The organism is Pseudomonas sp. NPDC008258 (assembly GCF_042956345.1).
Classification (GTDB): domain Bacteria; phylum Pseudomonadota; class Gammaproteobacteria; order Pseudomonadales; family Pseudomonadaceae; genus Aquipseudomonas.
This window is the reverse complement of record NZ_JBIBGE010000022.1, coordinates 1-55,724: the sequence shown is the minus strand read 5'-3', so window position 1 is coordinate 55,724 and position 55,724 is coordinate 1. Positions and strand designations below refer to the sequence as shown.

The 55,724-nt window shown below is 62.9% G+C and carries 56 protein-coding genes (1 of these 56 running past the window's edge); 52 read left to right on the top strand and 4 right to left on the bottom strand.

Features of this window, described 5'->3' with window-relative positions; genetic code table 11:
• The 42 genes from rffA to ACFY9W_RS18150 all read left to right on the top strand — a co-directional run.
• A protein-coding gene (gene rffA / locus ACFY9W_RS18355) for a dTDP-4-amino-4,6-dideoxygalactose transaminase (protein WP_391132716.1) crosses the window boundary here: on the top strand, positions 1-890 show its 3' portion. 256 nt of this gene lie to the left of the window's left edge; only the last 890 of its 1,146 coding nucleotides appear in the window; the start codon falls outside the window, past its left edge; the stop codon is at positions 888-890.
• 215 nt (positions 891-1,105) lie between these two features.
• On the top strand, positions 1,106-2,041 hold the full coding sequence (locus ACFY9W_RS18350) for a ketoacyl-ACP synthase III (protein WP_286110824.1): 936 nt from the start codon (positions 1,106-1,108) through the stop codon (positions 2,039-2,041).
• A 252-nt stretch (positions 2,042-2,293) separates the two neighbouring features.
• On the top strand, positions 2,294-3,166 hold the full coding sequence (locus ACFY9W_RS18345; protein ID WP_060499580.1) for a flagellin domain-containing protein: 873 nt from the start codon (positions 2,294-2,296) through the stop codon (positions 3,164-3,166).
• A 72-nt stretch (positions 3,167-3,238) separates the two neighbouring features.
• Positions 3,239-3,595, top strand: coding sequence for a flagellar protein FlaG (locus ACFY9W_RS18340; RefSeq protein WP_391132712.1), 357 nt, complete (start codon positions 3,239-3,241; stop codon positions 3,593-3,595).
• Between the two features lie 76 nt (positions 3,596-3,671).
• Positions 3,672-5,084, top strand: coding sequence for a flagellar filament capping protein FliD (fliD, locus tag ACFY9W_RS18335; RefSeq protein WP_391132709.1), 1,413 nt, complete (start codon positions 3,672-3,674; stop codon positions 5,082-5,084).
• A gap of 133 nt (positions 5,085-5,217) precedes the next feature.
• Positions 5,218-5,613, top strand: a complete 396-nt coding sequence (gene fliS, locus ACFY9W_RS18330) for a flagellar export chaperone FliS (protein ID WP_391132706.1) — start codon at positions 5,218-5,220, stop codon at positions 5,611-5,613.
• A gap of 14 nt (positions 5,614-5,627) precedes the next feature.
• Positions 5,628-5,924, top strand: a complete 297-nt coding sequence (locus tag ACFY9W_RS18325; RefSeq protein WP_391132703.1) for a flagellar protein FliT — start codon at positions 5,628-5,630, stop codon at positions 5,922-5,924.
• 167 nt (positions 5,925-6,091) lie between these two features.
• On the top strand, positions 6,092-7,567 hold the full coding sequence (gene fleQ, locus ACFY9W_RS18320) for a transcriptional regulator FleQ (RefSeq protein WP_391132699.1): 1,476 nt from the start codon (positions 6,092-6,094) through the stop codon (positions 7,565-7,567).
• A 211-nt stretch (positions 7,568-7,778) separates the two neighbouring features.
• Positions 7,779-8,996 carry an ATP-binding protein gene (locus tag ACFY9W_RS18315; RefSeq protein WP_391132696.1) on the top strand — a complete coding sequence of 406 codons (1,218 nt, stop codon included), beginning with the start codon at positions 7,779-7,781 and terminating at the stop codon, positions 8,994-8,996.
• Positions 8,996-10,348 (top strand): sigma 54-interacting transcriptional regulator, encoded by a 1,353-nt coding sequence (locus tag ACFY9W_RS18310; RefSeq protein ID WP_391132695.1) that lies wholly within the window; start codon positions 8,996-8,998, stop codon positions 10,346-10,348. Before ACFY9W_RS18315 ends, ACFY9W_RS18310 begins: the two co-directional genes overlap by 1 nt.
• Before the next feature lie 231 nt (positions 10,349-10,579).
• The gene (gene fliE, locus ACFY9W_RS18305; protein WP_003254438.1) at positions 10,580-10,912 is read left to right on the top strand and encodes a flagellar hook-basal body complex protein FliE; all 333 of its coding nucleotides are present in this window, start codon (positions 10,580-10,582) and stop codon (positions 10,910-10,912) included.
• Between the two features lie 15 nt (positions 10,913-10,927).
• A complete protein-coding gene (gene fliF, locus ACFY9W_RS18300) occupies positions 10,928-12,706 on the top strand; it encodes a flagellar basal-body MS-ring/collar protein FliF (protein ID WP_391132692.1) in 1,779 nt (592 codons plus the stop codon).
• Positions 12,699-13,718, top strand: a complete 1,020-nt coding sequence (gene fliG / locus ACFY9W_RS18295) for a flagellar motor switch protein FliG (protein ID WP_391132690.1) — start codon at positions 12,699-12,701, stop codon at positions 13,716-13,718. The genes fliF and fliG overlap by 8 nt, the downstream gene beginning before the upstream one ends.
• 182 nt (positions 13,719-13,900) lie before the next feature.
• Positions 13,901-14,680, top strand: coding sequence for a flagellar assembly protein FliH (fliH, locus tag ACFY9W_RS18290; RefSeq protein WP_391132688.1), 780 nt, complete (start codon positions 13,901-13,903; stop codon positions 14,678-14,680).
• Entirely contained in the window at positions 14,670-16,025 is a 1,356-nt protein-coding gene (fliI, locus tag ACFY9W_RS18285) for a flagellar protein export ATPase FliI (RefSeq protein ID WP_391132686.1), read from the top strand. The genes fliH and fliI overlap by 11 nt, the downstream gene beginning before the upstream one ends.
• Positions 16,026-16,031: 6 nt before the next feature.
• Positions 16,032-16,484 (top strand): flagellar export protein FliJ, encoded by a 453-nt coding sequence (gene fliJ / locus ACFY9W_RS18280; RefSeq protein ID WP_391132684.1) that lies wholly within the window; start codon positions 16,032-16,034, stop codon positions 16,482-16,484.
• Between the two features lie 216 nt (positions 16,485-16,700).
• Positions 16,701-17,006, top strand: a complete 306-nt coding sequence (locus ACFY9W_RS18275) for an STAS domain-containing protein (protein ID WP_391132682.1) — start codon at positions 16,701-16,703, stop codon at positions 17,004-17,006.
• An 8-nt stretch (positions 17,007-17,014) separates the two neighbouring features.
• Positions 17,015-18,706, top strand: coding sequence for a SpoIIE family protein phosphatase (locus ACFY9W_RS18270; protein WP_391132680.1), 1,692 nt, complete (start codon positions 17,015-17,017; stop codon positions 18,704-18,706).
• A 48-nt stretch (positions 18,707-18,754) separates the two neighbouring features.
• Entirely contained in the window at positions 18,755-19,102 is a 348-nt protein-coding gene (locus tag ACFY9W_RS18265; RefSeq protein WP_391132678.1) for an Hpt domain-containing protein, read from the top strand.
• A 72-nt stretch (positions 19,103-19,174) separates the two neighbouring features.
• Entirely contained in the window at positions 19,175-20,437 is a 1,263-nt protein-coding gene (locus tag ACFY9W_RS18260) for a flagellar hook-length control protein FliK (RefSeq protein WP_391132676.1), read from the top strand.
• Between the two features lie 219 nt (positions 20,438-20,656).
• Positions 20,657-21,154 (top strand): flagellar basal body-associated protein FliL, encoded by a 498-nt coding sequence (gene fliL / locus ACFY9W_RS18255; RefSeq protein WP_391132674.1) that lies wholly within the window; start codon positions 20,657-20,659, stop codon positions 21,152-21,154.
• A gap of 9 nt (positions 21,155-21,163) precedes the next feature.
• Positions 21,164-22,132, top strand: a complete 969-nt coding sequence (fliM, locus tag ACFY9W_RS18250; RefSeq protein ID WP_012273501.1) for a flagellar motor switch protein FliM — start codon at positions 21,164-21,166, stop codon at positions 22,130-22,132.
• A 47-nt stretch (positions 22,133-22,179) separates the two neighbouring features.
• Positions 22,180-22,647 (top strand): flagellar motor switch protein FliN, encoded by a 468-nt coding sequence (gene fliN, locus ACFY9W_RS18245; RefSeq protein ID WP_391132671.1) that lies wholly within the window; start codon positions 22,180-22,182, stop codon positions 22,645-22,647.
• A gap of 12 nt (positions 22,648-22,659) precedes the next feature.
• Positions 22,660-23,094: a flagellar biosynthetic protein FliO gene (gene fliO, locus ACFY9W_RS18240; RefSeq protein WP_391132669.1), complete on the top strand. Its 435-nt coding sequence runs from the start codon at positions 22,660-22,662 to the stop codon at positions 23,092-23,094.
• Positions 23,094-23,849, top strand: a complete 756-nt coding sequence (gene fliP / locus ACFY9W_RS18235; protein ID WP_391132667.1) for a flagellar type III secretion system pore protein FliP — start codon at positions 23,094-23,096, stop codon at positions 23,847-23,849. Before fliO ends, fliP begins: the two co-directional genes overlap by 1 nt.
• Positions 23,850-23,870: 21 nt before the next feature.
• Positions 23,871-24,140 carry a flagellar biosynthesis protein FliQ gene (gene fliQ, locus ACFY9W_RS18230; protein WP_012273497.1) on the top strand — a complete coding sequence of 90 codons (270 nt, stop codon included), beginning with the start codon at positions 23,871-23,873 and terminating at the stop codon, positions 24,138-24,140.
• A 7-nt stretch (positions 24,141-24,147) separates the two neighbouring features.
• Positions 24,148-24,924, top strand: a complete 777-nt coding sequence (fliR, locus tag ACFY9W_RS18225) for a flagellar biosynthetic protein FliR (RefSeq protein ID WP_391132664.1) — start codon at positions 24,148-24,150, stop codon at positions 24,922-24,924.
• 2 nt (positions 24,925-24,926) lie between these two features.
• Positions 24,927-26,069 (top strand): flagellar biosynthesis protein FlhB, encoded by a 1,143-nt coding sequence (flhB, locus tag ACFY9W_RS18220; RefSeq protein WP_391132663.1) that lies wholly within the window; start codon positions 24,927-24,929, stop codon positions 26,067-26,069.
• Between the two features lie 218 nt (positions 26,070-26,287).
• Positions 26,288-28,417 carry a flagellar biosynthesis protein FlhA gene (gene flhA / locus ACFY9W_RS18215; protein WP_391132661.1) on the top strand — a complete coding sequence of 710 codons (2,130 nt, stop codon included), beginning with the start codon at positions 26,288-26,290 and terminating at the stop codon, positions 28,415-28,417.
• Between the two features lie 11 nt (positions 28,418-28,428).
• On the top strand, positions 28,429-29,736 hold the full coding sequence (gene flhF / locus ACFY9W_RS18210) for a flagellar biosynthesis protein FlhF (RefSeq protein ID WP_391132659.1): 1,308 nt from the start codon (positions 28,429-28,431) through the stop codon (positions 29,734-29,736).
• An 84-nt stretch (positions 29,737-29,820) separates the two neighbouring features.
• Positions 29,821-30,663 (top strand): flagellar synthesis regulator FleN, encoded by an 843-nt coding sequence (gene fleN / locus ACFY9W_RS18205; protein ID WP_391132826.1) that lies wholly within the window; start codon positions 29,821-29,823, stop codon positions 30,661-30,663.
• Entirely contained in the window at positions 30,660-31,400 is a 741-nt protein-coding gene (fliA, locus tag ACFY9W_RS18200; protein ID WP_019472908.1) for an RNA polymerase sigma factor FliA, read from the top strand. Before fleN ends, fliA begins: the two co-directional genes overlap by 4 nt.
• A 120-nt stretch (positions 31,401-31,520) precedes the next feature.
• Complete coding sequence (locus ACFY9W_RS18195; RefSeq protein WP_023663319.1) at positions 31,521-31,895, top strand: chemotaxis response regulator CheY; 375 nt, start codon at positions 31,521-31,523, stop codon at positions 31,893-31,895.
• Between the two features lie 20 nt (positions 31,896-31,915).
• Positions 31,916-32,704 carry a protein phosphatase CheZ gene (locus tag ACFY9W_RS18190; RefSeq protein WP_391132657.1) on the top strand — a complete coding sequence of 263 codons (789 nt, stop codon included), beginning with the start codon at positions 31,916-31,918 and terminating at the stop codon, positions 32,702-32,704.
• A 12-nt stretch (positions 32,705-32,716) separates the two neighbouring features.
• Complete coding sequence (locus tag ACFY9W_RS18185) at positions 32,717-34,924, top strand: chemotaxis protein CheW (RefSeq protein WP_391132655.1); 2,208 nt, start codon at positions 32,717-32,719, stop codon at positions 34,922-34,924.
• A gap of 46 nt (positions 34,925-34,970) precedes the next feature.
• Positions 34,971-36,101 carry a chemotaxis-specific protein-glutamate methyltransferase CheB gene (locus ACFY9W_RS18180; protein ID WP_391132653.1) on the top strand — a complete coding sequence of 377 codons (1,131 nt, stop codon included), beginning with the start codon at positions 34,971-34,973 and terminating at the stop codon, positions 36,099-36,101.
• Positions 36,101-36,841 carry a flagellar motor protein gene (locus ACFY9W_RS18175; protein WP_391132651.1) on the top strand — a complete coding sequence of 247 codons (741 nt, stop codon included), beginning with the start codon at positions 36,101-36,103 and terminating at the stop codon, positions 36,839-36,841. The genes ACFY9W_RS18180 and ACFY9W_RS18175 overlap by 1 nt, the downstream gene beginning before the upstream one ends.
• Positions 36,842-36,844: 3 nt before the next feature.
• Positions 36,845-37,702, top strand: coding sequence for a flagellar motor protein MotD (motD, locus tag ACFY9W_RS18170; protein WP_198750690.1), 858 nt, complete (start codon positions 36,845-36,847; stop codon positions 37,700-37,702).
• A 182-nt stretch (positions 37,703-37,884) separates the two neighbouring features.
• Positions 37,885-38,673, top strand: coding sequence for a ParA family protein (locus ACFY9W_RS18165; protein WP_266028925.1), 789 nt, complete (start codon positions 37,885-37,887; stop codon positions 38,671-38,673).
• Positions 38,673-39,566, top strand: coding sequence for a chemotaxis protein CheW (locus ACFY9W_RS18160; protein WP_391132649.1), 894 nt, complete (start codon positions 38,673-38,675; stop codon positions 39,564-39,566). The genes ACFY9W_RS18165 and ACFY9W_RS18160 overlap by 1 nt, the downstream gene beginning before the upstream one ends.
• A gap of 41 nt (positions 39,567-39,607) precedes the next feature.
• Positions 39,608-40,087, top strand: a complete 480-nt coding sequence (locus ACFY9W_RS18155) for a chemotaxis protein CheW (RefSeq protein WP_003254393.1) — start codon at positions 39,608-39,610, stop codon at positions 40,085-40,087.
• Between the two features lies 1 nt (position 40,088).
• Positions 40,089-40,484: a DUF2802 domain-containing protein gene (locus ACFY9W_RS18150; protein WP_234228944.1), complete on the top strand. Its 396-nt coding sequence runs from the start codon at positions 40,089-40,091 to the stop codon at positions 40,482-40,484.
• A 32-nt stretch (positions 40,485-40,516) separates the two neighbouring features.
• Here the strand turns inward: ACFY9W_RS18150 and ACFY9W_RS18145 are convergent, their stop codons facing one another.
• The 4 genes from ACFY9W_RS18145 to ACFY9W_RS18130 form a co-directional block, all read right to left on the bottom strand.
• A complete protein-coding gene (locus tag ACFY9W_RS18145) occupies positions 40,517-43,201 on the bottom strand; it encodes a dermonecrotic toxin domain-containing protein (RefSeq protein ID WP_391132646.1) in 2,685 nt (894 codons plus the stop codon).
• 145 nt (positions 43,202-43,346) lie between these two features.
• Entirely contained in the window at positions 43,347-46,061 is a 2,715-nt protein-coding gene (locus ACFY9W_RS18140; RefSeq protein ID WP_391132644.1) for a dermonecrotic toxin domain-containing protein, read from the bottom strand.
• Positions 46,062-46,122: 61 nt separating this feature from the next.
• Complete coding sequence (locus ACFY9W_RS18135) at positions 46,123-46,467, bottom strand: EscU/YscU/HrcU family type III secretion system export apparatus switch protein (protein WP_391132642.1); 345 nt, start codon at positions 46,465-46,467, stop codon at positions 46,123-46,125.
• Complete coding sequence (locus ACFY9W_RS18130) at positions 46,464-48,020, bottom strand: flagellar hook-length control protein FliK (protein WP_391132641.1); 1,557 nt, start codon at positions 48,018-48,020, stop codon at positions 46,464-46,466. Before ACFY9W_RS18130 ends, ACFY9W_RS18135 begins: the two co-directional genes overlap by 4 nt.
• A gap of 266 nt (positions 48,021-48,286) precedes the next feature.
• Between ACFY9W_RS18130 and ccmA the strand changes: the two genes are divergently transcribed.
• From ccmA to ACFY9W_RS18080, 10 genes are read left to right on the top strand one after another with little or no spacing between them, the layout of a single operon-like run.
• The gene (gene ccmA, locus ACFY9W_RS18125) at positions 48,287-48,919 is read left to right on the top strand and encodes a cytochrome c biogenesis heme-transporting ATPase CcmA (protein ID WP_201206466.1); all 633 of its coding nucleotides are present in this window, start codon (positions 48,287-48,289) and stop codon (positions 48,917-48,919) included.
• Positions 48,907-49,584, top strand: coding sequence for a heme exporter protein CcmB (gene ccmB, locus ACFY9W_RS18120; protein ID WP_391132638.1), 678 nt, complete (start codon positions 48,907-48,909; stop codon positions 49,582-49,584). The genes ccmA and ccmB overlap by 13 nt, the downstream gene beginning before the upstream one ends.
• Before the next feature lie 46 nt (positions 49,585-49,630).
• Complete coding sequence (locus tag ACFY9W_RS18115; protein ID WP_016711759.1) at positions 49,631-50,398, top strand: heme ABC transporter permease; 768 nt, start codon at positions 49,631-49,633, stop codon at positions 50,396-50,398.
• Positions 50,395-50,571 carry a heme exporter protein CcmD gene (gene ccmD / locus ACFY9W_RS18110; RefSeq protein ID WP_391132636.1) on the top strand — a complete coding sequence of 59 codons (177 nt, stop codon included), beginning with the start codon at positions 50,395-50,397 and terminating at the stop codon, positions 50,569-50,571. The genes ACFY9W_RS18115 and ccmD overlap by 4 nt, the downstream gene beginning before the upstream one ends.
• Positions 50,568-51,023 carry a cytochrome c maturation protein CcmE gene (gene ccmE / locus ACFY9W_RS18105; protein WP_274080887.1) on the top strand — a complete coding sequence of 152 codons (456 nt, stop codon included), beginning with the start codon at positions 50,568-50,570 and terminating at the stop codon, positions 51,021-51,023. Before ccmD ends, ccmE begins: the two co-directional genes overlap by 4 nt.
• Entirely contained in the window at positions 51,020-53,008 is a 1,989-nt protein-coding gene (locus ACFY9W_RS18100; RefSeq protein WP_391132633.1) for a heme lyase CcmF/NrfE family subunit, read from the top strand. The genes ccmE and ACFY9W_RS18100 overlap by 4 nt, the downstream gene beginning before the upstream one ends.
• Entirely contained in the window at positions 53,005-53,541 is a 537-nt protein-coding gene (locus ACFY9W_RS18095; protein WP_027615291.1) for a DsbE family thiol:disulfide interchange protein, read from the top strand. The genes ACFY9W_RS18100 and ACFY9W_RS18095 overlap by 4 nt, the downstream gene beginning before the upstream one ends.
• Positions 53,538-54,014 carry a cytochrome c-type biogenesis protein CcmH gene (locus ACFY9W_RS18090; RefSeq protein WP_391132631.1) on the top strand — a complete coding sequence of 159 codons (477 nt, stop codon included), beginning with the start codon at positions 53,538-53,540 and terminating at the stop codon, positions 54,012-54,014. The genes ACFY9W_RS18095 and ACFY9W_RS18090 overlap by 4 nt, the downstream gene beginning before the upstream one ends.
• Positions 54,007-55,200, top strand: a complete 1,194-nt coding sequence (gene ccmI, locus ACFY9W_RS18085) for a c-type cytochrome biogenesis protein CcmI (RefSeq protein WP_391132628.1) — start codon at positions 54,007-54,009, stop codon at positions 55,198-55,200. The genes ACFY9W_RS18090 and ccmI overlap by 8 nt, the downstream gene beginning before the upstream one ends.
• A gap of 12 nt (positions 55,201-55,212) precedes the next feature.
• The gene (locus ACFY9W_RS18080) at positions 55,213-55,629 is read left to right on the top strand and encodes a hypothetical protein (protein WP_391132626.1); all 417 of its coding nucleotides are present in this window, start codon (positions 55,213-55,215) and stop codon (positions 55,627-55,629) included.
• Positions 55,630-55,724 lie beyond the last annotated feature (95 nt).

Genomic DNA, 55,724 nt, shown 5'->3' with positions numbered 1-55,724 from the left:
TCTCTACGGCGAATGCGTTCGTGCTGCGTGGGGCGGTACCGGTGTTCGTCGACATCCGGGCCGACACGTTGAACCTTGACGAGCGGCTGATCGAAGCGGCGATCACGCCACGTACCAAGGCAATAGTACCTGTGCACTACGCCGGGGTGGCTTGTGAAATGGACAGCATCATGGCCATTGCCCGTAAACATGGCCTGCATGTGGTGGAGGACGCGGCCCAAGGGGTGATGTCAACTTACAAGGGGAGGGCGCTTGGCAGTATCGGCGACCTCGGTGCATACAGCTTTCACGAAACCAAGAATGTGATATCCGGCGAAGGCGGTGCCTTGCTGGTCAATACGCCGGAGCAGGTGCTGCGGGCTGAGGTGATCCGTGAAAAGGGCACGGACCGCAGCCGTTTCTTCCGTGGCGAGGTGGACAAGTACACCTGGCAGGAGGTGGGTTCTTCATTTCTGCCGGGCGAGCTGATCGCGGCGTTTCTCTGTGCCCAACTGGAAGAGGCGCAGGCGATTACCGACGACCGCCTGTCAACCTGGCGAGCTTACCATTCGGCCTTGGCCTGGCTGGAGCAACAAGGGTTGCTGCGCCGCCCCATCGTGCCTGAGCACTGTCAGCACAATGCCCACATGTATTACGTGCTGCTAGCCCCGGGCATCGACCGGCAGGCCGTGCTCAGCAAGCTCAAGCGATATGAAATCTACGCAGTGTTTCACTATGTTCCGCTGCATTCGTCGCCTGCCGGCAAGCGTTACGGCCGCACGCACGGTGCAATGGAAGTCACCGACTACAGTGCCGAGCGCCTGCTGCGGCTGCCGTTATGGTGCGGCATGCCCGACGCCACTCGTCATCGTGTGGTGCAAACATTGGGCGAGGTACTGCTCGAGCGGTAAGGGGTATGAGCTGACGCTCGAAGCAGCGGAGGTCTATTCGACAAAAAGAGCGTGACTCAGGAGTCAGAACGCGCATCTTCACTGTATATTGTCGAAACCGGGAGCCGCTGCGCCGCACCTGGAAAACGCTCAGGGATCGGTGGCCACCGTATCGCCTGGCGTCTTGCTGTTGCGCAGGCAGTGGGAACTTCGCTGTTATTGAATTGGGAAGCCATATGATTGGCATTAAAAGCATCGCCAGCTACGTGCCTACCGAAGGGGTGGACAACTACGCCCAAGGCGCGAAATTCGGCAAAGATCAGGACTTCATCTTTGGCAAGATCGGTTCGACCTTCTTGCCACGCAAGGAAGACAACCAGGAAACTTCCGACCTTTGTGTGGAGGCCGCAAGGAAGCTGTTCGCTGCCAATCCAGCCCTGGACCCCACAACCATCGACGCTGTCATCGTGGTTACCCAGAACGGGGATGCTGAAGGCCTGCCGCATACTGCCGCTATCGTGCAGCACAAGTTGGGCCTGTCGACCGCTGTTGCGGCTTTTGACATTTCTCTGGGTTGCTCCGGGTATGTCTATGGTCTGTATGCCATGAAGGGTTTCATGGAGGCCGCGGGGCTGAAAAATGGCCTGCTGATTACCGCTGACCCCTATTCGAAGATTGTCGATCCCGAAGATCGCAACACCACCATGCTGTTTGGTGATGCAGCAACCGCCACCTGGATGGGCGAGGGGGCCGCCTGGCAATTGGGTAAATCGCTGTTCGGCAGTGATGGTGCCGGTGCCGAGCACCTGCGTACCACTGATGGCAAATTCTTCATGAATGGGCGCCAAGTCTACAACTTTGCTTTGGTCAAGGTGCCGGCACATTTGCAGCAGTTGCTCGATGCCAGCGCGCTCAAGGCTGAGGACATCGACCTGTACTGCCTGCACCAGGGGAGCGCGGCGATCGTCGATGCTGTATCGGCGCGTTTCGATGAAGGTGAGCACAAGCAGAGGTTCGTCAAAGACATGGTCGAGACCGGCAACACCGTGTCGTCGAGCATTCCGCTGCTGTTGGAAAAACATGTGCTTGGTTCTCAGTGCAAGCGCGTCGCGCTCAGTGGCTTCGGCGTTGGCTTGTCCTGGGGTTCGGCCATCATCGAACGGCTCGACTGACCGTTTGTCGCCGTGCAAAACGCCGTCACTGCCTGACGGCGTTTTACTTTCTATGCTGCATTAATCTGACGCCTGTAAATTGGCGTCAAGTCCTTGTTTTCATTGGGCTGGCATGATGCCAGTAAAATTTTTTGAAAATCCGCTAAAGCAAGACGCCCTGACGACGATAACTATTACGAAGGTTCTCTGTGCCACCTCCGGCGAATTGCCAAGGCCGGAAGCCGTAGTACCCAATCCAACGAGGAATTCGTCATGGCTTTGACTGTAAACACCAACACCACCTCCCTGGGCGTTCAGAAAAACCTGAACCGGGCTTCCGATGCGCTGGCCACTTCGATGACTCGCCTGTCCTCCGGTCTGAAAATCAACAGCGCCAAAGATGACGCTGCCGGCCTGCAGATCGCTACCCGCATGACTTCGCAGATCCGTGGTCAGACCATGGCGATCAAGAATGCTAACGACGGTATCTCCATCGCCCAAACTGCTGAAGGTGCGATGCAAGAGCAAACCAACATGCTGCAGCGTATGCGAGAGCTGGCTATCCAGGCTCGAAATGACTCCAACAGCTTTAAGGATCGTGATGCGCTGAACGGCGAGTTCAAGTCGATGCTCGACGAAATTAACCGTGTAGCAGGAAGCACCGAGCTTAACGGTAAGAAGCTCTTGAATGGTGATGCTAAGACCATGACCTTCCAGGTCGGGTCGAACGGTGGCTCTGGTAACCAGATCGACATTACATTGAGCGCGGCTGTAGATACGTCGTCTTCCGGTGTTCTGTCTGCACTGGGTTCCAACTCCAGCATTGCCATGACTGGCTCTGCCATGGCTGCAAGTGACTACGATGCTTTGTTCCAGAACGTAATTACTGGCATTGACGATGCTTTGCAGAACATCAACACCACCCGTGCTGACCTGGGTGCTGCCCAAAACCGTCTGACCAGCACCATCAACAACCTGCAGAACATCAACGAAAACGCCGAAGCTGCCCGTGGCCGCGTGCAGGACACCGACTTCGCCGCTGAAACTGCCCAGCTGACCAAGCAGCAGACCCTGCAGCAAGCTTCGACTTCGGTTCTGGCTCAGGCCAACCAGCTGCCATCGGCAGTTCTGAAGCTGCTGGGCTAATCTGTCTGGCAGTCTTCAGCGGGGGAGTGCATGTGTTGCGCTTCCCCGCTTTTTCGTTGAGAGGTGGCAGAGATGGACATGAGCCTCAAATTGAGCCTGTCTTATCAGGCGGCGCGGTCACAAGAACAGGTTGCTGAAAAGTCGGTTAGTCGGACGGCAGAGGTTTCTGCCGAAACTTCGCAAAGCGACCCGGCCAAAGTGCAGGGCGTGGACGATGTAAAGAATGCCGTTGCCGAAATCGAGAAATTTTTAAGTGAAAGTCGCCGTAATCTGCAGTTCTCCACCGACGAGGAGTCCGGCAAGATTGTGGTAAGGGTCATCGCCAGCGACAGTGGTGAGTTGATTCGCCAGATCCCCTCCGAGGAGGCTTTGCGGATTGCTCATAGCCTGAGCGATGTCAATAGTATTCTGTTCGACGCCAAGGCCTGATTGGCGACGGACACCAATGTTGTAAGTGGCGTGAGCCTTGCAGGAGCAGGGCGCGCAATGATGAGAGGAAAACAGCATGGCAAGCCCGATTCTTCCCTCTACTGGCCTGGGGTCTGGTCTTAATATTTCCGAGATCGTCAAGGCGCTGGTTCAGTCCGACACTGCTGCCAAGCAAGCGCAGATCACGCGGCAGACCAGCAATAATAGTGCGATGGTTTCGGGTATTGGTGCGCTGCGCAGTGCGCTGACAGCGTTCCAAAGTGCTATGAAGAAGCTCAATGACGCTTCTGCGCCGTCCTTCAATGCGTATGCGGCGACGTCCTCCAATGATAAAGCTGTAAAGGTGACTTCAAGCAATTCGGCAGTGGCCGGTAGCTATGATATCGAGGTCTCCAAGTTGGCGACTGGCTCGAAGGTGGCTAGTCAGCAGTTTGCTGAGGGCGCTAGCAAAGCGATTAGTGAAGGTGTCTTGACCATCGCGGTAGGTGATCCGGATGACGGGGGCAAGAGCTACACTCTCGATATCGGGTCAGGTGCCACGCTGCAGAGCGTGCGTGACCAGATCAACAAAGAGCTGGGTGCCAGTGGCCTCAGTGCCAACATCGTCAATGCTGAGGGCGGCGCGCGCCTGGTATTGTCGTCCTCTGTCACGGGTGCAGGGTCAGACTTGGTGCTGTCCGGCGTTCCTGAGCTGGAAATCGATGGCGGCAAGTCAATGGCAGAAAACGCCAACGGCGCCGGTTATATGTCTGGGCCGGCCCAAGATGCGGAACTGACCATCGATGGCTTGAAGGTTACCAGTGCTTCCAACAAGCTTGAGGGCGCGATCAGCGGCATGAGCCTGGAGTTGCTGAGCGAAAGCTCAACTGCCAAGGTTACCGTGGCGCCTAACAATGATGGCCTGAAAACCTCGGTTCAGGCATTTGTGGACGCCTACAACACGCTACAGAAAACCGTCACTTCGCTGACCTCGACCAGTCGTGATGAGGACGACAATCTGGTTTTGGGGCCTTTGACCAACGATCCGACTACCCGCTCGTTGTTGGGTGATCTTCGCAAAGTGTTTACCGAAATTGGTTCGGGTGATCAGCTCACGACGCTGGGTCAGCTTGGTATCAACACTCAGAAAGACGGCACCCTCGAGTTCAGCAGCACCAAGTTCACTGCAGCGCTGGATGACAAGAAGCTGGGTACAGAAGTGCAGGAGTTGTTCACGGGTACCAACGGTATATTCGAGCGAATGAACAAGGCCATTGATCCCTATAACGGGACAGATGGCAGCCTGGCTAGTCGAAACAACAACCTCAGTGATGTGGCCAAGAATCTCACTGCTCAACAAGCAGCTCTGGATCGCCGCACCGAGTCTCTGACCGAATCGCTGACCAAGAAGTACGTGGCCCTCGATACCGCCCTGGGCAAGATGAAAGCCCAGGCCGACCAGATCACCTCGATCTTCGAGGCAATCAACGCCCAAGCCAAGAAGTCCTGATTAACTGAGCCTGCCAAAAGCCCGGCGGCGTCCACGAGACGCCCCGGGCTTTTGGCTTTTCCCCTAAAGTTCTTTGACGTACAGGCGATACAGCGGGTACAAGCAATTTTTTACCGCAGCATGAGGCAGATCCATGAACCCGATGTTGGCCCTTCGGCAGTACCAGAAAGTCAACGGCGCGGCGCAGACGTCCGAGGCCAGCCCGCACCGTCTGGTGCAAATGCTCATGCAGGGTGGTCTTGATCGCATGGCGCAGGCTAAAGGTGCCATTGCGCGCAATGACATCGCGCAGCGAGGCATCTTGATCGGCAAGGCCATCGACATCATTGGTGGTCTGCGTGAAGGCCTTGATCTGGATAACCACGGCGATAGCCTGGCCGAACTGGACAGTCTGTACACCTACATGAGTCGCCGCCTTATCGAAGCCAACGTCAACGCGGACCCGGCCATCATCGACGAGGTCGCGCGCCTGCTGATCACTGTGAAGGAAGGTTGGGACGCAATCGGCGATCAATCGTCGGCTTCCTGATAAAGGAGCATGACATGAGCGAAGTAATCGCCCGCATCGAACAGACCCGCGACATGCTGCTGGCGGCGCTGGCCGAGCGCGACTGGGAAGCGGTGGGGGAGCTGGACCTGGAATGCCGCTTGCGCATCGGTGACATGGTGTCCGAAGCCAAAGGCCATGAGGCGGATGTCAGTGCCAGCCTCGAGCAATTGTTGGCCGTATACCGCCAGCTAATCGAGGTTGCAAGTGGTGAGCGTCAATCCTTGGTCGACGAAATGACGAAAATCCGTCAGGCGAAGAACGCGGCAAAGGTATACCATTTGTTCACCTGACCACCGATGTTGCAAAAAGCCGTGCGCCATTAATTTGACTGACCGGTGTTTTTTGACTTTACTAGTGGCTGTTTTCGAATTTCAGACGTCCGAACACTGACCACTCAGTCGGAATGATGTCGAGCACGCCCGCAGGGCGCCGATATGACTAGGGAAGTTGCTATTGCATGTGGCGTGAAACCAAGATTCTGCTGATCGACGACGACAGCGCACGGCGCCGGGACCTGGCGGTGGTGCTCAATTTTCTCGGCGAAGAAAACCTCGCTTGCTCAAGCCAGGACTGGCAGCAGGTGGTCGAGGCGTTATCTTCCAGTCGCGAAGTGTTGTGTGTACTTATTGGTACCGTGAACGCATCGGGCAATCTCCTTGGGCTGCTTAAGACAGTGGCTGCCTGGGATGAGTTCCTTCCGGTCATGCTTTTAGGTGAAATTTCTTCTGCGGACTTCCCGGAAGACCTTCGCCGCCGAGTGCTTTCCAACCTGGAAATGCCGCCAAGCTACAGCCAGTTGCTGGATTCGCTGCACCGTGCCCAGGTCTACCGCGAGATGTACGACCAGGCGCGCGAGCGTGGTCGTCAGCGCGAACCCAACCTGTTCCGCAGCCTGGTCGGCACCAGCCGTGCCATTCAGCATGTGCGGCAGATGATGCAGCAAGTGGCCGATACCGACGCCAGCGTGCTGATCCTGGGCGAATCGGGTACCGGCAAGGAAGTGGTGGCGCGTAACCTGCACTACCACTCCAAGCGCCGCGAGGCGCCGTTTGTGCCGGTCAACTGTGGTGCCATCCCGGCCGAGCTGCTGGAAAGCGAGCTGTTCGGCCACGAGAAGGGCGCCTTTACCGGGGCCATCACCAGCCGTGCCGGGCGATTCGAGCTGGCCAATGGCGGCACCCTGTTCCTCGACGAAATCGGCGACATGCCGTTGCCGATGCAGGTCAAGCTGTTGCGCGTGCTGCAGGAGCGCACCTTCGAGCGCGTGGGCAGCAACAAGACCCAAAGCATCGACGTGCGTATCATTGCCGCGACGCACAAGAACCTCGAAACCATGATCGAGGACGGCACCTTCCGCGAAGATTTGTACTACCGGCTGAACGTGTTCCCCATCGAGATGGCGCCACTGCGTGAGCGGGTGGAAGACATCCCGCTGCTGATGAACGAGCTGATCTCGCGCATGGAGCACGAAAAGCGCGGTTCGATACGTTTCAATTCGGCATCGATCATGTCGCTTTGCCGTCACGGCTGGCCGGGCAACGTGCGCGAATTGGCCAACCTGGTCGAGCGCATGGCGATCATGCACCCGTACGGTGTGATTGGCGTTTCCGAGCTGCCGAAGAAATTCCGCTACGTCGATGACGAAGACGAGCAGATGGTCGACAGCCTGCGCAGCGATCTGGAAGAACGCGTGGCCATCAACGGCCATGCGCCAAGCTTCAGCAATCATGCCATGCTGCCGCCCGAAGGCCTGGACCTCAAGGACTACCTCGGTAGCCTGGAGCAGGGCTTGATCCAGCAGGCGTTGGACGATGCCAACGGTATCGTTGCGCGCGCAGCTGAACGTTTGCGTATTCGCCGTACCACTCTGGTCGAGAAGATGCGCAAGTACGGCATGAGTCGCCAGGGCGGCGAGGATCAGGCCGAGGATTGAAGTCTTGTGGTCGCCTGTGCCGGCCTCTTCGCGGGCAAGCCCGCTCCCACAAGTACAGCGCAGGCCCTGAGCATTGCGCAGTCTCTGTGGGAGCGGGCGTGCCCGCGAAGAGGCCCTCACGGCCAACCCAAACCCCCATCTCCGGCACGGCTATTGCTTTACCGCTGGCAACACACCGTTTTTATGACGGTCAGCCACGCGAGAGAGCACGATGCCCCAGGCCGCCCACGTATCCCGAGCCCCCAATCAGCAGGGGCAAACCCCGGTCGAGCAGGACAGCCACCAGGGTATCGAGCACGCCTTCGCCCTGTTCAATCAGGTGTCCAGCCAGCTGAGCCAGTCCTACAGCCTGCTTGAAGCCCGGGTCAGCGAACTCAAGGGCGAGCTGGCCGTGGTCAGTGCACAGCGCATCGACGAACTCAGCGAAAAGGAACGCCTGGCCAACCGCCTGCAAAACCTGCTGGACCTTCTGCCTGGCGGGGTGATCGTGATCGATGGCCAGGGGCTGGTGCGTGAAGCCAACCCGGCTGCCTGCGAATTTTTGGGCGAGCCGCTGATCGGCCAGCTCTGGCGCCAGGTAATCGCTCGCAGTTTCGCCCCGCGCAAGGACGATGGCCATGAAGTCTCGCTGCGCGACGGCCGCCGCCTGTCCATCGCGACCCGCTCGCTGGACGCCGAGCCCGGCCAATTGGTGCTGCTCAACGACCTGACTGAAACCCGTCGCCTGCAAGACCAGCTGGCCCGCCACGAGCGGCTGTCGTCGCTGGGGCGCATGGTCGCCTCGCTGGCGCATCAGATCCGCACGCCGCTGTCGGCCGCCATGCTCTACGCCAGCCACCTGGCCGACAGCGAACAAGGCCTGAGCGTGGAAACCCGCCAGCGTTTTGCCGGTACCTTGAAGGAGCGCCTGCACGAGCTGGAGCACCAGGTGCGCGACATGCTGGTGTTTGCCCGTGGCGAGTTGCCGCTCAATGACCGGGTTACCCCAAAGGCATTGTTCCAGGCCTTGCAACAGGCGGCCCAGTCGCATGTGCAGGGGCACGCCGTACGCTGGCAGTGCGACAGCCACCTGGGTGAGCTGCTGTGCAACCGCGACACGTTGGTAGGTGCAATGCTCAACCTGATCGAAAACGCCCTGCAGGCCAGCGACGGCCCGGCGCGGCTCAAGGTGCATCTGTTCCGTCGCGAGCGCACCCTGCACCTGTGCGTAAGCGACGCTGGCAGTGGCATCGACGCAGAGTTGCTCGCTCGCCTGGGCGAGCCATTCCTCACCACCAAGGCGACCGGTACCGGCCTGGGGCTGGCCGTGGTCCAGGCGGTGGTGCGTGCGCACCAGGGCGCGATCAGCCTGCGCTCGAAGCTGGGCCGCGGTACCTGTGTGCGGGTGGAATTACCGTTGATCGACGGACTATTGGCGGAGGGCGCGTAATGGTCAAGGTGCTGCTGGTCGAGGACGACCGCGTATTGCGCCAGGCGCTGGGCGACACCCTGGAAATCGGCGGCTTCGCCTACCAGGCGGTGGGCAGCGCCGAGGAGGCACTGGAGGCTGTGCTGGACGAGGCGTTCAGCCTGGTGGTGAGTGACGTGAACATGCCTGGCATGGACGGGCACCAACTGTTGGCACAGCTGCGTCGCCAGCAACCTCAGCTGCCGGTGTTGCTGATGACCGCGCACGCCGCCGTCGAGCGCGCCGTCGAGGCCATGCGTCAAGGCGCTGCCGACTACCTGGTCAAGCCGTTCGAACCCAAGGCGTTGCTCAGCCTGGTCGAGCGGCATGCTGCCGGGCGAGTGGCTGACGATGAAGGCCCGGTGGCCTGCGAGCCTGCCAGCCGCCAGTTGCTGGAGCTGGCTGCGCGGGTGGCGCGCAGTGAATCGACGGTATTGATCTCCGGTGAGTCCGGTACGGGCAAGGAAGTGCTGGCGCGCTACATCCACCAGCAATCGCCGCGGGCGGCGCAGCCCTTTGTGGCCATCAACTGCGCGGCCATTCCCGACAACATGCTTGAGGCCACCCTGTTCGGTCATGAAAAGGGCGCCTTTACCGGCGCCATCGCGGCCCAGGCCGGCAAATTCGAGCAGGCGCAAGGCGGCACCTTGCTGCTCGACGAGATCTCGGAAATGCCGCTGGCCTTGCAGGCCAAGCTGCTGCGTGTGTTGCAGGAGCGCGAGGTGGAGCGGGTAGGTGGGCGCAAGCCGGTCAGCCTCGATATTCGCGTGCTGGCTACCACCAACCGTGACTTGGCGGGCGAAGTGGCGGCCGGGCGCTTCCGTGAAGACCTCTACTACCGGCTTTCGGTATTCCCCCTGGCCTGGCGGCCGCTGCGCGGGCGCCCGGGTGACATCCTGCAACTGGCCGAGCGCCTGCTGGCGCGCCATGTGGCCAAGATGAAGCACGCCCCGGTGCAGCTATCGCCACAGGCGCGCGCTTGCCTGCAGGCCTATGCCTGGCCGGGCAACGTGCGTGAGCTGGACAACGCGTTGCAGCGGGCGCTGATCCTGCAGCAGGGTGGGGTGATCGAGGCGGCGGATTTCTGCCTGGCTGGCGTCATTCCATTGTCAGCTGGCACTGAGCCATCACGTGAGATGCCAGCTGAGGCCAGTGGGCTGGGCGATGACATGCGCCGGCATGAATACCAGATGATCATCGATACCCTGCGCACCGAGCGTGGCCGCCGCAAAGAGGCGGCCGAGCGCCTCGGCATCAGCCCGCGCACCTTGCGTTACAAACTGGCGCAGATGCGCGATGCCGGCTTCGACGTCGAGGCCAGCCTGTTCGGCTGAGGAGCAACTCACTTCGCTGCAGCGCGGTTCCCTGTGGGAGCGGGCGCGCCCGCGAAGAATCCAGCGCGGTGTCCAGCACCGGCTGCGCCGGTGTTCGCGGGCACGCCCGCTCCCACAGGGGCCGTGTGATGGCACACGCCTTAGTTGCCAAGGCTGGCACCTTTGTTGCTTTACGTAGGCTATCCGCCGCATGAGTGTCAAAAAAATGTGGCCGCAGGAGAGAGAAAGGTCATGAGCCAAGGTGTTGAATTCAATCGTCTGATGCTGGACATGCGGGCCATGCAGGCCGATGCCATGTCGCTGCCGAAAGTCACGGCTGCCCCCGAGCTGGCACCTGGCCAGAGTACCTTTGCCGACATGCTCGGCCAGGCCATCGGCAAGGTGCATGAGACGCAGCAGGCCTCGACCCAGCTGGCCAACGCCTTCGAGATCGGCAAGAGCGGCGTCGACCTTACCGACGTGATGATCGCTTCGCAAAAGGCCAGCGTTTCGATGCAGGCCATGACCCAGGTGCGCAACAAGCTGGTCCAGGCGTACCAGGACATCATGCAGATGCCGGTTTGAGGACGGACGTAAACCATGGCTGAAGCAGTCGTCGAAAACGCCCCTGCCAAAAGCGGCAAGCCTGCGTCCAAATCGCCGGTGCCGGGCATGGCGTTTCTGGAAAACATCGCGCAGATGCCCATGCTGCGTCAGGTTGGCCTCATGGTTGGCCTGGCGGCCAGCGTGGCGATCGGCTTTGCCGTGGTGCTGTGGTCGCAACAACCCGATTACCGTCCGCTGTACGGCAGCCTGTCGGGCATGGACACCAAGCAGGTCATGGACACCCTGGCCGCTGCCGATATCCCCTATAACGTGGAGCCCAACTCGGGCGCTCTGCTGGTCAAGGCCGACGACCTCTCCCGTGCGCGCCTGAAACTGGCAGCCGCCGGCGTGGCGCCCAGCGACGGCAATGTCGGTTTTGAACTGCTCGACAAGGAGCAGGGCCTGGGCACCAGCCAGTTCATGGAAGCCACCCGCTACCGCCGCAGCCTGGAAGGCGAGCTGGCGCGTACTGTGTCCAGCCTGAACAACGTGAAGGCTGCCCGCGTGCACCTGGCGATTCCGAAAAGCTCGGTGTTCGTGCGTGACGAACGCAAGCCCAGTGCCTCGGTATTGGTTGAATTGTACCCGGGCCGCGCCCTGGAAGCCGGGCAGGTGATGGCCATCGTCAACCTGGTCGCCACCAGCGTGCCGGAGCTGGACAAGTCGCAGGTCACCGTGGTCGACCAGAAGGGTAACTTGCTGTCCGAGCAGCTACAGGACTCTGCCCTGACCGAAGCCGGCAAGCAGTACGACTACAGCCGCCGCGTGGAAAGCATGCTTACCCAGCGTGTGCGCAACATCCTGCAGCCGGTGCTGGGCAATGACCGTTACAAGGCTGAAGTGTCTGCCGACCTGGACTTCAGCGCCGTCGAATCGACCGCCGAGCAGTTCAACCCCGACCAGCCTGCGCTGCGCAGCGAGCAGTCGGTCGACGAGCAGCGTGCCAGCAGCCAAGGCCCGCAAGGCGTGCCCGGCGCGCTGAGCAACCAGCCGCCTGGTGCTGCCTCGGCTCCGCAAACCACCGGTGGCGCAGCCACTCCGGCTGCCGCCATCCAGCCTGGTCAGCCACTGGTGGACGCCAACGGCCAGCAGATCATGGACCCGGCCACCGGTCAGCCGATGCTTGCGCCGTACCCGTCGGACAAGCGCCAGCAAAGCACAAAGAACTTCGAGCTGGACCGCTCCATCAGCCACACCCGTCAGCAGCAGGGGCGCATGACCCGCCTGTCGGTGGCGGTGGTAGTGGACGATCAGGTCAAGGTCGACCCGGCTACCGGCGACACCACCCGTGCGCCATGGGGCGCCGAGGACCTGGCACGCTTTACCCGCCTGGTGCAGGACGCGGTCGGCTTCGATGCCAGCCGTGGCGACAGCGTAACGGTAATGAACGTGCCGTTCGCCGCTGACCGTGGCGAGGAAGTTGCCGAAATCGCGTTCTACCAGCAGCCGTGGTTCTGGGACATCGTCAAGCAGGTGCTGGGCGTGGTGTTCATCCTGGTGCTGGTGTTCGGCGTGCTGCGGCCGGTGCTCAACAACATCACAGGGGGCGGCAAGCAGGCTGCCTCGGATAGCGACATGGAGCTGGGCGGCATGGTGGGGTTGGATGGCGAACTGGCCAACGACCGCGTCAGCCTGGGTGGCCCGACAAGCATTCTGCTGCCTAGCCCGAGCGAGGGTTATGAGGCACAGCTCAACGCAATCAAAGGCCTGGTGGCCGAAGACCCGGGCCGTGTAGCCCAGGTCGTCAAAGACTGGATCAACGCCGATGAGTGATAACCGAGCCGTTACCGCCAAGCTGAGCCGCGTGGACAAGGCGGCGATCCTTCTGCTTTCGCTGGGCGAAACCGATGCGGCCCAGGTGCTGCGGCACATGGGCCCCAAGGAAGTGCAGCGGGTGGGCGTGGCCATGGCGCAGATGGGCAATGTGCACCGTGACCAGGTTGTGCAGGTGATGAGCGAGTTCGTCGACATCGTGGGCGACCAGACCAGCCTGGGCGTGGGCTCCGATGCCTACATCCGCAAGATGCTCAACCAGGCGTTGGGCGAGGACAAGGCCAACGGCCTGGTCGACCGCATCCTGCTGGGTGGCAACACCAGCGGGCTGGACAGCCTGAAATGGATGGAGCCGCGTGCGGTCGCCGACGTGATCCGCTACGAGCACCCGCAGATCCAGGCCATCGTGGTGGCCTACCTCGACCCCGATCAGGCCGGCGAAGTGCTGAGCAACTTCGACCACAAGGTGCGCCTGGACATCGTCCTGCGTGTATCCTCGCTGAACACCGTACAGCCGGCAGCGTTGAAGGAGCTGAACCAGATCCTCGAGAAGCAGTTCTCGGGCAACTCCAACGCGGCGCGCACCACCCTGGGTGGCATCAAGCGTGCTGCCGACATCATGAACTTCCTCGACAGCTCCGTGGAAGGTGCGCTGATGGACGCGATCCGCGAAGTCGACAGCGACCTGTCGGAGCAGATCGAAGACCTGATGTTCGTCTTCAACAACCTGGCCGACGTCGACGACCGCGGCATCCAGGCGCTGCTGCGCGAAGTGTCGTCCGACGTGCTGGTGGTGTCGCTCAAGGGCGCCGACGAGCGGGTCAAGGACAAGATTTTCAAGAACATGTCCAAGCGTGCCTCGGAGCTGCTGCGCGACGACCTGGAGGCCAAGGGGCCGGTACGGGTCAGCGACGTGGAAACGGCGCAGAAGGAAATCCTCACCATCGCGCGCCGCATGGCCGAAGCCGGCGAGATCGTGCTCGGTGGCAAGGGTGCCGAGGAAATGATCTGATCAAGCAGGTCAGGTAAAGGAATTGTTGGGGCTGGTGCGGTCCTTGTGGGAGCTGGCTTGCCGGCGATGAGGCCGGTCCAGGAATCGGCGTTGTCTGGCAAGGGCTGCGCCCTTGATCGCCGGCAAGCCAGCTCCCACAGAGGCCCGTGTGGGTCAAACAAGCTTGTTGAGTATTTGAAAACATGCCCACCAAAGAACACCACCCCAGCGACCTGATCCGCGCCCGCGACCTCGAGGGCGTGGATGTGTGGACGCTGCCCAGCTTCGATCCGGAGCCGGAGCCCGAACCCGAGCCCGAACCCGAACCTGAAGTTGTTGAAGAAGTCGAGGAAGTGCCGCTGGAGGAAGTCCAGCCGCTGACGCTGGAGGAGCTCGAAGCCATCCGGCAGGAAGCCTACAACGAAGGCTTTGCTACCGGTGAGCGCGAGGGCTTTCACAGCACCCAGCTCAAGGTTCGCCAGGAGGCTGAAGAGGCCCTGAACGCCAAGCTTGGCAGCCTCGAACAGTTGATGGGCCACCTCATGGAGCCGATCGCCGAGCAAGACACGCAGATCGAGAAAACCCTCGTACACCTGGTGGCGCACATGACCCGCCAGGTCATCGGTCGCGAATTGCGTAATGATTCCAGCCAGATAACCCAGGTGCTGCGCGAAGCCCTCAAGCTGCTGCCCATGGGCGCGGACAATATCCGTATTCACCTTAATCCGCAGGATTTCGAGCTGGCCAAGGCGCTGCGCGAACGCCATGAGGAAAGCTGGCGGCTGCTTGAAGACAGCGCGCTGCTGCCCGGTGGCTGCCGTATCGAGACGCTTCACAGTCGCATCGATGCCACCATGGAAACGCGCATTGAAAAAACCGTCGCGCAACTGTTCGATCAACTGCATGACCACGCGCTGCACCCGGCAGCGCCGGATATGTCGGTAGACCTGGACACCCCCGTGGAAGCCACTGATGCACCTTGAACGCACAAGCTTCGGCAAGCGCCTGGGCAGTTACGCCGAGGCTATCGAGCTGCCGGCCCAGCCCGTCGTCGAAGGCCGCCTGCTGCGCATGGTCGGCCTCACCCTGGAGGCCGAAGGCCTGCGCGCAGCAGTGGGCAGCCGTTGCCTGGTCATCAACGACGACAGCTACCACCCGGTACAGGTCGAGGCCGAAGTCATGGGCTTTGCCGGGCCAAAGGTGTTCCTGATGCCGGTCGGCAGCATCGTCGGCATCGCCCCCGGCGCCCGCGTGGTGCCGCTGGATGACGGTGGCCGCCTGCCCATGGGCATGAGCATGCTCGGCCGGGTGCTGGACGGTGCCGGCCGTGCGCTGGATGGCAAGGGCGGTATGAAGGCCGAGGACTGGGTGCCGATGGACGGCCCGGTCATCAACCCGCTCAACCGCGACCCCATCAGCAAGCCGCTGGATGTGGGTATCCGCAGTATCAATGGGCTGCTCACGGTCGGTCGCGGTCAGCGCCTGGGCCTGTTCGCCGGTACCGGCGTGGGTAAGTCGGTGTTGCTGGGCATGATGACCCGCTTCACAGAAGCGGAAATCATCGTGGTTGGCCTGATCGGCGAACGGGGCCGGGAGGTGAAGGAGTTCATCGAGCATATCCTTGGTGAGGAGGGCCTGAAACGCTCGGTGGTGGTGGCTTCGCCTGCGGACGACGCGCCGCTCATGCGCCTGCGCGCCGCCATGTATTGCACGCGTATTGCCGAGTACTTTCGCGACAAAGGCAAGAACGTGCTGCTGCTGATGGATTCGCTAACCCGTTTCGCCCAGGCTCAGCGGGAAATTGCCTTGGCCATCGGCGAACCGCCGGCTACCCGGGGTTACCCGCCGTCGGTGTTTGCCAAGCTGCCCAAGCTGGTGGAGCGGGCGGGTAACGGTGAGCCGGGCGGTGGTTCGATCACTGCGTTTTACACGGTGCTGTCCGAAGGCGATGACCAGCAGGACCCGATTGCCGACTCGGCGCGGGGTGTGCTCGACGGCCACTTCGTGCTGTCACGCCGGCTGGCCGAGGAAGGCCATTACCCGGCCATTGATATCGAAGCCTCGATCAGCCGTGTGATGCCCCAGGTGGTCGATGCTGATCATTTGCGTCAGGCGCAAAAGTTCAAGCAGTTGTGGTCGCGCCTGTCGCAAAGCCGTGACCTGATCAGCGTGGGCGCCTACGTGGCCGGCGGCGACCCGGAAACAGACCTGGCCATTGCCTTGCAGGCGAAGCTGGTAGCGTTTTTGCGCCAGGGCTTGCAGGACAACGAGGGCATGGCGCAGAGCCGCGAACAGCTAGGGGCGATCTTCACGCCCCCGGCGGGCTGATAGGCCATGGCGCAACCTGGCCGCGCCGCACGCCTGGCGCCAGTGGTGGACATGGCTGAAGAGGCCGAGCGCAAGGCAGCGCAGCGCCTTGGGCACTTCCAGCAGCAAGTGGCCATGTCCCAGGCCAAGCTGGCCGAGCTTGAGCGCTTTCGCGAGGATTACCAGCTGCAATGGATCAATCGTGGCGGGCAGGGCGTGAATGGCAGCTGGCTGGTCAACTACCAGCGTTTTCTCGGGCAGCTGGAAACGGCCATGACCCAGCAGCGCCAGAGCCTGGTCTGGCACCAGAACAACCTGAACAATGCCCGTGGCGTATGGCAGCAGGCCTATGCCCGGGTGGAGGGGTTGCGCAAGCTGGTGCAGCGTTACATGGACGAAGCCCGGCGCGCCGAAGACAAGCGTGAGCAGCGGTTGCTGGATGAATTGTCCCAGCGCTTGCCCCGGCAAAGCCATTTCTGAGTCTGTATTGGCCCCTTGTGGGAGCGGGCGAGCCCGCGAACACCGGCAAAGCCGGTGCCATCCACTGCGTTGCCTGTTTCGCGGCGGTTCGACGCCTCGACGCGCCCGCTCCCACATCAGGCCGTGCTGCATGCGGGGCCGTGTGCTTGCCACCCCCGCCATCGCCTGCTAAACCTTAATGGAGTTGCATTCGCCATCATCGAAGGAATCGCTAGCATGGCAGTCGAGACTGATTTTTCGCAGGACGGGAAAAAGCTGACGATCAAGATCAAGGGGCGCTTCGATTTCGGCAGGTATCAGGAATTTCGTGAAGCCTACGAACGCCAGGATAAAAAGCCCGATTCGGTGGTCGTCGACTTGAGGGACACCACCTACCTCGATAGCTCCGCGCTCGGCATGCTGCTGTTGCTGCGTGACCATGCGGGCGGCGATGAGTCGGACGTGCGTGTGGTGCACGCCAGCTCCGATGTGCGCAAGATTCTCGCCATCTCCAACTTCGAAAAACTCTTCGATATCAGCTGAGCGCCGACATGCCGGCCGAACAGGCGTTGACCGTGCTGGTCGCTGAAGACGGTGCCGCCGACCGCCTGCTGCTTGCGCAGATCGTGCGCCGTCAGGGGCATCAGGTATTCACCGCAGAAAACGGCGAGCAGGCGGTGGCGCTGTTTGTCGAGCAGCGCCCGCAGCTGGTGCTGCTGGACGCGCTGATGCCGGTCATGGACGGTTTCGAGGCGGCGCGGCAGATCAAGGCCCTGGCTGGCGAGGCTCTGGTGCCCATCATCTTCCTCACCTCGCTGAACGAGGAGGAAGGCCTGGTGCGCTGCCTGGAGGCCGGGGGTGATGACTTCATGGCCAAGCCCTACAGTGCGGTGATCCTCGGCGCCAAGATCCGCGCCATGGACCGCCTGCGCCGGCTGCAGGCCACCGTGCTGGCGCAGCGCGACCAGATTACCCGCCACCACCACCACCTGCTCAACGAGCAGCGCGTGGCCAAGGCCGTGTTCGACAAGGTCGCCCATTCTGGCTGCCTGTCTGCCCCCAACATTCGCTACCTGCAATCGCCCTATGCGTTGTTCAACGGTGACCTGATGCTGGCCGCGTTCACGCCGGCCGGCGACATGCGCGTGCTGCTCGGCGATTTCACCGGCCATGGCCTGCCCGCCGCCGTGGGGGCCATGCCGCTGGCCGAGGTGTTCTACGGCATGACCGCCAAGGGCTACGGCATGGCGCCGATCCTGCGCGAGATGAACGCCAAGCTCAAACGCATCCTGCCCGTGGACATGTTCTGCTGTGCGCTGCTGCTCGACCTCAACCTGCAGCGCAGTTGCGTCGAGGTGTGGAATGGCGGCATGCCCGATGGCTATCGCTTGTCGGTGGATGGCCAGGTGCTGTCATCGCTGTGTTCGCAGCACCTGCCACTGGGCATTCTGGCTGCCGAGCGGTTTGATGACAGTACCGAGGTGCTGCCATTGGCGCCGGGTGAGCGCCTGCTGCTGCTGTCGGACGGCGTGCTCGACACCGCCGATGACCAGGAGCGCCTGTTCGGGGTGCAGCGCCTGCGTGCGGTGCTGGCCGAGAATCGCGACCCGGTGCACTTGTTCGACGAAGTGATGCAGGCGCTGGAGCGTTTTGGCGGGCAGCCGCGTGATGACATCAGCCTGTGCGACATCCGCATGTTCAGCGCCGAGGAGCGGGTGCCAGCGCCAATGATCTACTCTGATAGCGGCCGCTCCAGCCCGCTGGACTGGTCGCTGGGCTTCGAGGTGCGTGGCGAGAGCCTGAAACGCTTCAATCCCATACCCTACCTGGTGCAGTTGTTGCAGGAGATTCATGGCCTGCGCGCACGTACCGGCAACTTGCACAGTGTCCTCAGCGAGCTGTACTCCAATGCGCTGGAGCATGGCGTGCTGGGCCTGGACTCGAAGCTCAAGCGCGATGTGCACGGTTTTGCCGAGTACTATCAGGAGCGTGCCCGGCGCCTGGGCGTGCTGGCTGACGGTTTTGTGCGTATTGATTTCAAGGTTGAACCGCATGGCGACGGCGGGCGTCTGAGTATCCAGGTGCGCGACAGCGGTGACGGTTTCGATGTGTTGCGCGTGCTTTCGCGGCCATCGCTGGACCAGGGGCTGAGCGGGCGTGGCCTGACACTGGTGCAGCGGCTGGCAAGCGACGCGCGCTGGAGCGAGGGCGGGCGCTGCGCGCATGTGGAGTTCGTATGGTGAGCCACTGGGTGGCTCGGGCATAATCTGGCTTGATCAAGGAGTGAACAAGTGACTGACATGCATATCGACCACAAGGTACTCCGTGACCTGCGTGAGGTCATGGAGGATGGCTACCTGCAGTTGGTGCAAACATTCCTCGACGACTCCGAGCGGCGGCTGAGCCAGCTGCACGCGGCCAAAAGCGCCGAAGAGCTCGGTGCTGCTGCCCACAGTTTCAAGGGCAGCAGCAGTAATATGGGCGCAGTGGCATTGGCTGACCTGTGTCAGCAGCTGGAAGAACGCGCGCGGCGGCCCCCGCTGTATGGTATCGAAGACCTGATCAACCGCATCGACCAGGAATATGTCGAGGTGCAGCACTTCTACCGCGGTGAGCAGGAGCGGATTTCTGCAGGCTGACAGGCGAGTTGGCGCGAGTTTTGCCTCTGTATGGCCGGATGACTTTTTTGTTTCTGGCGCGGAGACCGCTCAATGCCTGTCGCACCCAACCCTTTGTTGCAAGCCAACGCCATCGCAAGCACCTCGCGTTCGGCCTCCGCGCAGGCGGATAAACCGGCGCAGGCGCTGGGTGACAAGGGCGACGGCTTTGGCCTGGTGATGGCCAGGCAAGGGCGTGACAAGGCCGCCGGGCAAGATGACAAGGTTGCCCCGGCCAAGCCCAAGGACAAACCAGAAGCGGCAGCGGGTGGCAAGAAAGACGCTGCCGACAAAGGCGCCGTTGCCGATGACGGCAACAAATTGCCAGCAGACGATTCGGCGCAGGCTGATACAGGGTTGCGCGATGCCAGTCTGGTGGCTGGCCAGGTTACCGATGCCCAGCCCGGCGCTCAGTTGATCCAGGCCCAGGCCGAGGCAGTTGCGCCAGTGCTGCAAGCCGCCACGGCGCAGGCGTCGCTTCCGGCGCTGCCCGAAGCAACTGCTGGCGAAGAAACCTTTGACCCTGATGCCGACCCCCTGGCCAATCTGCCAACCCTGCGCCTGGCGCTGGAGCACAGTGCCCAGGCCAAGGGTTCCACTTCGGCACATGCCCTTGACCCTTCCCAGGCACAAGGCGAGGAGGGGCAGGCAGCCGTCAATACCTTGGCGAATCTGGTCGAGAATGCCGAGGGTGAAGGGGGTGAGCCGGGTGACAAGGCGTTCGGTGCCTTGCTCGAAGATGGCTTGAAAGACACCAAGAGCGCCAGCAGCGACACCCGCATCGATGATTTCGCCAACCGCCTGGCCAGCCTGACCCAGGCTGCCACGGCCAAGACCGCCAACGCCGTGCCGGTCAATGCTGGCCCTTTGCACCAGCCACTGCCGATGAACCAGGGCGCCTGGGCGGAGGGCCTGGTCAACCGGGTCATGTACCTGTCCAGCCAGAACCTCAAGTCGGCCGATATCCAACTGGAGCCCGCCGAGCTGGGCCGCCTGGACATTCGCGTCAATGTAGCGACGGACCAGTCGACCCAGGTCACCTTCATCAGCGGCCACGCCGGTGTGCGTGATGCCCTCGACAGCCAGGTACACCGCCTGCGCGAGCTGTTCGCCCAGCAGGGGCTGGCCCAGCCGGATGTGAACGTGGCCGACCAGTCGCGTGGGCAACAGCAGCAGCAGGGGCAGGCGCAGGGCAGCAACTTGTCTGGCGTAGCCGCGCGGCGGGCGGAGCAGGGTGGGGGTGAGGTGGTGGACAGCGCCCGGCCTGTGGAGCAGCAGGTGATTGTCGGCGACAGTGCGGTCGATTATTACGCCTGACCCAGTTTTTTGCTGTGCCGGCCTCTTCGCGGGCTCGCCCGCTCCCACAGGAATTTCACCGATTTCGACACCTGTGCAGTACCTGTGGGAGCGGGCGAGCCCGCGAAGAAGGCAACACCGCAAACCCTGCTGAAACCCATCTTCTGCAAAATCTGGCATAACACTTGCTCAAGCCAAGCCATCCTCCCTTGAACCCCCGATGGACGACGGATTATTGGCATGGCGAAAAGCGAAGCAGTGAAAGACCCCGCCGCTAAAGGCAAACTCAAGCTGATCCTGCTGGCCGTTGTCGGCCTGTTGCTGGCGATCGGCCTTTCGGTGGGCGCTACCTGGTTCATCATGCACAAGAGCGAGCCGGCCCCGGCCGCCGAGCCTGCGGCCAGCAACGTCAAGCCTGCGGCCATCTACGAGGCGCTCACCCCGGCCTTCGTGGTCAACTTCAACCAGAATGGCCGCCAGCGCTACATGCAGCTGAGCATCACCATGCAGGCACGCAATCAGGCAGATCTGGACGCCCTCAAGGTGCACATGCCGGTGATCCGCAACAACCTGGTGATGATGTTCTCCGGGCAAGGCTTCGACACCCTGGCCAGCAGCCCGGTGGGGCAGGAGATGCTGCGCCAGAAGGCCACTGCCGTGGTGCAGGAAGTGGCGCAGAAGGAAGTCGGCAAGCCGGTCGTCGACCAGTTGCTGTTCACCAATTTCGTATTGCAGTAGGAGTCCGCAATGGCCGTACAGGACCTGCTGTCCCAGGATGAAATCGATGCCCTGTTGCACGGCGTCGACGACGGGCTGGTGCAGACCGAAAGTGCATCCGAGCCTGGCAGTATCAAAAGCTACGACCTGACCAGCCAGGACCGTATCGTGCGGGGTCGCATGCCGACCCTGGAAATGATCAACGAGCGCTTCGCCCGTTACACCCGCATCAGCATGTTCAACCTGCTGCGCCGCTCCGCCGACGTGGCCGTGGGTGGCGTGCAGGTGATGAAGTTTGGCGAATACGTGCACTCGCTGTACGTGCCCACCAGCCTCAACCTGGTCAAGATCAAGCCGCTGCGCGGCACGTCGCTGTTCATCCTCGACGCCAAGCTGGTGTTCAAGCTGGTGGACAACTTCTTCGGTGGCGATGGCCGGCACGCCAAGATCGAAGGCCGAGAGTTCACCCCCACCGAGCTGCGCGTGGTGCGCATGGTGCTGGACCAGTGCTTCGTCGACCTCAAGGAAGCCTGGCAGGCGATCATGCCGGTTACCTTCGAGTACATGAACTCCGAGGTCAACCCGGCCATGGCCAACATCGTCGGCCCCAGCGAGGCGGTGGTGGTGTCCACCTTCCACATCGAACTGGACGGCGGTGGCGGCGACCTGCACGTGACCATGCCGTACTCGATGATCGAGCCGGTGCGTGAAATGCTTGATGCCGGCTTCCAGTCCGACCTGGACGACCAGGACGAGCGTTGGGTCAAGGCCCTGCGCGAAGACGTGCTGGACGTGGCCGTGCCGATGACCGCCACCGTTGCCCGGCGCCAGCTGAAGCTGCGTGACATCCTGCACATGCAGCCTGGCGACGTGATCCCGGTGGAGCTGCCCGAGCACCTGGTGCTGCGCGCCAACGGCGTGCCGGCGTTCAAGGCGCGGCTGGGCTCGCACAAGGGCAACCTGGCCCTGCAAATCATCGACCCGATCGAGCGCCGCTGACGGCGTGCCGGTCGCTTACAACGAATTGAATGCCTGTCGAGGAAACCATGGCTAACGAAAACGAGATCACCTCCGCAGAAGACCAGGCGCTGGCCGATGAGTGGGCTGCGGCCCTTGAAGAAACCGGCTCGGCCGGGCAGGCCGATATCGATGCACTGCTGGGCGGTGATGTCGGCAGCAGCGGTGGCCCTGGCCGCCTGCCGATGGAGGAGTTCGCCAGCTCGCCGAAGCCGAACGAAAACGTCAGCCTCGAAGGCCCGAACCTGGACGTGATCCTGGATATCCCGGTGAGCATTTCCATGGAAGTGGGCAGCACCGAGATCAACATCCGTAACCTGCTGCAGCTGAACCAGGGCTCGGTGATCGAGCTTGACCGCCTGGCCGGCGAGCCGCTGGACGTGCTGGTAAACGGCACGCTGATCGCCCATGGCGAAGTGGTGGTGGTCAACGAGAAGTTCGGCATCCGCCTGACCGACGTGATCAGCCCCAGCGAACGTATCAAGAAGCTGCGCTGAGTGAAGGGCACGATGCGCGCCTTCGCGGCGTTCGCGGCGCTGCTGGTCAGCCACGCCTGCCTGGCCGCCGCCACGCCGGCGGCGACCCCGGCCTCGCCACCTGGCAGCCTGGGCGGGCAGTTGGCGCAGATGGTATTCGGCCTGCTGCTGGTGGTGGGCCTGATCTTCCTCCTGGCCTGGCTACTGCGCCGCCTGCAAAGCACAGCGGTGAAGGGCGGGCAGGTGATCGAGATTGTCGGCAGCCGCGCCATCGGCCCGCGTGACCGGCTGCTGCTGGTGCAGGTGGGCAAGGAGCAGATCCTGATCGGCCATACCCCCGGCAGTATCGAAGCCTTGCATGTGCTGGCCGAGCCTGTGGCTGTGCCAGAAAGCGCCCGTCAGGCGACGCCGGAGTTTGCCCAGCGACTGATGGAGCTGATGGGCAAGAACCCTAAGGACAACACGTGATGAGCGGCGCGCTGCGTACGTTATTGACCCTGGCGCTGCTGCTGGCCGCGCCACTGGCCCTGGCCGCCGACCCGTTGTCGATCCCGGCCATCACCCTGTCCAATGGTGCGGACGGGCAGCAGGAGTATTCGGTCAGCCTGCAGATCCTGCTGATCATGACGGCGCTCAGTTTCATCCCGGCGTTCGTCATCCTGATGACCAGCTTCACCCGCATCATCATCGTGTTCTCGATCCTGCGTCAGGCCCTGGGCCTGCAGCAAACGCCGTCGAACCAGATATTGACCGGCATGGCCCTGTTCCTGACCATGTTCATCATGGCTCCGGTGTTCGACCGGGTGAACCAGGATGCATTGCAGCCGTACCTGAAAGAGCAGATGACTGCGCAGCAGGCCATCGACAAGGCTCAGGTGCCACTCAAGGACTTCATGCTGGCGCAAACCCGGCAAAGCGACCTCGACCTGTTCATGCGCCTGTCCAAGCGTACCGACATCGCCGGCCCCGACCAGGTGCCGCTGACGATCCTGGTACCCGCGTTCGTTACCTCCGAGCTGAAAACCGCGTTCCAGATCGGCTTCATGATCTTCATTCCGTTCCTGATCATCGACATGGTGGTGGCGAGTGTGCTGATGGCCATGGGTATGATGATGCTGTCGCCGCTGATCATTTCGCTGCCGTTCAAGATCATGCTGTTCGTGCTGGTGGATGGCTGGGCGCTGATCATGGGTACCCTGGCCAGCAGTTTCGGCGGCGTCTGACGCCGTCAAGGAGAGCCGCCGATGACACCTGAAGTTGCTGTCGACCTGTTCCGTGATGCCTTGTGGCTGACCACCCTGATGGTTGCCGTGCTGGTGGTGCCGAGCCTGTTGGTGGGCCTGGTGGTGGCGATGTTCCAGGCCGCCACGCAGATCAACGAACAGACCTTGAGCTTTCTGCCGCGTCTGCTGGTGATGCTGATCACGCTGATCGTTGCCGGGCCTTGGCTGGTGCAGAAGTTCATGGAATACATCACCACGCTCTACACCAACATTCCGCAACTGATAGGTTGATCTGGCGATGCTGGAGCTGACCGACACGCAGATCGGCACCTGGGTTGCCACGTTCATCCTGCCGTTGTTCCGGGTGACGGCGGTGCTGATGACCATGCCGATCTACGGTACCCGCATGCTGCCGGCGCGGGTGCGCCTCTACGTGGCCGTGGCCATTACCGTGGTCATCGTGCCGGCGCTGCCACCGTTGCCCGAATTCGACCCGTTGAGCCTGCGCGGCTTGCTGTTGTGTGCCGAGCAGATCATTGTCGGTGCGCTGTTCGGCCTGGCCTTGCAGTTGCTGTTCCAGGCCTTCGTGATCGCCGGTCAGATCGTCGCGGTGCAGATGGGCATGGCTTTCGCCTCGATGGTCGACCCCGCCAACGGCGTCAACGTCACGGTGATCAGCCAGTTCCTGACCATGCTGGTGAGCGTGCTGTTCCTCTTGATGAACGGTCACCTGGTGGTGTTCGAGGTGCTGACCGAGAGCTTCACCACCTTGCCGGTGGGCAATGCGCTGGTGGTCAACCAGTACTGGGAGCTGGCGGGGCGCCTGGGGTGGGTGTTCGCGGCCGGCTTGCTGCTGATCCTGCCGGTGATTGCCGCCTTGCTGGTGGTGAACATCGCCTTTGGCGTGATGACCCGTGCCGCGCCGCAGCTGAACATTTTCTCCATCGGTTTTCCGCTGACCCTGGTCATGGGTATGTTCATTTTCTGGGTTGGTCTGGCCGATGTGCTGTCGCACTACCAGGCATTGGCCAGCGAAGCACTGCAATGGCTGCGTGAACTGGCGAGGGCGCGCTGAGCATGTCTGAAAGCGAGAGTGGCCAGGACAAGACAGAAGACCCCACCGACAAGCGCAAGCGCGACGCCCGCGAGAAAGGCGAGATTGCGCGCTCCAAGGAGCTGAACACGGTGGCGGTGACCCTGGCTGGCGCCGGCGGCTTGTTGGCGTTCGGCGGCCACCTGGCCGAGACGCTGCTGGCGTTGATGCACATGAACTTCAGCCTGACCCGCGAGGTGATCGTCGATGAGCGGGCCATGGGGGCTTTTCTGCTGGCCTCGGGCAAGATGGCGATCTGGGCGGTGCAGCCGATACTCATCCTGCTGTTCGTGATTTCCTTCGTGGCCCCCATCGCCTTGGGCGGTTTCCTGTTTTCCGGCAGCCTGCTGGAGCCCAAGTTCAGCCGCATGAACCCGTTGTCGGGCATCAAGCGCATGTTCTCGATGAACAGCCTGACCGAGTTGCTGAAGGCATTGGCCAAGTTCTTCGTCATCCTGGTGGTGGCCGTGGTGGTGCTGATCAACGATCGCCAGGCCTTGCTGTCGATCGCCAACGAACCGCTGGAACAGGCGATCATCCATAGCCTGCAGGTGGTGGGCTGGAGTGCGCTGTGGATGTCGGCCGGGCTGCTGCTGATTGCAGGGGCGGATGTGCCGTTCCAGCTGTACCAGACGCACAAGAAAATGAAGATGACCAAGCAGGAAGTGCGCGACGAATACAAGGACAGCGAGGGTAAGCCCGAGGTCAAGCAGCGTATTCGCCAGTTGCAGCGCGAGGTGTCGCAGCGGCGCATGATGGCGGCGGTGCCGCAGGCCGACGTGATCATCACCAACCCGACGCACTATGCGGTGGCTTTGCAGTACGACCCGGAAAAGGGCGGCACGGCGCCGCTGCTGCTGGCCAAGGGTACCGACTTCATGGCCTTGAAGATTCGCGAGATTGGCGTGGAGCACAAGATCCAGATCCTCGAATCGCCAGCGTTGGCGCGGGCGATCTATTACTCCACCGAGCCTGAGCAGGAAATTCCTGCGGGCTTGTATCTGGCGGTGGCGCAGGTGCTGGCCTACGTGTTCCAGATCCGTCAGTACCGTGCCGGCAAGGGCAAGCGGCCAGAGCCTCTGAAAGACGACCTGCCGATCCCGCCAGACCTGCGCCGCGACAGTTGACCTTGTGCCGGGGCCACTGGCCCTTTCGCGGGCGCGCCCGCTCCCACAGGGATTTCACTGCTCTCAAGTGCGGCGCTGTACCTGTGGGAGCGGGCATGCCCGCGAAGAGGCCAGTGCAGGCAACATAAATCTCCTGCCCTGCAAAGTTGGAAAGCTTCTTGCAATGCCAGCCGCAGATGCCCCTTGGGCGTCAAAGTTTTGCATCAAGAGGACTCGCGGTGGATCGCACTCAGTTAATCAGCAATGCCCGCAACAACCTGGCCGGGCTCGGCCGGGGCAACCTGGGCGTGCCGCTGTTGCTGCTGGTGATGTTGGCAATGATGATGTTGCCGATACCGCCGTTCCTGCTCGACGTGTTCTTCACCTTCAACATCGCCCTGTCGATCGTGGTGCTGCTGGTGTGCGTCTACGCCCTGCGCCCGCTCGACTTCGCCGCATTCCCCACCATCCTGCTGGTGGCCACGCTGCTGCGCCTGGCCCTGAACGTGGCGTCCACCCGGGTGGTGATGCTGCATGGCCAGGAGGGCCACGGCGCTGCCGGCAAGGTGATCCAGGCCTTCGGTGAAGTGGTGATCGGCGGCAACTACGTGGTCGGCGGCGTGGTGTTCGCCATCCTCATGATCATCAACTTCGTGGTGGTGACCAAGGGTGCCGGGCGTATCTCGGAAGTGAGCGCACGCTTCACCCTGGATGCCATGCCCGGCAAGCAGATGGCCATCGACGCCGACCTCAACGCCGGCCTGATCGACCAGGCGCAGGCCAAGCACCGCCGTGCCGAGGTGGCCCAGGAGGCCGAGTTCTACGGCTCGATGGACGGTGCCAGCAAGTTCGTCCGCGGTGACGCCATCGCCGGCCTGCTGATCCTGTTCATCAACCTGATCGGCGGCATGCTGATCGGCATGCTGCAACACGGCATGACCTTCAGCGATGCCGGCAAGGTATACGCCCTGTTGACCATTGGTGACGGTTTGGTGGCGCAATTGCCATCACTGTTGCTGTCCACCGCAGCGGCGATCATGGTCACCCGCGCCTCGGGCTCCGAGGACATGGGCAAGCTGATCAACCGGCAGATGTTCGATTCGCCCAAGGCGCTGGCGGTGTCCGGTGCGCTGATGATCGTCATGGGCCTGGTACCGGGCATGCCGCACGTGGCCTTCCTCAGCCTCGGCCTGCTGGCCGGTGGCGGTGCCTGGCTGGTGTGGAAAAAGCAGAACAAGGCCAAGCTGGAGGCGCAGCAAGAGGCGCAGCGCCAGCAAGACCTGCTGCCTTCGCCACAGCGCGCGCAAGAGACCAAGGAGCTTGGCTGGGACGATGTGACGCCCATCGACATGATCGGCCTGGAGGTTGGCTACCGGTTGATCCCGCTGGTCGACCGCAACCAGGGAGGGCAGTTGCTGGCGCGGATCAAGGGTGTGCGCAAGAAGTTGTCGCAAGACCTGGGCTTCCTGATGCCCACCGTGCATATTCGCGACAACCTCGACCTGCAGCCCAGCGCCTATCGCCTGACCCTGATGGGGGTGATCCTGGCCGAGGCCGAGATCTACCCGGACCGCGAGCTGGCGATCAACCCGGGGCAGGTGTTCGGTACCCTCAACGGCATTGCCGCACGCGACCCGGCGTTTGGCCTGGAGGCCGTGTGGATCGACGTCGGCCAGCGCTCCCAGGCGCAATCGCTGGGCTATACGGTGGTCGACGCCAGTACCGTGGTGGCCACCCACCTCAACCAGATCCTGCAGAAGCACTGCCATGAGCTGATCGGCCACGAAGAGGTCCAGCAACTGTTGCAGGTGCTGGCCAAGGCATCGCCTAAACTTGCAGAAGAGCTGGTGCCAGGTGTCATTTCCTTGTCGGGCCTGCTCAAGGTGCTACAGGCACTGTTGTCGGAACAGGTGCCGGTGCGCGATATTCGCAGCATCGCCGAAGCGATCGCGAACAACGCCGGCAAGAGTCAAGATACCGCCGCGCTGGTGGCGGCAGTGCGCGTCGGATTGTGTCGCGCCATCGTGCAAAGCATTGTCGGTGTTGAGTCCGAGCTGCCTGTGATTACCCTGGAGCCAAGGTTGGAACAGATTTTGCTCAATAGTCTGCAAAGGGCCGGGCAGGGTCAGGAAGATGGTGTTCTTCTGGAGCCTAGCATGGCCGAGAAGCTGCAACGTTCGCTGATCGAAGCGGCCCAGCGCCAGGAAATGCAGGGCCAGCCGGCCATCCTGCTGGTCGCCGGCCCGATCCGCGCCATGCTGTCGCGTTTCGGTCGCCTGGCTGTACCGAATTTGCATGTTCTGGCGTATCAGGAAATACCGGACAACAAGCAAGTCACCATCGTTGCCACCGTGGGCCCTAACGGCTGAGGTAGTGGATAATGCAAGTTAAGCGATTTTTCGCCGCCGATATGCGTCAGGCCATGAAGCTGGTCCGTGATGAGCTGGGCGCCGATGCCGCGATCATTGGCAACCGCCGCATTGCCGGTGGTGTCGAACTGACGGCCGCGCTGGACTACAAGCTGTCCGCCCTGGCCCCGCGTGTGCCCAACGCCGAGCTGGAAGAAGAGCTGCGCAAGACCCATACGCGCATTGCCACTGCCCAGGCCGAGCTGGACCACCGGCAGGACAGCAGCGACAACAACCGCCAATTGTTTGCCGGGCAGTCGTTGACCGCCGCCGAGCCGTTGATCGAGCCGCACGTCGATGCCCCTGAGGCTGCCGCCGCCCCCGCTGCGGCGCCGGTCGACCCGCGCCTGTTCGATGCCATGCGCTCCGAGTTGTCGGGCCTGCGCGAGCTGCTTGAAGTGCAGCTGGGTTCGCTGGCCTGGACCCAACTGCAAGGCAGCAAACCGCAGCAGGCCAACCTGTGGCGCCGCCTGCAGCGCATCGGCCTGTCCGGGCCGATTGCCCGCGAGCTGCTGGACCTGACCAACGAAATCGAAGAGCCTCGCCAAGCCTGGCGCATGCTGCTGGCCCACCTGGCCCGCATGATTGAAATCCCCGAAATCGAGCCGATCGAAGAGGGCGGGGTGATTGCCATGGTTGGCCCGGCCGGCATGGGTAAAACCACCACCTTGGCCAAGCTGGCGGCCCGTTACGTGCTCAAGTACGGCGCACAGAACCTGGCGCTGGTGAGCATGGACAGCTTCCGCATTGGCGCCCAGGAGCAGCTCAAGACCCTGGGCCGCATTCTCAACGTGCCGGTGACCTACGTCGACCCGGGCCAGTCGCTGGCCGCAGCGCTGGAACCGCTGCTGCGCAAGCGTGTGGTGCTGATCGACACCGCCGGCCTGCAGGCCAGCGACCCGGCCCTGCGCATGCAGCTGGAAACCCTGGCCGGGCGTGGCATTGCCGCGAAGAACTACCTGGTGCTGGCCACCACCAGCCAGAAGCAGGTGCTGACCGCTGCCTACCACAGCTACAAGCGTTGTGGCCTGGCCGGCTGCATCCTGACCAAACTTGATGAAACGGCAAGCCTCGGTGATGTGCTGAGCCTTGCCATCAGTCATGAACTGCCCGTGGCCTACCTCACCGACGGCCCGCGCATTCCTGACGACCTGCACCTGCCGCGTGGCCACCAGCTGGTCTCCCGCGCGGTCAATGTGCAGCAGCAGGACGAGCCCAGCGAAGAGGCCATGGCCGACATGTTCGCCGATCTCTATCACAACCCACGGCGAGCGGGTTGATCATGAAGCGTGTGCAAAGTAGCTATGCCAAGGGGTACGCAGAATTGCCCCGCGTGTGGCCTGAGTCCCAGCGAGACAAGGTAAATAACAGACATGGGTAGCATGCATCCCGTACAGGTGATCGCCGTGACCGGTGGCAAAGGTGGCGTCGGCAAGACTAACGTTTCAGTGAACTTGTCCCTGGCGCTGGCCGAGCTTGGCCGCAGGGTCATGCTGCTTGACGCCGACCTGGGCCTGGCCAACGTCGACGTGTTGCTGGGCCTTACCCCCAAACGTACCCTGGCCGATGTCATCGAAGGGCGCTGCGAGCTGCGTGACGTGATGCTGCAAGGCCCTGGCGGTGTGCGCATCGTGCCCGCGGCATCGGGCACCCAGAGCATGGTGCACCTGGCCCCGGCCCAGCATGCCGGGCTGATCCAGGCGTTCAGTGAAATCGGTGACAACCTCGACGTGCTGGTGATCGACACCGCTGCGGGTATCGGTGAGTCGGTCGTCAGCTTTGTTCGCGCAGCCCAGGAAGTGCTGCTGGTGGTGTGCGACGAGCCTACCTCGATCACCGACGCCTACGCCCTGATCAAGCTGCTGAACCGCGACTACGGCATGAATCGTTTCCGCGTGCTGGCCAACATGGCGCAGAGCCCGCAGGAAGGGCGCAACCTGTTCGCCAAGCTGACCAAGGTCACCGACCGTTTCCTTGACGTTGCCCTGCAGTACGTGGGTGCCGTGCCGTACGACGAGTGCGTGCGCAAGGCGGTGCAGAAGCAGCGTGCCGTGTACGAGGCCTTCCCCCGTTCCAAGTGTGCGCTGGCCTTCAAGGCGATTGCCCAGAAGGTCGACAGCTGGCCGCTGCCGGCCAACCCGCGCGGCCACCTGGAGTTCTTTGTCGAGCGCCTGGTGCAACCCACCAGCGCGGGACCCGTGCTATGAACGCGAGCGGCTTCAAGATGTACAGCCGGGCGGCGAAAGACGCCCAGTACGAGCTGATCGAACGCTATGCACCGCTGGTCAAGCGCATTGCCTACCACCTGCTGGCGCGTTTGCCAGCCAACGTGCAGGTCGAGGACTTGATCCAGGCCGGCATGATCGGCCTGCTGGAAGTGGCCAACAAGTACGACGCCAGCAAAGGCGCCAGTTTCGAAACCTATGCCGGCATCCGTATCCGCGGCGCCATGCTGGACGAGGTGCGCAAGGGTGACTGGGCGCCGCGCTCGGTGCACCGCAACACCCGCATGGTCAGTGACGCGATGCGTGCTGTTGAAGCCAGAACCGGCCGCGACGCTAAAGATCATGAAGTTGCTGCCGAACTCCAATTGAGTCTCGATGATTACTACGGGATCTTGAACGATACCTTGGGTAGCCGCCTGTTCAGCTTTGACGACCTGCTGCAGGACGGCGAGCACGAAGGGCTGCATGAGGACGGCGCCAGTGGCCATGTGGAGCCGGCGCGTGGCCTGGAGGACGAACGCTTCCAGGCTGCCCTGACCGAGGCCATTGCCAACCTGCCGGAGCGTGAGCGCCTGGTGCTGGCGCTGTACTACGACGAAGAGCTGAACCTCAAGGAAATCGGCGAGGTGCTTGGGGTCAGCGAGTCGCGGGTCAGCCAGTTGCACAGCCAGTGTGCCGCGCGCCTGCGCAGCCGCCTGGGGGAATGGCGGGCGCGTTGAGCCCGGTGCTGTTGCAGTCGTTTTCCACGTGCGTTTCCCACGTTGTACCGAATTGAATGAGTGCGTGCCCGGTCGGCCGGGCGCGTTTGAGACTGCTTGGAGGTCTAATTGGACAAGAACATGAAAATCCTCATCGTTGACGACTTTTCGACGATGCGGCGGATCATCAAGAACCTGTTGCGTGACCTGGGCTTCACCAACACCGAAGAAGCCGACGACGGCACCACGGCGTTGCCGATGCTGGAAAACGGCCACTACGATTTCCTGGTGACCGACTGGAACATGCCTGGCATGTCCGGCATCGACCTGCTGCGTAAAGTGCGTGCCAGCGACAAGCTGAAAAGCATGCCGGTGCTGATGGTGACTGCCGAGGCCAAGCGCGACCAGATCATCGAAGCGGCCCAGGCCGGCGTCAATGGTTACGTGGTCAAGCCGTTCACCGCCCAGGTGCTCAAAGAAAAGATCGAGAAGATCTTCGAACGCGTCAACGGCTGAGTCACGTCAGGGGGCGCGCCATGGATTCATCACAAACGTCTTTGGGCGAGTTCGAATCGACCCTGAAGAAACACGCCCAGGAGTTGGTCGAAAGCCTGGAGCGGGGCCGCTTCGGCGAGGCGGTGCAGCTGATTCACGAGCTGAACCAGACCCGCGACCGCGGCCTGTACCAGGAAGTCGGCAAGCTGACCCGTGAGCTGCACAGTGCCATCGTCAGCTTCCAGATCGACCCGACCATACCGCAGGCCGAGGAGGTGTCGCAGATTACCGACGCCACCGAGCGCCTGTCGTACGTGGTCAAGCTGACCGAAGGCGCGGCCAACCGCACCATGGACCTGGTCGAGGAAAGCACCCCGGTGCTCAACGACCTGGCCAGCGAAGCCAAGGCCCTGAGCACTGACTGGCAGCGCTTCATGCGCCGCGAGGTGGCTGCGCCGGAATTCCGTGACCTGGTCAAGCGCGTCGACAGTTTCCTGACGCACAGCGCCGAAGGCAACCGCAAGGTCGCCGGCCACCTCAACGACATCTTGCTGGCCCAGGACTATCAGGACCTGACCGGGCAGGTGATCAAGCGCGTCACCACCTTGGTGACCGAGGTGGAAAGCAACCTGCTCAAATTGGTGTTGATGGCCAGCCAGGTCGACCGCTTTGCCGGTATCCAGCATGACCACGATCAACTGCGCGCAGAAAAAGATGCAGAAAAACATCCGACTCGGGGTGAAGGTCCGCAGATTCATGCCGATAAGCGTGAAGACGTCGTGTCCGGTCAGGACGATGTCGATGATCTGCTGTCCAGCCTGGGTTTTTAAGGAGCACGTTTGATGAGCTTCGGCGCCGATGAAGAAATCCTCCAGGATTTCCTGGTAGAAGCCGGCGAAATTCTTGAGCAACTGTCCGAGCAACTGGTCGAGCTGGAAAGCCGGCCCGACGATGCCGACCTGCTCAATGCGATCTTTCGCGGTTTCCACACTGTAAAAGGGGGCGCCGGCTTCCTTCAGCTGAACGAGCTGGTGGAGTGCTGCCATATCGCCGAGAACGTGTTCGACATCCTGCGCAAAGGTGAGCGCCGGGTCGATGCGGAACTGATGGACGTGGTGCTTGAAGCACTGGATACGGTCAACAGCATGTTTGGCCAGGTGCGTGAACGCGCCGAAGTAACCCCGGCAACCCCCGAACTGCTGGCGGCGTTGTCGCGCCTGGCCGAACCGGGCGGCGCCGAAGCTGCTGTGCCTGAGCCGGCTGCCGAGGCGCCCGCTGCGGCCCCGGCCGACGACCAGGACATCACCGACAGCGAATTCGAGCAACTGCTCGACTCGCTCGATGCGGTCAAGGCGCAAGCCGAAGTCGACGAGCAGATGCAGGGCGAAACTGTCAGCGGCCAAGGCGACGAAATCACCGACGCCGAGTTCGAGTCGCTGCTAGACCAGCTGCACGGCAAAGGCCAGTTCAGTGTCGAGGCAGCCGTACAACCGGTCGCCGCGCCTGTTGAACCGGTCAGCGACGAAATTACCGACGAAGAATTCGAATCGCTGCTCGACCAGCTGCATGGCAAGGGCACCTTCCAGGCTGATGCCTTGCCCACTGCCAAGGCAGCGGAACCGGTCGTGGCCGACAACAGCGCCACCAGCGACGAAATCAGCGAGCACGAATTCGAGGCCCTGCTGGACCAGTTGCATGGCAAGGGCAAGTTCGGCGGTGAAGTTGCCGCCGCCGAAGCGCCGGTTGCCGCGAAAGTGCAAACACCGGCGCAGGTCGTGGCCGCAAGCCAGCCTGCGGCGGCTGCGCCAGCGCCCGTGAGCAAGCCTGCGGCGGCACCCCGCGCGCCAGCCCCGGCTGCGGAAAAGCATGCCGTCAGCGAAGCGGAAACCACCGTGCGCGTAGACACCGCACGCCTGGACGAGATCATGAACATGGTCGGCGAACTGGTGCTGGTGCGTAACCGCCTGGTGCGCCTGGGCCTGAACAGCGGCGACGAGGCCATGTCCAAGGCCGTGTCCAACCTCGACGTGGTTACCGCTGACCTGCAGACGGCGGTGATGAAAACCCGCATGCAGCCGATCAAGAAAGTGTTCGGCCGCTTCCCGCGCCTGGTCCGCGACCTGGCCCGCCAGTTGAAGAAAGAAATCAACCTGGAGCTGGTCGGTGAAGAGACCGACCTGGACAAGAACCTGGTCGAGGCCCTGGCCGACCCGTTGGTGCACCTGGTGCGCAACGCGGTCGACCATGGCGTGGAAATGCCCGACGAGCGCGAAGCGTCCGGCAAGGCCCGCACCGGCCGCGTGGTGCTGTCGGCCGAGCAGGAAGGCGACCACATCCTGCTGTCGATCTCGGACGACGGCAAGGGCATGGACCCGAACATCCTGCGCGCCAAGGCCGTGGAAAAAGGCCTGATGGACAAGGATGCCGCTGATCGCCTGAGCGAGTCGGACTGCTACAACCTGATCTTCGCACCGGGCTTCTCGACCAAGACCGAGATTTCCGACGTGTCAGGCCGCGGCGTGGGCATGGATGTGGTGAAGACCAAGATCTCCCAGCTCAACGGCTCGATCAACATCTACTCGGCCAAGGGCCAGGGCTCGAAGATCGTCATCAAGGTGCCGCTGACCCTGGCGATCATGCCGACCCTGATGGTGATGCTGGGCAACCAGGCGTTCGCCTTCCCGCTGGTCAACGTCAACGAGATCTTCCACCTCGACCTGTCGCGCACCAATGTGGTCGACGGCCAGGAAGTGGTGATCGTGCGCGACAAGGCGTTGCCGCTGTTCTACCTCAAGCGCTGGCTGGTACAGGGCCAGGTGCACGAAGAGCAGCACGAGGGCCACGTGGTGATCCTGTCGGTCGGCACCCAGCGCATCGGCTTTGTCGTCGATCAACTGGTGGGCCAGGAAGAAGTGGTCATCAAGCCGCTGGGCAAGATGTTGCAGGGCACCCCGGGCATGTCCGGGGCCACCATCACCGGTGACGGGCGCATTGCGTTGATTCTCGACGTCCCGAGCATGCTCAAGCGTTACGCCGCGCGGCGTATTTGATTTCGGTGGCGCACCCTGGCGGGTTGCGCCGCCTAATGGAGTGTTTATGGCAGTCAAGGTCCTGGTGGTGGATGATTCCGGTTTCTTCCGCCGCCGCGTCTCGGAAATCCTCTCGGCGGATCCGACGATCCAGGTAGTGGGTACCGCGACCAACGGCAAGGAAGCAATCGACCAGGCGCTGGCGCTCAAGCCCGATGTCATCACCATGGACTATGAAATGCCCATGATGGACGGCATCACCGCGGTGCGGCACATCATGCAGCGCTGCCCGACGCCGGTACTGATGTTCTCCTCGCTGACCCACGAAGGCGCCCGTGTCACCCTCGACGCGCTGGATGCCGGCGCGGTGGATTACCTGCCGAAAAACTTCGAGGACATCTCGCGCAACCCTGACAAGGTCAAGCAGATGCTGTGCGAGAAGGTGCACACCATCTCCCGCAGCAACCGCCGCCTTGGCAGCTATGCCAGAACAGCGCCGGTTGCAGCGCCTGCGCCTGTCAGCAGCGCTGCACCGACAAGCAGCTTTGCCAGCCCGACGCCGGCCCGGGCGGCGGCGCCTGCCCGAACAGCGGCCCCGGCCCCGGCGGCATCGCATTCGCCTGCGCCCAAACGCAAGCCCTACAAGCTGGTGGCCATCGGCACCTCGACAGGCGGCCCGGTGGCCTTGCAGCGGGTATTGACCCAGCTGCCGGCCAACTTCCCGGCGCCGATCGTGCTGATCCAGCACATGCCGGCGGCGTTCACCAAGGCCTTTGCCGAACGCCTCGACAAGCTGTGCCGCATCAGCGTGAAGGAGGCCGAGGACGGCGACATGCTGCGCCCGGGCCTGGCCCTGCTGGCCCCGGGTGGCAAGCAGATGATGATCGACGGCCGTGGCACGGTGAAGATCCTGCCCGGTGACGAGCGCCTGAACTACAAGCCGTGCGTGGACATCACTTTTGGTTCTGCGGCCAAGTCGTATGGTGACAAGGTGCTGTCGGTGGTGCTCACCGGCATGGGCGCCGATGGCCGCGAAGGCGCGCGTCTGCTCAAGCAGGGGGGCAGCACGGTGTGGGCCCAGGATGAAGCCAGCTGCGTGATCTATGGCATGCCCATGGCCATCGTCAAGGCCAACCTGGCCGACGCGGTGTACAGCCTGGATGAAATCGGCAAACACCTGGTGGAGGCGTGCGTCTGATGGACGTCCTCAGCCTGATTGGCCTGATCCTCGCCTTTGTCGCCATCGTCGGCGGCAATTTCCTTGAAGGCGGCCATGTTGGCGCGCTGGTCAACGGCCCGGCGGCGCTTATCGTGCTGGGGGGGACCCTGGCAGCGGCGTTGTTGCAGTCGCCGCTGTCGTCGTTCAAGCGGGCCTTGCAGATTCTGCGCTGGATCCTGTTCCCGCCACGGGTGGACCTGGCCGGCGGTATCGACCGCGTGGTGAACTGGAGCCTGACCGCACGCAAGGAGGGCCTGCTGGGCCTGGAAGGGGTGGCCGACACCGAGCCTGACCCGTATGCGCGCAAGGGCCTGCAGCTGCTGGTGGACGGCGCCGAGCCGGAAGCCATCCGCAGTATCCTGGAAGTGGACTTCCTGACCCAGGAAAGCCGCGACATCCAGGCCGCCAAGGTGTTTGAAAGCATGGGTGGCTACGCGCCGACCATCGGCATCATCGGTGCCGTGATGGGCCTGATCCACGTGATGGGCAACCTTGCGGACCCATCGCAGCTGGGCAACGGCATTGCCGTGGCCTTCGTTGCCACCATCTACGGCGTGGCCAGCGCCAACCTGATCCTGCTGCCGGTCGCCAACAAGCTCAAGGCCATTGTCATGCGCCAGTCGCGCTACCGCGAAATGCTGCTCGAAGGCCTGCTGTCGATTGCCGAGGGTGAAAACCCGCGCTCGATCGAGCTGAAGCTGCAAGGCTTCATGGAGTAACCCATGCGTCGCCGTCGCCATACCGAGGAACACGAAAACCACGAACGCTGGCTGGTGTCGTACGCCGACTTCATTACCTTGCTGTTCGCGTTTTTCGTGGTGATGTACTCGATTTCCTCGATCAACGAGGGCAAGTACAAGGTCATTTCCCAGGCCTTGCTCGGGGTGTTCAACGACCCTGAGCGCAGCATGAAGCCGATACCCATCGGTGATGAGCAACCCTTGAGCGTGCGCCCGGCAGAGCCGTTGGTGAAGGACAGTGAGCAGACCGAAGCCGGCCTGGCCGCGACCAATGTCGACCCGCTGAAAACCATCAGCGATGACGTGCGCGATGCCTTTGGCGACCTGATCAACAGCAACCAGATGACCGTGCGCGGCAACGAGCTGTGGATCGAGATCGAGCTGAACTCGTCGCTGCTGTTCGGCAGTGGCGATGCCATGCCCAGCGACAAGGCGTTTTCCATCATCGAGAAGGTGGCCAATATCCTCAAACCGTTCGCCAACCCGGTGCATGTCGAGGGCTTTACCGACAACCTGCCGATCCGTACGGCGCAGTACCCCACCAACTGGGAGCTTTCATCGGCGCGGGCGGCGAGCATCGTGCGCCTGCTGGCCATGGAAGGCGTAAACCCGGCACGCATGGCGTCCGTGGGGTATGGCGAGTATCAGCCAGTAGCCAGCAACGACACTGCCGACGGCCGTGCGCGCAACCGCCGCGTGGTGCTGGTGATTTCACGTAACCTGGAAGTGCGCCGCAGCCTGACCGGCTCGGGCAGCGCCAACGCCACCCCGGATGCCGCATTACGGCGGGCTGGCACACAAAGTGCACCGGCAACGCCAGCAACGGTGGCGGGGCAGTGATTCGTCAATTCTCCGGCACTGACACAAGCACAATTTTGAATGTGACGCCGTCCCCTGTGGGAGCGGGCGCGCCCGCGAAGCAAGCGACGCGGTGAATGGCACCGGCTTCGCCGGTGTTCGCGGGCATGCCCGCTCCCACAGGGACCGTGCAAGCTTTCAGATCAATAGATAGAGTTTGCTTGATGAGAGTCTGGGCAGTAGCCAATCAAAAAGGTGGCGTCGGCAAGACCACCACAACCATTGCCCTGGCTGGCCTGCTGGCTGAGGCCGGCAAGCGCGTGGTCGTCGTCGACCTCGACCCGCACGGTTCGATGACCAGCTACTTCGGGCACAACCCCGATGCGCTGGAGCACAGCTGCTACGACCTGTTCCTGCACAAAGGCGCAGTGCCCGAGGGCCTGCCCGGCCAGTTGCTGCTGCCCACCAGTGACGAGCGTATTTCGCTGTTGCCGTCGAGCACCGCACTGGCTGTGCTGGAGCGCCAGTCGCCGGGGCAGAATGGCCTGGGCCTGGTGATCGCCAAGAGCTTGGCGCAGCTGTGGCAGGATTTCGACTTTGCCCTGATCGACAGCCCGCCCTTGCTTGGCGTGCTCATGGTCAACGCCCTGGCGGCCAGCCAGCAACTGGTGATCCCGGTGCAAACAGAATTCCTGGCGGTGAAGGGCCTGGAGCGTATGGTCGGTACCTTGGCCATGGTCAACCGCTCGCGCAAGCAGGCGCTGCCGTACCAGATCGTGCCCACCCTGTTCGACCGCCGTACCCAGGCCTCTTTGGGCACGCTCAAGCAGTTGCGTGACAGCTACGGCCAGCAGGTGTGGCAAGGCTACATTCCGGTCGACACGCGCCTGCGCGATGCCAGCCGCAAGGGCGTCACGCCTTCGCAGTTCGACAGCAAGAGCCGCGGGCTGATTGCCTACCGGGCGCTGCTCAAGCACCTGCTGACCTACAAGACCGCAGTGCAGGTGGCCTGATGACCCAGATCCAGAAAACCGGCACCCGGCCGCAGCTGGCCCTGCAATCGTACCTCGACGGCCTGCTGCAGGAGGCTACCGAGGCCGAAGAACTGTTTGAAGCACCGGCAGCGGCGGATGAGTTCGCCGAGGCGGTGCGTGAAGAGCAGGCCCGTGATGCCGGCCAGTCGGCCAGGGCGGTAGCAGCCGAAGCCGTTGCCAGCCCGGCGTCGCGGCCGTTTGCAGAGCCCAGGCTGGCCGTGCTGCCCAGCGTATTGCCGGTGGAAGCGCCGGTGGTCACGGTGGTCGAGCAGCAGGTGGTGGCCGAAGCCGCCATTCCGGTGCTGATCGAAGAACAAACCGTGGAGCCCGCTGTGCCGCTGGTTGATGTGCACCTGCCGGCGCCCAACCTGCCTGTACCCCCGGCCACCGTCGACGGGCGACCGGTGTGGGCCGCCGAGCCGTTCGAATGCCTGCTGTTCGACGTCGCCGGCTTGACCCTGGCGGTGCCATTGGTGTGCCTGGGTTCGATCTACACCCTGGCCGGCCAGGAGCTGACGCCGCTGTTTGGCCAGCCCGACTGGTTTCTGGGCATCCTCACCTGCCAGGCCGGCAACCTGAAGGTGCTGGACACTGCGCGCTGGGTAATGCCCGACCGCTACCGCGATGATTTCCGCCAGGGCTTGAACTACGTGATTTCCGTGCAGGGCTACGAATGGGGGCTGGCCGTGCATCAGGTCAGCCGCTCGCTGCGCCTGGACCCGTCTGAAATCAAATGGCGCAGCCAGCGCGGCCAGCGCCCGTGGCTGGCCGGTACGGTAATTGAACACATGTGTGCACTGCTCGACGTCGCCGCACTGGCCGAGCTGATCGCCAGCGGCGCGGTCAAGCAGATGCACGCCAAACAGAAATGACACCGAACACACCGCCATTGGCGGATTTTGAGGGTAGGGGAATGAAAAAGTCGTCTGCACAAGGTTCCGAAGATCCGATCCTGCAGTGGGTTACCTTCCGTCTGGACAACGAGTCCTACGGCATCAACGTAATGCAGGTGCAGGAAGTGCTGCGCTACACCGAGATTGCCCCGGTGCCGGGTGCGCCAAGCTACGTGCTGGGCATCATCAACCTGCGCGGCAACGTGGTGACGGTGATCGACACCCGCCAGCGCTTTGGCCTGATGCCGACCGAAGTCACCGACAATACCCGTATCGTCATCATCGAGGCCGACAAGCAGGTGGTCGGCATCCTGGTCGATAGCGTGGCCGAGGTGGTGTACCTGCGCCAGTCCGAGATCGAGACCGCGCCGAACGTGGGCAACGAAGAGTCGGCCAAGTTCATCCAGGGCGTGTGCAACAAGAATGGCGAACTGCTGATCCTGGTCGAGCTGGACAAGATGATGACCGAGGAAGAGTGGTCCGAGCTGGAGAATATCTGAGTTGATCCTACAGGTTGCTGTCATCTTCCTGGCGCTGGTGTGGGCGCTGAGCCTGTGGTTCTTTCTCAACTACAGCAAGCGCCAGCGCGAGCTGGCTGCCCAGCAGGCCGAGGGTGATGCCCTGCGTGACCAGCGCATCAAGGACCTGGCCAAGCGGCTGGACGACTACCAGAACGGCACCGTGCGCATGGGCGAGGCGCTGCACGAGCTGAGCCTGGTGGTGACGCCGCTGCCGGACAAGATCCAGCAGCTGGAGCAGCGAGACCCCAACAACGTGACCTTCAGCCAGGCGGCCAAGCTGGTGGGCATGGGGGCCAGTGTGGCCGAATTGACCGAAAGCTGCGGCCTGACCCAGGCCGAGGCGGAGTTGATGAGCAAGCTGCACCGCAGCGGTTGATGAAACGGGCGACGCAAGTCGCCCGGTTTGTTTCAGGGCCTGCCCCACGAGTGGTAGTTGCCGATATTCACGACGTTACCCAGCGCCTGGTCGATGTTGCGGGCCATGGCGACAGGCATGGCCAAGTCTGCTGTGAGGGAGCGATACACGGTTTCCGGGATTGACTCCAGCTTGCTCAGTTGCCGCAGGAACTCCAGCCTGGGCAGGTGCCGGGCAACCATGTCATTGAGCAGGCCCGGCCCGGTCATCCTGCTCATTTCCTGGGCGTAGGCTTCGTAACCGTGGGTGCCGGCCAGCGGTCTGATGTCGTAGAACGAAAGATTGCTGCGGTAGCGTGCGTTCATCTCTGCAGAAATCGCGCGCAGGGTCGGGTTGTTGGCGTGGCTGCCGATCATGTTGGTGTTGTAGTCACAATGCATGCCCAGCAGCTCGTTGTTTACCGGGCTGCCGAGCACCAGGCCATCGGGTGTGGTTTTCAAGGCAACCGAGCTGATCATCGCGAAGCTGTCGGGCTTGTCTTCGAAGCTGCGCAGCGTGTCGTCGACGTCCATGTAGATGCCACCCTGCGAATCGAGTAACGGGTAGCGCAGGATGTCGGACGCAGACGCGAAGTTTGCCCCGTTACTGTCCAGAGCCATCCGGTACTGATGGTAGTAGTCAGTTTGCTCGAACGCTGCGTAGAAGGGCTGCTCTTCCAGTGTTCTGACCTGAACGTTCGATGCTGCGGTCAGCTTTGCCCGGTTCTTCATGAACGCTTTGGGGTTGGACTTCGACAGGTAGAACTCATAGGTAAAGCCCGTACGCTCAAGGCGTTTGGCGTTGCTGGCGATGTTCTTTACCAGCTCATCCGGGATGCTTTTGTTACCGACCCAGATGCTGAGGATTTTTTTCGGCAGCGGTGTAACGTGCGAACTGTCGACCAACGGCACACTCAGTGGCAGTTGCAGGTCGACATCCAGATTACGCAGCGTGTACATACGCATCGCGTTGCTGGCCCCCCGCGTGGCCGGGTTGACCACGTACAGTTCACGGCTGCCCGCTGTTACCTGGTAGTAGTTTGGCAGCACCTCGTTGGCATCCTCCTTGAGGATGAAGGCATCGTTTTCAGTGTCGTACAGGATTTCGACCTGGTTGCCGTCCTTGAGGGCCAACAGCGCTTTGGTACCCGTTGCGCGATTCAAGGGGCCTCTGGCTATCTGTCCGGCCGCCGCGGGTGGCTCTGCTGGCACGAAGAACTCTGCCAGTATCTCTTCAGGGAGCCGGGGAGGGCTGTTGGGGCTCAGCGGGTAGCCCCACTGGTCGTTCAGGCGTGTGGGCATGATGAATCGTGCACTTTTGCCAGGGAAAAACATGCGCGGGCGGGCCGCTGGCAGCAAGGCCAGGGGGGCGGCATTGAGCAGGCCGAAGGCGATGTTGCTCATGCCCTCGGTCTTGTCATCCAGCGTCTTGCCGTTGACTGCCTGGTCGATGCCCACGCCAAACTGCGCCACGCCGCCGATGGCCAGCAGCGGTATCAGTTCAGGTACCACCAGGGCGAGCGGTGCCAGCAGGTTGAGCGAGGTCACCAGGTAGCCACGCCAGCGCGCCTTGGTTACTTGCGCGTCGCTGGTGATGATGAAGTCGGCGTCGGCATAGCTACGTTGGCGCTGGCGCTGGGTGAGCGCTGTGAACAGGTCGCCGGTGAGTAATGGGCTGTACTTGTCGACCCGATAGTTTACGTATTCGCTGGGAGACCAAGGGCCGTCGACCGTAAAACCTGGGCGGTCGGGTGAGCGCGTGTGGAAGGCCGGGTACACACCAAGGCCGTCCAGCGCGGTGTCCAGCCCACTGAACTCGAGGCCATCGGGGGTATCTGCCAGTTGGAAATACTGGCGCAGGCTCTGGCGTTTTTCCGGTGTGCGGCACTGTTCGGCGAACCACGCCTGCATGGCAGCCATACTGTCGAACGCGTGCAATGGCGATGCATTGCCCGGCAGGTAAAGCAGCACGTGTGGGTGTGCAGCATCAGTGATGTGGAGCAGGTCGGTGGCGGTGTAGCCATAAACATTCAAGGGCCGTATCTGCAGGCCAGCGGGTGCAGGCATGAGGCCGGCGGCTTGCCAGGCCAACTGGCGACCGGCCTCGCTCAACGAGCCTTCCCCGACCTGCTTGTTGCAGGCGGCGACAAAGCTTATTTGCTGGGATTGCCGGTGAGAGTCCGCCGCTTGTTCCCAGTAAGCGTCCAGCATGGCAACGAAGCGGGTGTGGAGGTCCAGATGCCAGATGAACTGCTGCATGGCCTCGGCATCGACCGGGATATGTGTGGTGCTGTCGTAGCGGGCCGGGGTAGCGCGGCGGAACAGGCCGTTGAAAACCGAATAGGGGGCGCCGTTGTCCCATGGCTCCGGTTCCGGCAAGTGCTCGACAATGGCCAGTGGGCCATCTGGCAGCGTGCCTGCCCAGTGAGCAGGCAGCAAGCGGTCGAGCCAGTTGTAGGCGGGCTCGGCTTGCCAGTCCGAGAGCACGGCCTGGGTCAGGGAAAGGCGGTGTGCGACAACTGCCTTGTTGCCACGGTAGTGCAGGGTGACGACGTCGGTCAGGTCGGGGTCAAAGTCGTGGCCCTGCTGCCTGGCCCATTCACCGATGGCGCTGCTGGCCTGCCGATCGGGCCGGGGAATGTGCTGCAGGTGGTTGCGGATGAACTGTTCGCCTGCGTTGTCAACGAAAGTGGAGCCCATGGGAATCTACCTGTATGGAGAAACGGGGCACCACAGTAGGCCGTTAGACCGCTTGACCTGTTGTACAACGTTACTACCTTGTTGAGGGCCGCAGCGGCTGCTGGCCAGCCACGTCGTGATGGCTGGCCATTGCCGCCGGGCAGGCTCAAATGGCTGCCCAGCTGTGGGCGCTGCCCATGCGTGCTACCTGGTCGAGGGGTACCTGTTCGCGCATGACCTGGCTGAAACGGCTGAGGTCGAGCGTTGCATGCAGATCGTGGATGGGGCTCGCCAGCATTTTGCACAGCTCGCGCAACTGTTTAAGCATTGGCAGATGTTCATCGATCAGGGCGTTGAGCACGGCCGGGCCACTCAGCAGGCTGAGGCGACGTCCGTAGCGGCTGAACAGTGCCGGTTGCAGCAAGGCATCCGGGCGGCTGGCGTAGAAGTCTGGAACCACGCTGAAGCGGCGCAGGATTTCCTGGGAAATGAAATCGAGCGTGGGGTTGCCAGGGTGGCTGCCGATCATGCTGTTGTTGTACTGGATGTACATGCCCAGTTGCTCGTTGGAAACCGGTGGCGCCAGCAACAGGCCTTTCGACGTGGTTTTGAGCTCAACCCTTGCCAGCGGCGGGGCGTCTCCTGCCCTGCCGGCCACGAGCAGTTTGTCATCGGCATCCAGGTACAAACCACCCAGGCGGTGGAGCAACCGGTAGCGCAGGATATCGCAAGCCGAGGCAGGGTTGCGGGCGCCGCCGCTCAGTGCTGCCCGGTACTGCGCAAAATAGGGGGACTGCTCGAATATCCGATAGAAGTCCTGATCCTCCAGTGGCATGAGCAGCGCACCTTCGGCCTGGGTGCGCAATGTGTTGAGGTTGAGCAGGTAGCTGGCATGGTGCTCGCGGGAAAGGTAGATCTGGAAACGGTAGCCGCTGTCGCGCAGTACCTTGGCGTTGTGTGTCAGCGCCTCGAGAAATTGGCCGGAGACAGGCTGGTCGCCAAGCCAGATGCTGCTGACAACCTTGGGAATAGTGCGGGTCTGCAGGTGCCCGAAGGGCTCATAGTCGATCGGCAGCTGTACATCGATGCCCAGCGCTTGCAGGGTTGTCATGCGTTGCGAGTTGGAGACCACCTCACGCGTGATCCGCGGCACAAGGACCTCGCGGTTTTGCCTGTCGGCTCTCCAGCGCAGCGGGCTGATCATGCCGGTATCACGGCTACGTATGAAACTGTTGGTACTGAACTCGTAGTTCACCGGTTCATCGACGATACCCTGTGCGGTCTGCAACCGGGCCATGAAATGGTGTTGCAGGTTTACGTCCACACGGGTCGACACGGCGGCGCTGGTGGGCGTCGAGATCACTGACGACTTGTGAAACACTTGCTCTGCCAGCTCAGGTGCCCGCGCAACCGGTGCGGCGCCGAACGGTGCTTGCAGCACGTCGGTCAAGCGCGCGGGCGTGAAAAAGCCAGACCTGACATAGCGATATATTCCGCCTGGTGCGGCAAGTGTACTGCCCAGCGGCATCACCGCATTGAGCAGGCCGAACGCTTGATCACTCACGCCCTGGTCCTTGGCTGCCAAGTCTTTCCCATTGATCGCCTGATCCAGCCCCAGGGCAAATTGCGCCAGGCCGGTAGCGACCAGTAGCGGTGAGAGGTGGGGAAACATCACCACTATCGGCGCAAGGATGACAGTGACCACGCCCAGGTACGATTTCCAGCGGGCCTTGTCGATGTCGTGGTTGTTGGTTATCTGGCTGTCGGCATCGGCATAGGCGCGTTGTTTCTGGCGCAAGGTCAGGTATTCGAACAGGTCACCGGTAATGAGTGAGCCGTATTTTTCGGGGCGATAATCGATGTAGACCTGGGGATCCCAGACACCGCTGGTGGCGAAGCCAGGGTGGTTGCTACCGAACCGGTGCGCCTGGGGGTACAGGCCCAAGCCTTCGAGTGCTGTCTCCAGGCCGCTGAAGTCCAGGCCGTCGGGCCAGTCTGCGCGAGCAAAGTGGCCCAGTAGCTGGCTGCGCTTCTCTGGGGCCACACATTGTGCGGCGAACCAGCGTTTCATGCCGGCTGCATCGTCGAATTCGTGCAGGGGCGCTGCATTGCCCGGGATATAGAGCAGCACGCGTCCCACGCTACCCTCGCAGATCTGCAGGATGCTGGTCGACGTGTAACCATAGACGTTGAGCATCGACAGCCGGGTGCTGCCCAGTGGCAGCAGGCCTGCCGCCCGCCAGGCGAGCTGGCGGGCGGCCTCTGAAAGGTTGCCCTGCAACAGTTGCTGATTGCAGGCACCGATAAAGGCAATGCGCAAGGCCTGCTGGTAGAGCGCCTGGCGTTTGGCCCAGTAGTCATCGAGGCTGGCCTTGAAGCTGTGGTGAAAATGCAGGCTCCAGATATAGGTGTGGAAATTCTCGGCGCGAACAGGCAGGCGGGTGTCCGGCGCATAGCGGGGTGGTTGGCTGCGTCGGTAAAGGCCGTTGAAGACCATGTACGGCGCGCCGTTGGACAAAACGCTCAATGGCTCCAGGCGTTCGGCCAGAGTAAGCGCGCCCAAAGGTGCGATCCCCGCCCAGTCGCCATAGTGAAACCCGTCGTAACCCGCAGCGCTTTCACCTTGCCAATTGCTCAGCAAAGCTTCGACCAGGTTCATTTTCTGAGCGATCACAGCGACCTCATGGTAGGGGAGGCCACCTTCGACGGCGGGTATGGGCCGGTAGTGGAAGGTCAGGACGTCGATCTCCAGCGGGTCGTCTTGCAGGCGCTGCTGTTGCAACCAGCTCGACAATTTTTGCCCGGCCAGTCGATCAGGGCGGGGGAGGTCTTGCAGAACCTCGTGCACCAGCGGGAGGTTCTCGGGCGGGATGTGGTTCATGGTCAGGTAGCCCTCGGTGTATGGAGGGCAGCAGGCTGCAGGGTGCAGGTTTTGCGTGGTGTTAAATACTTCTGCCAGGGGCGGGCAAGCCCAATGGAGAGGGGCTTACATCACGGGGCTGCTGGGGCGTATCGTCGAAACCCGGGGGCACCTTGCCACGCAACTGCCAGGCAAAGGCAATGATTTCGGCAATGGTGAGGTACAGTGCCTCGGGGATGTGTTCACCCAACTCCAGGCGTGCCAGCAGGCGTACCAGTTCAGCGTTCTCATAGACAGGTATCTCGTGCTCACGGGCCAGGGCCAGGATGGCTTCGGCCAGCGCATCTTCACCCTTGGCGCTGAGGGTAGGGGCCTGCTGGCCGTCGTAGCTCAGGGCAATGGCCTGGCGTGTGTACTGTTGAGTCATGCGTTTTCATCCACCCAGCGTTGTTCTACACGGGTACGCGGGCCTTGTGGTGGCGTGCCAGGGTGGCATGCCAGGTCGCCGACCTCCAGGCCACGCGCCAGCAGGCGCTCGCGCAGGGCGCCGAGCTGGGTGTCGATCAGCCGCGCGGTTTGCTCGCGTTCTGCCCACAGCTGCCCGCTCAGGCGGCCCTGGCTCAATTGCGCCTGTACCTGCATGGGGCCGAGCGGCGCCAGGTCGAAGGCCAGTTCGATGCGCCACAGGGCTTGCAGTGGGTCTTGTGCTTCATGTTGGCGGTCGGCTTGCTGTTGCGGGGTTTCTTCGCGTTGCAGTTTGACCTGCAGCGGGATGAAATCCTGGCCATGGCGGATCGGTACTTCGGTTTGCCAGGTGGTCTGCAGGTTGCCGTTTTCCAGCGTGCCGGTTTGCTGCAAGCTGCTCATGGCGTGGCTTTGCAGGCGTGAAACGGCCGCAGCTGCAAGGCGCAGCAGCTGTTGCAGGTCGCCTTCGTCCTCGATCTCCTTGAGCAGGCGCGAGGGCAACGGAAATGCCCCAGGCTGCGGCTTGGGGCTGACCCGCTCGAGCATGCCCAAAGCACTGCGCGCCAGGGCCGGCATGGTCACGGCCAGATTGGCGGGTGCCAGGTTCGGGGTGTTTGGCGCAATGCCCGGGGCCTGGGCCACCAGCCGTAGCAAGTGCGCCTTGAGGTCGGTGGCGACGCTGGCAGGAAAGCCGCCTAGCAGCTTCGCTTCGAGGAAGGCCCCGCTATTGTTCAGTGCCTGGGCCACGCCCTTGGCATCGCCCAGTTGCCGTGCGTCCGGCAGGCCGGTCAGCAGGCGTTCGGCGCTGGCGCGCAGGTCGCCGTCCACCCCGGGGTCTCGAGTCAGCTGTTGCAAGGCATTGAGCACGCCGGGCAGCGAGGCCTGGCGGTTTTGCTGGGTCAGCAGTTGCTGGGCAATGTTCAGTTGGTCCTGCCTGCCGCTGAGCGGCACGAAGCGCAGTGACTGGTCGCCCTGCACCAAGGCACTGAGCAGGCTGCCAATGGCCAGTGGCCGTGGGCTGTCCACCGTCAGGGTGGCGCCGGCCTGGGCGCTGTTGAGCAGGCTGACCAGCGCCCGGTAGACGCCAGGCTGGCCGGAAGGCTGGGGCAGGAGCTGGTTGGTGATGACCTTGCCTTGCAGCAGGGTACCGACCGGCACCTTGCTGGTGTCCAGGCGGGTTAGGGTGGCGAGCTGGCTGGTGCTGGCCTGTTGCAGCATGATCGCCAGGCGGTTGCTTTCGGTCTGGCTGACGGTGACCTGGCTGCCTTGGGGCAGGGGCTGGCTGGCGCTGACTTGCAGTTGAGTCTGGATGCCGTTGGCCTGCATCAGCCGCAGCACGAGCTGGAAGTCGCTGCCGACCTGGCGCAATGAAACCACCTGGGCCTGCGCAGTCTCGCCGGGGGCCATCAAGCCGGGCTGCGGTTGCGTCAGGCGCAGCAGTTCGCCGGTCATGCCCGCCTTCATGGCTTGGGTGTTGATCGCGGTTTGTGCGCCGAGACTATTGATTTCAGTCATGATTGTATACAACCTTTGGGCCCCGGCCTCTTGGCAGCGCGGTGGCGCGTGTAATAATGCCGACCGCCCGTCGTTGCCAGTATAACGGCAGCGTGCGGGGCGACTTGAGACATAGGGGCTTGAGATCGGTGGTGCCTGCTTCGCGGGCTCGCCCGCTCCCACAGGGTTCTGCGCAGCTTTCAAGCCTTGCGCCGTACCTGTGGGAGCGGGCAAGCCCGCGAAGCAGGCAACACTGACCTCAAGCCCTACAAAGATAAGGCGAAACCGTGACCCTTCACCTCCAAGCCGCGGGCCTGGCCTGCGAGCGCGACTGGCGCCTGCTGTTCGAACAGCTCGATTTCGAGCTGGGCGCCGGCGACATGCTGCAGATCAGCGGCCCCAACGGCAGTGGCAAGACCAGCTTGCTGCGGTTGCTGGCCGGCTTGATGCAGCCGACCGCCGGGCAGATCCTGCTGGGCGGCAAACCGCTGGCAGAGCAGCGCCATGCCTTGGCCAGCATCCTGCTGTGGATCGGCCACGCCGCCGGCATCAAGGACCTGCTTACCGCCGAGGAAAACCTCACCTGGCTGTGCGCCCTGCACCAACCCGCCAGCCGCGAGGCGATCTGGGCGGCGCTGGCGGCCGTTGGCCTGCGCGGTTTCGAAGACGTACCGTGCCACACCCTGTCTGCCGGCCAGCAGCGCCGTGTGGCGTTGGCGCGGCTGCACCTGGCCTGCCCGCCGTTGTGGATTCTGGACGAACCGTTTACCGCGCTGGACAAGCAAGGCGTCGCCCAACTGGAAGCGCACCTGGCAGCCCACTGCGAGCAGGGCGGCACGGTGGTGCTGACCACCCACCACACGCTGGAACGCAAGCCCTCCGGTTACCGTGAACTGAACCTGGGGCAATGGGCGGCATGAGCGTATTCATCCTGTTGTTGCGCCGCGAAGCGCGCCTGCTGTTCCGTCGCCCGGCCGAGCTTGCCAACCCGCTGGTGTTCTTTGCCATCGTGGTGGCGTTGTTTCCGTTGGCGGTTGGCCCGGAAAGCCAATTGTTGCAAACCTTGTCACCGGGCCTGGTCTGGGTGGCGGCATTGCTGGCGGTATTGTTGTCGCTGGACGGCCTGTTCCGCAGCGATTTCGAGGACGGCTCGCTGGAGCAATGGGTGCTGTCACCGCACCCACTGGCGTTGCTGGTGCTGGCCAAGGTGCTGGCGCACTGGATCTTTTCCGGGCTGGCGCTGGTATTGTTGGCGCCGCTGCTGGCGCTGATGCTGGGGCTACCGGCCCATTGCCTGCCGGTGCTGCTGGGCTCGCTGTTGCTGGGCACGCCGGTATTGAGCCTGCTGGGCGCGGTGGGCGCGGCGCTGACAGTCGGTCTGAAGCGCGGTGGTTTGTTACTGGCGTTGCTGATTCTGCCGTTGTATATCCCTGTATTGATCCTGGGCAGTGGTGCGTTGCAAGCGGCGTTGCAAAATATGCCGGCAACCGGCCACCTGCTCTGGCTCGCCAGCCTCACGGCCCTGGCCGTGACCCTGGCACCTTTTGCGATAGCCGCCGGCCTGAAGATCAGCGTCGGCGAATAACGAGTCCTGGGCTCTCAAGCCCGGCAAATACCCTGGATGCACCCTGATGAAAATAAGCTGGACGTGGTTCCACAAACTGGGCTCCCCCAAATGGTTCTATGCCATCAGCGGCCGCATGCTGCCATGGCTGGCTGGCGCTGCGGTGCTCCTGCTGCTGGTCGGCATTACCTGGGGCCTGGCCTTCGCCCCCCAGGACTACCAGCAAGGCAACAGCTTCCGCATCATCTACATCCATGTGCCGGCGGCGATGCTGGCGCAGTCCTGCTACGTGCTGCTGGCCGTGGCCGGGGTGGTGGGGCTGGTGTGGAAGATGAAAATCGCCGACGTCGCCCTGCAATGCGCCGCGCCCATCGGCGCCTGGATGACCGCCGTGGCGCTGGTCACCGGTGCCATCTGGGGCAAGCCGACCTGGGGCAGCTGGTGGGTGTGGGATGCCCGCCTTACGTCCATGCTGATCCTGCTGTTCCTGTACTTCGGCATCATTGCGCTGGGCCAGGCAATCAGTAATCGTGACAGCGCAGCCAAGGCCTGCGCGGTGCTGGCGATTGTCGGCGTGGTGAACATTCCGATCATCAAGTACTCGGTGGAGTGGTGGAACACCCTGCACCAGGGCGCCACCTTCACGCTTACCGAAAAACCGGCGATGCCCGCCGAAATGTGGCTGCCGTTGCTGTGTACGGCGCTGGGTTTCTACTGCTTCTTCGGTGCCGTGCTGCTGTTGCGCATGCGCCTTGAAGTGCTCAAGCGCGAGGCGCGTGCGAGTTGGGTCAAGGACGAAGTGTTGAACAGCCTGGGGCGGAGGGCCGCACAATGAGCTTTGCCACCTTCGGAGAGTTTCTCGCCATGGGCCACCATGGCCTGTACGTGTGGTCGGCCTACGGCATCTGTATGGCGGTGCTGGCGCTGAATGTCGCCGCACCGCTGCTGGCCCGCCGTCGCTACCTGCAAGAAGAGGCGCGCCGTTTGCGCCGGGAGAACAACCAGTGAATCCGCAGCGCAAGAAACGCCTGTTACTCATCGTCGGCCTGCTGGTCGGCGTCGGGGTTGCCGTCGGCTTTGCCTTGAGCGCATTGCAGCAGAACATCAACCTGTTCTATACGCCCACCCAGATCGCCAACGGCGAAGCGCCGCTGGACACCCGCATCCGCGCCGGCGGCATGGTCGAGAAAGGCTCGGTGCAGCGCTCGTCCGACTCGCTGGATGTGCGTTTTGTGGTCACCGATTTCAACAAGTCGGTGCCGATCACCTACCGTGGCATCCTGCCTGACCTGTTCCGCGAAGGGCAGGGCATCGTCGCCCTGGGCAAGGTGAACGCAGAGGGTGTGGTGGTGGCCGATGAAGTGCTGGCCAAGCACGACGAGAAGTACATGCCGCCCGAAGTCACCAAGGCCCTGAAGGAAAGCGGCCAGGCCGCCACGGGTGGGGAGGCCAAGCCATGAATGCGGCGCTGGTAATTCCTGAACTGGGCCAGCTGGCGATGATCCTGGCCATCTGCTTTGCCGCCGTGCAGGCCAGTGTGCCGTTGCTCGGCGCCTGGCGTGGCGACAGCCTGTGGATGAGCCTGGCACGGCCGGCAGCCTGGGGGCAGTTTGCCTTCCTGGCCTTTGCCTTTGCCTGCCTGACCCATGCCTTCATGACCGACAACTTCTCGGTCGCCTACGTGGCCAGCAACTCCAACAGCGCCTTGCCCTGGTACTACAAGTTCAGCGCCGTGTGGGGCGCCCACGAAGGTTCGTTGCTGCTGTGGGCGCTGATCCTGGGTGGCTGGACCTTCGCCGTGTCGGTGTTTTCGCGCCAATTGCCGCAGGTGATGCTGGCCCGCGTGCTGGCAGTGATGGGCATGATCAGCGTGGGCTTCCTGAGCTTTTTGATCATCACGTCCAACCCGTTCCAGCGCCTGCTGCCGCAGGTACCCACCGATGGCCGCGACCTCAACCCGCTGTTGCAGGACTTTGGCCTGATCGTGCACCCGCCAATGCTGTACATGGGCTACGTGGGCTTTTCGGTGGCCTTTGCCTTCGCTATCGCCGCCTTGCTCGGTGGCCGCCTGGATGCCGCGTGGGCCCGCTGGTCGCGGCCGTGGACCATCGTTGCCTGGGCCTTCCTTGGCGTGGGCATCACCCTGGGCTCGTGGTGGGCCTACTACGAACTGGGCTGGGGCGGCTGGTGGTTCTGGGACCCGGTGGAAAACGCCTCGTTCATGCCTTGGCTCGTGGGCACGGCGCTGATCCACTCGCTGGCGGTGACCGAGAAGCGTGGGGTGTTCAAAAGCTGGACCGTGCTGCTGGCAATCGCCGCGTTCTCGCTGAGCCTGCTGGGTACCTTCCTGGTGCGTTCCGGCGTACTGACGTCGGTTCACGCGTTCGCCGCCGACCCGTCGCGGGGCATCTTCATCCTGATCTTCCTGCTGTTCGTGGTCGGTGGCTCGCTCACCCTGTTCGCCCTGCGCGCGCCGGTGGTCAAGAGCCAGGTCGGCTTCGCCCTGTGGTCGCGTGAGACGCTGCTGCTGGCCAACAACCTGGTGCTGGTGGTGGCCGCCTCGATGATCCTGCTCGGCACGCTTTACCCGCTGGTACTCGACGCGCTGACCGGGGCCAAGCTGTCGGTCGGCCCGCCGTACTTCGACGCCCTGTTCCTGCCGCTGATGGCACTGCTGATGGTCGTGCTGAGCATTGGTGTGGTGGTGCGCTGGAAGGACACCCCGGGCAAGTGGCTGCTCAGCATGATGACCCCGGTGCTGATCGGCAGTGCCATCCTCGCCCCGCTGGCCGGCTTTATCGTCGACGACTTCGACTGGCCGACCCTGACCGCCTTCGCCCTGGCCGCCTGGGTGGTGCTCGGCGGGCTGCGCGACATCCTCGACAAGACCCGCCACAAAGGCCTGGTCAAGGGCCTGCCGGGCCTGGGCCGCAGCTACTGGGGCATGCAGTTGGCGCACCTTGGGCTGGCGGTGTGCGCGCTGGGCGTGGTGCTGTCGAGCAACAACAGCGCCGAACGCGACTTGCGCATGGCCCCGGGGGAAAGCGTGGAACTGGGCGGTTACCACTTCCTGTTCCAGGGCGCCAGGCACTTCGAAGGGCCGAACTTCATCTCCGACAAGGGCACCGTGGTGGTCAGCCGCGATGGCCGTGAAGTGACCACGCTGCACCCGGAAAAGCGGCTGTACACCGTGCAGCAGTCGATGATGACCGAAGCCGGCATCGACGCCGGCTTTACCCGCGACCTCTACGTCGCCCTCGGCGAGCCGCTGGAGAACGGCGCCTGGGCGGTGCGCGTGCACATCAAGCCTTATGTCCGCTGGATCTGGCTGGGCGGTCTGCTGACCGGCCTGGGCGGGTTGCTGGCGGCCCTCGACCGGCGCTACCGCGTCAAGGTCAAGACCCGGGTGCGTGAGGCCCTGGGCGTGTCTGGAGCAGCTGCATGAAGCGTTGGATCATGGTAGTCCCCCTGGCAGTGTTCCTGCTGGTGGCGGTGTTCCTCTACAAGGGGCTGTTCCTCAAGCCCGACGAACTGCCTTCGGCAATGATCGGCAAACCCTTCCCGGCGTTTTCCCTGGCCTCGACCCAGGGCGACCGCACCTTGACCCAGGCCGACTTGCAGGGCCGCCCGGCGCTGGTCAACGTGTGGGCCACCTGGTGCCCGTCGTGCAAGGTCGAGCACCCTTACCTGAACCAGCTGGCCCAGCAGGGCGTGGTGATCCATGGGGTCAACTACAAGGATGACAACGCCGCCGCACAGAAGTGGCTGGCCGAGTTCCACAACCCTTACCAGCTGGACATCCGCGACGAGCAAGGCAGCCTGGGCCTGGACCTGGGCGTGTATGGCGCGCCGGAAACCTTCCTGATCGACGCCAAGGGCATCATCCGCTACAAGCACGTGGGCATTGTCGACGCCACCGTGTGGCGTGAGCAGCTGGCGCCGCTGTACCAGGGCCTGGTCGACGAGGCCAAGCCATGAGGCGCTGGCTGGCAGCCGCCGTGCTGGGCATGAGCCTGGCCGGCGTGGCCAAGGCGGCCATCGACACTTACCAGTTCCGCGACGACGCCGAGCGTGAGCGTTACCAGCAACTGACCAAGGAACTGCGCTGCCCCAAGTGCCAGAACCAGGACATCGCCGACTCCAACGCGCCGATTGCCGCCGACCTGCGCCGGGAAATCTTCCGCATGCTGGGCGAGGGCAAGAGCAACCAGCAGATCGTCGACTTCATGGTCGACCGTTATGGCGACTTTGTGCGCTACAAGCCTGCGCTCAGCGGGCGCACCTGGCTGTTGTGGTTTGGCCCGGGCATCCTGCTGGCGGGTGGTTTCGTGGTGCTGGCGGTGATCGTGCGTCGACGCCGCGGCCCGGCTGTGCCGGGCGGGAATGAGTTGTCTGCCGAAGAACGCGAGCGTCTCGCCAAACTGCTGGAAAAAGAACAGACCCATGATTGAATTCTGGCTTAGTGCGGGCCTGCTGTTGCTCGCTGCCCTCAGCTTCTTGCTGATCCCGATCCTGCGTGGCCGCCGCCGCCAGCAGGAAGAAGACCGTACCGCGCTTAACGTTGCCCTGTACCAGGAGCGCATCGCCGAACTGGCCGGCCAGCAGGCCGCTGGTGTGCTGGATGAAGCGCAGCTGGCCAAGGGCCGCGATGAAGCTGCCCGCGAACTGCTGGCCGATACCGAAGGTGCCGAACCCTTGCGTCAGGGGCATCTGGGCAAGGCCCTGCCATTGCTGGCGGCGGTGCTGGTGCCGTTGATGGCCTTGGGGCTGTACCTGCATTTTGGCGCGGCAGACAAGGTGGCGCTGACCCAGGAGTTTGCCGAGGCGCCCAAGTCGATGGAAGAAATGACCACGCGCCTGGAGCGTGTGGTGCAGGCCCAGCCGGATTCGGCCGAGGCCATGTACTTCCTGGGCCGGGCCTACATGGCCGAACAGCGCCCGGCTGACGCGGCACGCACCTTCGAGCGTGCCGTGGCCCTGGCTGGGCGTCAGCCCGAGCTGCTGGGGCAATGGGCCCAGGCCCTGTACTTTGCCGCAAACAAACAGTGGAGCCCGCAGGTGCAGGCGCTGACTGACGAAGCCCTGAAAGCCGACCCCAACGAAGTGACCAGCCTGGGCCTGCGTGGCATTGCTGCCTTTGAGGGCGAGCGTTATCAGGAGGCCATCGACTACTGGAAGCGCCTGCTGGCGCAGTTGCCGGAAGGTGACGCATCGCGTGGCGCCCTGCAGGGTGGCATCGACCGCGCCGCCGAGCGCCTGGGTGGTGGTGTGGCAGACGCTGCGCCCGCACCTGCGGCGGCCCGCCTGAAAGTGCGGGTGGAGCTGGCGGCGGCGTTGAAGGACAAGGTCAAGCCGGAGGACACCGTGTTCATCTTTGCCCGTGCCAGCAATGGCCCGCCCATGCCGTTGGCGGCCAAGCGGGTGACGGTGGCGCAGTTGCCGATCGAGGTGGAGTTGTCGGATGCTGACGCCATGATGCCGCAGATGAAACTGTCGCAATTTGCCGAAGTCCAACTGGTTGCACGTGTCTCGCGCGCTGGCCAGCCTACCCACGGCGAATGGATTGGCCAGGGGGCGCCACTGCCCAGCGCCACCCAGGCTACCCAGCGCCTGACCATCGACAGCCCCGACCAGTAAGAGAGCAATGCCATGCACAGCACCGTCCGCCTGACCCTGATTACCCTGGCCCTGGGTTTGTCTGCGTGTACGGTGCATCAGCCGTATGAGCAGCCTGAGCCACCGATCGAACGGGTGCCGCCGCAGGGGCCGGTGGTCAAGCCTTTGCCGGGTGGGCAGCCATCGACCCAGCCGGGCAAGCCGGCGGCGATTCCCAAACCGATGCCACGTACCTCGGCCAGCTTTGCGCCACCGCCTGGCGGGGCTAGCCATTGGGACCCGAAACTGGGTGTATACGTGTTGGAGAAACAGCCTAATACCTTCTACCGGCAGCGTACTTATTACCGGTTTGATAACGGCTGGAGCTGGTCGTTGAGCCCGAATGGGCCGTGGCAGGAAACAGATAGCAGTGGTGTACCAGGTGGGTTGGGTCGCGCATTTGCCCAGTAACGGCGTTTTTCAAGGTAGTTGTCGCGTCCGCCGTCGTGCTACGCGACCTTTGTTACCACAGTCAGCGTTCTTTCGGGGTTCAGATAGACCGTTCC

What these genes read in the sequence shown, in the direction of transcription:
- ACFY9W_RS18350 (WP_286110824.1), top strand. Translation starts at nt 1,106, where the DNA reads ATGATTGGCATTAAAAGCATCGCCAGCTACGTGCCTACCGAAGGGGTG.
- ACFY9W_RS18345 (WP_060499580.1), top strand. Translation starts at nt 2,294, where the DNA reads ATGGCTTTGACTGTAAACACCAACACCACCTCCCTGGGCGTTCAGAAA.
- ACFY9W_RS18340 (WP_391132712.1), top strand. Translation starts at nt 3,239, where the DNA reads ATGGACATGAGCCTCAAATTGAGCCTGTCTTATCAGGCGGCGCGGTCA.
- fliD (WP_391132709.1), top strand. Translation starts at nt 3,672, where the DNA reads ATGGCAAGCCCGATTCTTCCCTCTACTGGCCTGGGGTCTGGTCTTAAT.
- fliS (WP_391132706.1), top strand. Translation starts at nt 5,218, where the DNA reads ATGAACCCGATGTTGGCCCTTCGGCAGTACCAGAAAGTCAACGGCGCG.
- ACFY9W_RS18325 (WP_391132703.1), top strand. Translation starts at nt 5,628, where the DNA reads ATGAGCGAAGTAATCGCCCGCATCGAACAGACCCGCGACATGCTGCTG.
- fleQ (WP_391132699.1), top strand. Translation starts at nt 6,092, where the DNA reads ATGTGGCGTGAAACCAAGATTCTGCTGATCGACGACGACAGCGCACGG.
- ACFY9W_RS18315 (WP_391132696.1), top strand. Translation starts at nt 7,779, where the DNA reads ATGCCCCAGGCCGCCCACGTATCCCGAGCCCCCAATCAGCAGGGGCAA.
- ACFY9W_RS18310 (WP_391132695.1), top strand. Translation starts at nt 8,996, where the DNA reads ATGGTCAAGGTGCTGCTGGTCGAGGACGACCGCGTATTGCGCCAGGCG.
- fliE (WP_003254438.1), top strand. Translation starts at nt 10,580, where the DNA reads ATGAGCCAAGGTGTTGAATTCAATCGTCTGATGCTGGACATGCGGGCC.
- fliF (WP_391132692.1), top strand. Translation starts at nt 10,928, where the DNA reads ATGGCTGAAGCAGTCGTCGAAAACGCCCCTGCCAAAAGCGGCAAGCCT.
- fliG (WP_391132690.1), top strand. Translation starts at nt 12,699, where the DNA reads ATGAGTGATAACCGAGCCGTTACCGCCAAGCTGAGCCGCGTGGACAAG.
- fliH (WP_391132688.1), top strand. Translation starts at nt 13,901, where the DNA reads ATGCCCACCAAAGAACACCACCCCAGCGACCTGATCCGCGCCCGCGAC.
- fliI (WP_391132686.1), top strand. Translation starts at nt 14,670, where the DNA reads ATGCACCTTGAACGCACAAGCTTCGGCAAGCGCCTGGGCAGTTACGCC.
- fliJ (WP_391132684.1), top strand. Translation starts at nt 16,032, where the DNA reads ATGGCGCAACCTGGCCGCGCCGCACGCCTGGCGCCAGTGGTGGACATG.
- ACFY9W_RS18275 (WP_391132682.1), top strand. Translation starts at nt 16,701, where the DNA reads ATGGCAGTCGAGACTGATTTTTCGCAGGACGGGAAAAAGCTGACGATC.
- ACFY9W_RS18270 (WP_391132680.1), top strand. Translation starts at nt 17,015, where the DNA reads ATGCCGGCCGAACAGGCGTTGACCGTGCTGGTCGCTGAAGACGGTGCC.
- ACFY9W_RS18260 (WP_391132676.1), top strand. Translation starts at nt 19,175, where the DNA reads ATGCCTGTCGCACCCAACCCTTTGTTGCAAGCCAACGCCATCGCAAGC.
- fliL (WP_391132674.1), top strand. Translation starts at nt 20,657, where the DNA reads ATGGCGAAAAGCGAAGCAGTGAAAGACCCCGCCGCTAAAGGCAAACTC.
- fliM (WP_012273501.1), top strand. Translation starts at nt 21,164, where the DNA reads ATGGCCGTACAGGACCTGCTGTCCCAGGATGAAATCGATGCCCTGTTG.
- fliN (WP_391132671.1), top strand. Translation starts at nt 22,180, where the DNA reads ATGGCTAACGAAAACGAGATCACCTCCGCAGAAGACCAGGCGCTGGCC.
- fliO (WP_391132669.1), top strand. Translation starts at nt 22,660, where the DNA reads ATGCGCGCCTTCGCGGCGTTCGCGGCGCTGCTGGTCAGCCACGCCTGC.
- fliP (WP_391132667.1), top strand. Translation starts at nt 23,094, where the DNA reads ATGAGCGGCGCGCTGCGTACGTTATTGACCCTGGCGCTGCTGCTGGCC.
- fliQ (WP_012273497.1), top strand. Translation starts at nt 23,871, where the DNA reads ATGACACCTGAAGTTGCTGTCGACCTGTTCCGTGATGCCTTGTGGCTG.
- fliR (WP_391132664.1), top strand. Translation starts at nt 24,148, where the DNA reads ATGCTGGAGCTGACCGACACGCAGATCGGCACCTGGGTTGCCACGTTC.
- flhB (WP_391132663.1), top strand. Translation starts at nt 24,927, where the DNA reads ATGTCTGAAAGCGAGAGTGGCCAGGACAAGACAGAAGACCCCACCGAC.
- flhF (WP_391132659.1), top strand. Translation starts at nt 28,429, where the DNA reads ATGCAAGTTAAGCGATTTTTCGCCGCCGATATGCGTCAGGCCATGAAG.
- fliA (WP_019472908.1), top strand. Translation starts at nt 30,660, where the DNA reads ATGAACGCGAGCGGCTTCAAGATGTACAGCCGGGCGGCGAAAGACGCC.
- ACFY9W_RS18195 (WP_023663319.1), top strand. Translation starts at nt 31,521, where the DNA reads ATGAAAATCCTCATCGTTGACGACTTTTCGACGATGCGGCGGATCATC.
- ACFY9W_RS18190 (WP_391132657.1), top strand. Translation starts at nt 31,916, where the DNA reads ATGGATTCATCACAAACGTCTTTGGGCGAGTTCGAATCGACCCTGAAG.
- ACFY9W_RS18185 (WP_391132655.1), top strand. Translation starts at nt 32,717, where the DNA reads ATGAGCTTCGGCGCCGATGAAGAAATCCTCCAGGATTTCCTGGTAGAA.
- ACFY9W_RS18180 (WP_391132653.1), top strand. Translation starts at nt 34,971, where the DNA reads ATGGCAGTCAAGGTCCTGGTGGTGGATGATTCCGGTTTCTTCCGCCGC.
- ACFY9W_RS18175 (WP_391132651.1), top strand. Translation starts at nt 36,101, where the DNA reads ATGGACGTCCTCAGCCTGATTGGCCTGATCCTCGCCTTTGTCGCCATC.
- motD (WP_198750690.1), top strand. Translation starts at nt 36,845, where the DNA reads ATGCGTCGCCGTCGCCATACCGAGGAACACGAAAACCACGAACGCTGG.
- ACFY9W_RS18165 (WP_266028925.1), top strand. Translation starts at nt 37,885, where the DNA reads ATGAGAGTCTGGGCAGTAGCCAATCAAAAAGGTGGCGTCGGCAAGACC.
- ACFY9W_RS18160 (WP_391132649.1), top strand. Translation starts at nt 38,673, where the DNA reads ATGACCCAGATCCAGAAAACCGGCACCCGGCCGCAGCTGGCCCTGCAA.
- ACFY9W_RS18155 (WP_003254393.1), top strand. Translation starts at nt 39,608, where the DNA reads ATGAAAAAGTCGTCTGCACAAGGTTCCGAAGATCCGATCCTGCAGTGG.
- ACFY9W_RS18145 (WP_391132646.1), bottom strand. Translation starts at nt 43,201, where the DNA reads ATGGGCTCCACTTTCGTTGACAACGCAGGCGAACAGTTCATCCGCAAC.
- ACFY9W_RS18140 (WP_391132644.1), bottom strand. Translation starts at nt 46,061, where the DNA reads ATGAACCACATCCCGCCCGAGAACCTCCCGCTGGTGCACGAGGTTCTG.
- ACFY9W_RS18135 (WP_391132642.1), bottom strand. Translation starts at nt 46,467, where the DNA reads ATGACTCAACAGTACACACGCCAGGCCATTGCCCTGAGCTACGACGGC.
- ACFY9W_RS18130 (WP_391132641.1), bottom strand. Translation starts at nt 48,020, where the DNA reads ATGACTGAAATCAATAGTCTCGGCGCACAAACCGCGATCAACACCCAA.
- ccmB (WP_391132638.1), top strand. Translation starts at nt 48,907, where the DNA reads ATGGGCGGCATGAGCGTATTCATCCTGTTGTTGCGCCGCGAAGCGCGC.
- ACFY9W_RS18115 (WP_016711759.1), top strand. Translation starts at nt 49,631, where the DNA reads ATGAAAATAAGCTGGACGTGGTTCCACAAACTGGGCTCCCCCAAATGG.
- ccmD (WP_391132636.1), top strand. Translation starts at nt 50,395, where the DNA reads ATGAGCTTTGCCACCTTCGGAGAGTTTCTCGCCATGGGCCACCATGGC.
- ACFY9W_RS18100 (WP_391132633.1), top strand. Translation starts at nt 51,020, where the DNA reads ATGAATGCGGCGCTGGTAATTCCTGAACTGGGCCAGCTGGCGATGATC.
- ACFY9W_RS18095 (WP_027615291.1), top strand. Translation starts at nt 53,005, where the DNA reads ATGAAGCGTTGGATCATGGTAGTCCCCCTGGCAGTGTTCCTGCTGGTG.
- ACFY9W_RS18090 (WP_391132631.1), top strand. Translation starts at nt 53,538, where the DNA reads ATGAGGCGCTGGCTGGCAGCCGCCGTGCTGGGCATGAGCCTGGCCGGC.
- ccmI (WP_391132628.1), top strand. Translation starts at nt 54,007, where the DNA reads ATGATTGAATTCTGGCTTAGTGCGGGCCTGCTGTTGCTCGCTGCCCTC.
- ACFY9W_RS18080 (WP_391132626.1), top strand. Translation starts at nt 55,213, where the DNA reads ATGCACAGCACCGTCCGCCTGACCCTGATTACCCTGGCCCTGGGTTTG.